The 55,558-nt window shown below is 65.0% G+C and carries 54 protein-coding genes (2 of these 54 cut by a window edge); 25 read left to right on the top strand and 29 right to left on the bottom strand.

The window, feature by feature from the left end; all coding sequences use genetic code 11:
* Positions 1–559, bottom strand: the 5' portion of a protein-coding gene (locus AB7G19_RS33625) for a metallophosphoesterase family protein (protein ID WP_071916197.1). Its footprint begins 323 nt before the window's first position; the window shows 559 of its 882 coding nt (coding positions 1–559); it begins with the start codon at positions 557–559; the stop codon falls past the left edge of the window.
* Between the two features lie 116 nt (positions 560–675).
* Between AB7G19_RS33625 and AB7G19_RS33620 the strand changes: the two genes are divergently transcribed.
* The gene (locus AB7G19_RS33620; RefSeq protein WP_441268737.1) at positions 676–1,167 is read left to right on the top strand and encodes an NUDIX domain-containing protein; all 492 of its coding nucleotides are present in this window, start codon (positions 676–678) and stop codon (positions 1,165–1,167) included.
* Positions 1,168–1,185: 18 nt separating this feature from the next.
* Here the strand turns inward: AB7G19_RS33620 and AB7G19_RS33615 are convergent, their stop codons facing one another.
* The 3 genes from AB7G19_RS33615 to AB7G19_RS33605 all read right to left on the bottom strand — a co-directional run bounded on the left by AB7G19_RS33615 (position 1,186) and on the right by AB7G19_RS33605 (position 2,840).
* Positions 1,186–1,590 carry a VOC family protein gene (locus AB7G19_RS33615; protein WP_085402498.1) on the bottom strand — a complete coding sequence of 135 codons (405 nt, stop codon included), beginning with the start codon at positions 1,588–1,590 and terminating at the stop codon, positions 1,186–1,188.
* 55 nt (positions 1,591–1,645) lie between these two features.
* Positions 1,646–2,026 carry a DUF2304 domain-containing protein gene (locus AB7G19_RS33610; protein WP_085402499.1) on the bottom strand — a complete coding sequence of 127 codons (381 nt, stop codon included), beginning with the start codon at positions 2,024–2,026 and terminating at the stop codon, positions 1,646–1,648.
* A gap of 64 nt (positions 2,027–2,090) precedes the next feature.
* Positions 2,091–2,840, bottom strand: a complete 750-nt coding sequence (locus AB7G19_RS33605; protein ID WP_354080068.1) for a glycosyltransferase family 2 protein — start codon at positions 2,838–2,840, stop codon at positions 2,091–2,093.
* Positions 2,841–2,964: 124 nt separating this feature from the next.
* Between AB7G19_RS33605 and AB7G19_RS33600 the strand changes: the two genes are divergently transcribed.
* Genes AB7G19_RS33600 through AB7G19_RS33590 form a run of 3 tightly spaced genes read left to right on the top strand, consistent with a single transcriptional unit; the run spans position 2,965 to position 5,219 of the window.
* The gene (locus tag AB7G19_RS33600) at positions 2,965–4,137 is read left to right on the top strand and encodes a hypothetical protein (RefSeq protein ID WP_245344171.1); all 1,173 of its coding nucleotides are present in this window, start codon (positions 2,965–2,967) and stop codon (positions 4,135–4,137) included.
* A gap of 53 nt (positions 4,138–4,190) precedes the next feature.
* Positions 4,191–4,706 carry a GNAT family N-acetyltransferase gene (locus AB7G19_RS33595; protein ID WP_085402583.1) on the top strand — a complete coding sequence of 172 codons (516 nt, stop codon included), beginning with the start codon at positions 4,191–4,193 and terminating at the stop codon, positions 4,704–4,706.
* Between the two features lie 30 nt (positions 4,707–4,736).
* Complete coding sequence (locus AB7G19_RS33590; RefSeq protein ID WP_085402584.1) at positions 4,737–5,219, top strand: GNAT family N-acetyltransferase; 483 nt, start codon at positions 4,737–4,739, stop codon at positions 5,217–5,219.
* 83 nt (positions 5,220–5,302) lie between these two features.
* On the opposite strand, the gene AB7G19_RS33585 is transcribed toward AB7G19_RS33590, so the two are convergent.
* From AB7G19_RS33585 to AB7G19_RS33560, 6 genes are all read right to left on the bottom strand, one after another.
* Positions 5,303–7,690 carry a TonB-dependent receptor gene (locus AB7G19_RS33585; RefSeq protein ID WP_085402502.1) on the bottom strand — a complete coding sequence of 796 codons (2,388 nt, stop codon included), beginning with the start codon at positions 7,688–7,690 and terminating at the stop codon, positions 5,303–5,305.
* Between the two features lie 147 nt (positions 7,691–7,837).
* A complete protein-coding gene (locus AB7G19_RS33580) occupies positions 7,838–8,242 on the bottom strand; it encodes a DUF2946 domain-containing protein (RefSeq protein ID WP_085402503.1) in 405 nt (134 codons plus the stop codon).
* 397 nt (positions 8,243–8,639) lie between these two features.
* Positions 8,640–10,703, bottom strand: a complete 2,064-nt coding sequence (locus tag AB7G19_RS33575; protein ID WP_085402504.1) for a hypothetical protein — start codon at positions 10,701–10,703, stop codon at positions 8,640–8,642.
* A gap of 7 nt (positions 10,704–10,710) precedes the next feature.
* The gene (locus AB7G19_RS33570) at positions 10,711–13,524 is read right to left on the bottom strand and encodes a DUF4159 domain-containing protein (protein WP_063985165.1); all 2,814 of its coding nucleotides are present in this window, start codon (positions 13,522–13,524) and stop codon (positions 10,711–10,713) included.
* A complete protein-coding gene (locus AB7G19_RS33565) occupies positions 13,521–14,465 on the bottom strand; it encodes a DUF58 domain-containing protein (RefSeq protein WP_063985164.1) in 945 nt (314 codons plus the stop codon). The genes AB7G19_RS33570 and AB7G19_RS33565 overlap by 4 nt, the downstream gene beginning before the upstream one ends.
* Positions 14,465–15,463: an AAA family ATPase gene (locus tag AB7G19_RS33560; RefSeq protein ID WP_071916189.1), complete on the bottom strand. Its 999-nt coding sequence runs from the start codon at positions 15,461–15,463 to the stop codon at positions 14,465–14,467. Before AB7G19_RS33560 ends, AB7G19_RS33565 begins: the two co-directional genes overlap by 1 nt.
* 258 nt (positions 15,464–15,721) lie before the next feature.
* Here AB7G19_RS33560 and AB7G19_RS33555 point away from each other — a divergent pair, with 258 nt between their 5' ends.
* From AB7G19_RS33555 to AB7G19_RS33530, 6 genes are all read left to right on the top strand, one after another.
* Positions 15,722–16,333, top strand: coding sequence for a DUF1285 domain-containing protein (locus AB7G19_RS33555; protein WP_085402506.1), 612 nt, complete (start codon positions 15,722–15,724; stop codon positions 16,331–16,333).
* Entirely contained in the window at positions 16,330–17,001 is a 672-nt protein-coding gene (locus AB7G19_RS33550) for a CoA pyrophosphatase (RefSeq protein WP_085402507.1), read from the top strand. Before AB7G19_RS33555 ends, AB7G19_RS33550 begins: the two co-directional genes overlap by 4 nt.
* The gene (locus AB7G19_RS33545; protein WP_014497409.1) at positions 16,998–17,261 is read left to right on the top strand and encodes a DUF6111 family protein; all 264 of its coding nucleotides are present in this window, start codon (positions 16,998–17,000) and stop codon (positions 17,259–17,261) included. Before AB7G19_RS33550 ends, AB7G19_RS33545 begins: the two co-directional genes overlap by 4 nt.
* 10 nt (positions 17,262–17,271) lie before the next feature.
* The gene (locus tag AB7G19_RS33540) at positions 17,272–18,528 is read left to right on the top strand and encodes a CCA tRNA nucleotidyltransferase (RefSeq protein ID WP_085402508.1); all 1,257 of its coding nucleotides are present in this window, start codon (positions 17,272–17,274) and stop codon (positions 18,526–18,528) included.
* Complete coding sequence (locus AB7G19_RS33535; protein WP_028158256.1) at positions 18,525–19,295, top strand: sulfite exporter TauE/SafE family protein; 771 nt, start codon at positions 18,525–18,527, stop codon at positions 19,293–19,295. Before AB7G19_RS33540 ends, AB7G19_RS33535 begins: the two co-directional genes overlap by 4 nt.
* A 308-nt stretch (positions 19,296–19,603) precedes the next feature.
* On the top strand, positions 19,604–21,793 hold the full coding sequence (locus tag AB7G19_RS33530) for a PQQ-dependent dehydrogenase, methanol/ethanol family (protein ID WP_085402509.1): 2,190 nt from the start codon (positions 19,604–19,606) through the stop codon (positions 21,791–21,793).
* 52 nt (positions 21,794–21,845) lie between these two features.
* Here AB7G19_RS33530 and AB7G19_RS33525 read toward each other — a convergent pair whose 3' ends face one another.
* Positions 21,846–22,853 (bottom strand): class I SAM-dependent methyltransferase, encoded by a 1,008-nt coding sequence (locus AB7G19_RS33525; protein ID WP_161495872.1) that lies wholly within the window; start codon positions 22,851–22,853, stop codon positions 21,846–21,848.
* A gap of 231 nt (positions 22,854–23,084) precedes the next feature.
* Between AB7G19_RS33525 and AB7G19_RS33520 the strand changes: the two genes are divergently transcribed.
* The 3 genes from AB7G19_RS33520 to AB7G19_RS33510 all read left to right on the top strand — a co-directional run bounded on the left by AB7G19_RS33520 (position 23,085) and on the right by AB7G19_RS33510 (position 25,194).
* Positions 23,085–23,465, top strand: coding sequence for a nuclear transport factor 2 family protein (locus AB7G19_RS33520; RefSeq protein WP_441268736.1), 381 nt, complete (start codon positions 23,085–23,087; stop codon positions 23,463–23,465).
* A gap of 13 nt (positions 23,466–23,478) precedes the next feature.
* Positions 23,479–24,408 (top strand): NAD(P)-dependent alcohol dehydrogenase, encoded by a 930-nt coding sequence (locus AB7G19_RS33515; protein WP_085402512.1) that lies wholly within the window; start codon positions 23,479–23,481, stop codon positions 24,406–24,408.
* A gap of 87 nt (positions 24,409–24,495) precedes the next feature.
* Positions 24,496–25,194 carry a helix-turn-helix transcriptional regulator gene (locus AB7G19_RS33510; protein WP_085402513.1) on the top strand — a complete coding sequence of 233 codons (699 nt, stop codon included), beginning with the start codon at positions 24,496–24,498 and terminating at the stop codon, positions 25,192–25,194.
* Positions 25,195–25,332: 138 nt separating this feature from the next.
* Here AB7G19_RS33510 and AB7G19_RS33505 read toward each other — a convergent pair whose 3' ends face one another.
* Positions 25,333–25,659 (bottom strand): hypothetical protein, encoded by a 327-nt coding sequence (locus AB7G19_RS33505; RefSeq protein WP_028158248.1) that lies wholly within the window; start codon positions 25,657–25,659, stop codon positions 25,333–25,335.
* 98 nt (positions 25,660–25,757) lie between these two features.
* On the opposite strand from AB7G19_RS33505, the gene AB7G19_RS33500 reads away from it, so the two are divergent.
* The 4 genes from AB7G19_RS33500 (at position 25,758) to AB7G19_RS33485 (ending at position 30,235) form a co-directional block, all read left to right on the top strand.
* A complete protein-coding gene (locus tag AB7G19_RS33500) occupies positions 25,758–26,693 on the top strand; it encodes a LysR family transcriptional regulator (RefSeq protein ID WP_063986632.1) in 936 nt (311 codons plus the stop codon).
* 299 nt (positions 26,694–26,992) lie between these two features.
* Complete coding sequence (locus tag AB7G19_RS33495) at positions 26,993–28,459, top strand: amidase family protein (protein ID WP_085402514.1); 1,467 nt, start codon at positions 26,993–26,995, stop codon at positions 28,457–28,459.
* A 146-nt stretch (positions 28,460–28,605) separates the two neighbouring features.
* Entirely contained in the window at positions 28,606–29,187 is a 582-nt protein-coding gene (locus tag AB7G19_RS33490) for a TetR/AcrR family transcriptional regulator (RefSeq protein ID WP_085402515.1), read from the top strand.
* 115 nt (positions 29,188–29,302) lie between these two features.
* Positions 29,303–30,235: an outer membrane protein gene (locus AB7G19_RS33485; RefSeq protein ID WP_085402516.1), complete on the top strand. Its 933-nt coding sequence runs from the start codon at positions 29,303–29,305 to the stop codon at positions 30,233–30,235.
* Between the two features lie 76 nt (positions 30,236–30,311).
* On the opposite strand, the gene AB7G19_RS33480 is transcribed toward AB7G19_RS33485, so the two are convergent.
* From AB7G19_RS33480 to AB7G19_RS33455, 6 genes are all read right to left on the bottom strand, one after another.
* Positions 30,312–30,518 carry a YodC family protein gene (locus tag AB7G19_RS33480; protein ID WP_028153663.1) on the bottom strand — a complete coding sequence of 69 codons (207 nt, stop codon included), beginning with the start codon at positions 30,516–30,518 and terminating at the stop codon, positions 30,312–30,314.
* A gap of 329 nt (positions 30,519–30,847) precedes the next feature.
* A complete protein-coding gene (locus AB7G19_RS33475) occupies positions 30,848–31,597 on the bottom strand; it encodes an HAD family hydrolase (protein ID WP_094184197.1) in 750 nt (249 codons plus the stop codon).
* Complete coding sequence (hemF, locus tag AB7G19_RS33470) at positions 31,588–32,475, bottom strand: oxygen-dependent coproporphyrinogen oxidase (RefSeq protein ID WP_085402517.1); 888 nt, start codon at positions 32,473–32,475, stop codon at positions 31,588–31,590. The genes AB7G19_RS33475 and hemF overlap by 10 nt, the downstream gene beginning before the upstream one ends.
* Positions 32,476–32,590: 115 nt before the next feature.
* On the bottom strand, positions 32,591–32,956 hold the full coding sequence (locus AB7G19_RS33465; RefSeq protein WP_028153666.1) for a 6-pyruvoyl trahydropterin synthase family protein: 366 nt from the start codon (positions 32,954–32,956) through the stop codon (positions 32,591–32,593).
* Between the two features lie 17 nt (positions 32,957–32,973).
* Positions 32,974–33,609, bottom strand: coding sequence for a 7-carboxy-7-deazaguanine synthase (gene queE, locus AB7G19_RS33460; protein WP_085402518.1), 636 nt, complete (start codon positions 33,607–33,609; stop codon positions 32,974–32,976).
* A 24-nt stretch (positions 33,610–33,633) separates the two neighbouring features.
* Complete coding sequence (locus AB7G19_RS33455; protein WP_085402519.1) at positions 33,634–34,086, bottom strand: tRNA (cytidine(34)-2'-O)-methyltransferase; 453 nt, start codon at positions 34,084–34,086, stop codon at positions 33,634–33,636.
* Positions 34,087–34,364: 278 nt separating this feature from the next.
* On the opposite strand from AB7G19_RS33455, the gene petA reads away from it, so the two are divergent.
* The 5 genes from petA to AB7G19_RS33430 all read left to right on the top strand — a co-directional run bounded on the left by petA (position 34,365) and on the right by AB7G19_RS33430 (position 40,788).
* Entirely contained in the window at positions 34,365–34,895 is a 531-nt protein-coding gene (gene petA, locus AB7G19_RS33450; protein ID WP_063985148.1) for a ubiquinol-cytochrome c reductase iron-sulfur subunit, read from the top strand.
* Between the two features lie 62 nt (positions 34,896–34,957).
* Positions 34,958–37,021: a cytochrome b/c1 gene (gene fbcH / locus AB7G19_RS33445; RefSeq protein WP_071916174.1), complete on the top strand. Its 2,064-nt coding sequence runs from the start codon at positions 34,958–34,960 to the stop codon at positions 37,019–37,021.
* Between the two features lie 145 nt (positions 37,022–37,166).
* Positions 37,167–37,841, top strand: a complete 675-nt coding sequence (locus AB7G19_RS33440; protein WP_085402587.1) for a dienelactone hydrolase family protein — start codon at positions 37,167–37,169, stop codon at positions 37,839–37,841.
* Positions 37,842–38,073: 232 nt separating this feature from the next.
* Positions 38,074–40,239 (top strand): anthranilate synthase component I, encoded by a 2,166-nt coding sequence (locus AB7G19_RS33435; RefSeq protein ID WP_085402520.1) that lies wholly within the window; start codon positions 38,074–38,076, stop codon positions 40,237–40,239.
* A gap of 9 nt (positions 40,240–40,248) precedes the next feature.
* Complete coding sequence (locus AB7G19_RS33430) at positions 40,249–40,788, top strand: adenine phosphoribosyltransferase (protein ID WP_038943444.1); 540 nt, start codon at positions 40,249–40,251, stop codon at positions 40,786–40,788.
* A 24-nt stretch (positions 40,789–40,812) separates the two neighbouring features.
* Here the strand turns inward: AB7G19_RS33430 and AB7G19_RS33425 are convergent, their stop codons facing one another.
* The 9 genes from AB7G19_RS33425 to AB7G19_RS33385 form a co-directional block, all read right to left on the bottom strand.
* Positions 40,813–41,145, bottom strand: a complete 333-nt coding sequence (locus tag AB7G19_RS33425) for a GIY-YIG nuclease family protein (protein ID WP_085402521.1) — start codon at positions 41,143–41,145, stop codon at positions 40,813–40,815.
* A gap of 92 nt (positions 41,146–41,237) precedes the next feature.
* Positions 41,238–41,906: a hypothetical protein gene (locus tag AB7G19_RS33420; RefSeq protein WP_085402522.1), complete on the bottom strand. Its 669-nt coding sequence runs from the start codon at positions 41,904–41,906 to the stop codon at positions 41,238–41,240.
* A 60-nt stretch (positions 41,907–41,966) separates the two neighbouring features.
* Entirely contained in the window at positions 41,967–42,719 is a 753-nt protein-coding gene (locus AB7G19_RS33415) for a hypothetical protein (protein WP_085402523.1), read from the bottom strand.
* A gap of 194 nt (positions 42,720–42,913) precedes the next feature.
* On the bottom strand, positions 42,914–44,116 hold the full coding sequence (locus AB7G19_RS33410) for a M48 family metalloprotease (RefSeq protein WP_085402524.1): 1,203 nt from the start codon (positions 44,114–44,116) through the stop codon (positions 42,914–42,916).
* Positions 44,117–44,148: 32 nt separating this feature from the next.
* Positions 44,149–44,709, bottom strand: a complete 561-nt coding sequence (locus AB7G19_RS33405) for a LemA family protein (RefSeq protein WP_014497379.1) — start codon at positions 44,707–44,709, stop codon at positions 44,149–44,151.
* A gap of 136 nt (positions 44,710–44,845) precedes the next feature.
* Entirely contained in the window at positions 44,846–45,823 is a 978-nt protein-coding gene (locus tag AB7G19_RS33400; protein WP_085402525.1) for a small ribosomal subunit Rsm22 family protein, read from the bottom strand.
* A gap of 134 nt (positions 45,824–45,957) precedes the next feature.
* On the bottom strand, positions 45,958–49,422 hold the full coding sequence (gene smc, locus AB7G19_RS33395; protein WP_085402526.1) for a chromosome segregation protein SMC: 3,465 nt from the start codon (positions 49,420–49,422) through the stop codon (positions 45,958–45,960).
* 218 nt (positions 49,423–49,640) lie between these two features.
* Positions 49,641–50,297: a DsbA family protein gene (locus AB7G19_RS33390; protein WP_085402527.1), complete on the bottom strand. Its 657-nt coding sequence runs from the start codon at positions 50,295–50,297 to the stop codon at positions 49,641–49,643.
* Between the two features lie 140 nt (positions 50,298–50,437).
* Positions 50,438–50,929: a DUF721 domain-containing protein gene (locus AB7G19_RS33385; protein WP_028150718.1), complete on the bottom strand. Its 492-nt coding sequence runs from the start codon at positions 50,927–50,929 to the stop codon at positions 50,438–50,440.
* A gap of 128 nt (positions 50,930–51,057) precedes the next feature.
* On the opposite strand from AB7G19_RS33385, the gene mutY reads away from it, so the two are divergent.
* Positions 51,058–52,197, top strand: coding sequence for an A/G-specific adenine glycosylase (mutY, locus tag AB7G19_RS33380; RefSeq protein ID WP_085402588.1), 1,140 nt, complete (start codon positions 51,058–51,060; stop codon positions 52,195–52,197).
* Positions 52,198–52,249: 52 nt separating this feature from the next.
* A complete protein-coding gene (locus AB7G19_RS33375; protein WP_085402528.1) occupies positions 52,250–52,672 on the top strand; it encodes a PaaI family thioesterase in 423 nt (140 codons plus the stop codon).
* Between the two features lie 261 nt (positions 52,673–52,933).
* On the opposite strand, the gene AB7G19_RS33370 is transcribed toward AB7G19_RS33375, so the two are convergent.
* On the bottom strand, positions 52,934–54,214 hold the full coding sequence (locus AB7G19_RS33370; RefSeq protein WP_085402529.1) for a flavin-dependent oxidoreductase: 1,281 nt from the start codon (positions 54,212–54,214) through the stop codon (positions 52,934–52,936).
* A gap of 141 nt (positions 54,215–54,355) precedes the next feature.
* Between AB7G19_RS33370 and AB7G19_RS33365 the strand changes: the two genes are divergently transcribed.
* On the top strand, positions 54,356–54,976 hold the full coding sequence (locus tag AB7G19_RS33365; RefSeq protein ID WP_085402530.1) for a glutathione S-transferase family protein: 621 nt from the start codon (positions 54,356–54,358) through the stop codon (positions 54,974–54,976).
* Between the two features lie 125 nt (positions 54,977–55,101).
* On the opposite strand, the gene AB7G19_RS33360 is transcribed toward AB7G19_RS33365, so the two are convergent.
* On the bottom strand, positions 55,102–55,558 hold the 3' portion of the coding sequence (locus AB7G19_RS33360) for a LysR family transcriptional regulator (RefSeq protein WP_085402531.1). Its footprint extends 467 nt past the window's final position; 457 of the gene's 924 nt are visible here — the last part of the coding sequence; the start codon falls outside the window, past its right edge; the stop codon is at positions 55,102–55,104.

The raw sequence follows: 55,558 nt of genomic DNA, 5'->3' as shown, positions 1-55,558 counted from the left end.
GATGCACCAGCAGCACGCGGAAGGCGTCCTCGGCGGCGAGGCGGTCGAGGACCGCTTCGAGGGACGCGAGCTGATCGCGGCCGAGCGTGCCCGTCGCCATCAGCGGCAGGGTCGGCACCGCCGTGGACAGGCTGATCAGCGCGAGCGGCCCGCGCCGGCGTACGCCCGGAAAGCCGACACTGCCGTCATCGCCAGTGAGATAAGGCGCAAACGTCTCGCCGAAGCGGTGAGAGGTGGCGCGGACATAGGCATCGTGATTGCCGGGAATGGTGGTGACGCGGTCGGGCGGACCGACGCCGTCGAGCCAGGCGCGCGCCGGCGCGAACTCCGCCTCCAGTGCCAGATTGACGAGATCGCCGGTGACCGCGATGTGGTCGGGCGTCTGCGCCTGGACGTCGGCGACAAGCGCGTCGAGCACCTCGCGGCGCTGGTATTTGTGGCGGTTGCGCGTCCAGTTGACGTAGCCGAGCGCGCGCTTGCCCGCGAGCTCGATCAGCCGTGGCTTCGGCAACGGCGGCAGATGCGGGTCGGACAGATGGGCGAGCGTGAAGGGGGCCATGGCGCGCGATTGCCTCGCTATTCGTCCGCTGTAATGGCAAGGTCGCGAGAACTGTGCAAGCGGGGCCCGGACCGGGGCCTCATGGCAGTTTTCTTGGGAGTTTTCTTGGAAGCCTGATGGGGGATCGTCTGAACAGCGTCCGACGGACATTCGAACCGCTGCTGCGGCGAATCTTCCACGCCTATTTCCTGCTTGTCCGCGGCATGACGCTCGGCGTCCGCGCCGTGGTGCTGGATTCCGAGAACCGGGTGTTCCTGGTCAGGCACAGCTACATCACCGGCTGGTATCTGCCCGGCGGCGGCGTCGATCTCGGCGAGACCATGGAGCAGGCGATGCGGCGCGAGCTCAAGGAGGAAGGGGACATCGATTTCACCGGTGACGCGGTGCTGCACGGCATCTTCCTCAACAGCCACGTCTCCCGCCGCGACCACGTCGCGGTCTATGTGGTCAGGCAGTTCAAGCAGGATCGCGTCCCTGAGCCCAACCACGAGATCGTCGAATGCGGGTTCTTCGCGATCAATGCGCTGCCCGAGGGCACCACACACGGCACGCGGCAAAGGCTCGCGGAAGTGCTGGACGGCAAGCCGCCGACCGCGACTTGGCGTTGAAGCGATCCGGCCGAATCCTCAAGCCCGAACCGGCTGCCCGATCCCCAGCAAGTTACCTTCGCTGTCGCGGAACCAGGCACCTCGCTCGCCAGTACCCTTGCTCGGATAGTTGCCCGTGATCTCCGCAATTCCATCGACGGTCTTCAAGCCGGGCAAATCATAGTCCTCGAACGCCACGCCGCGTGTGCGAAGTTCGCGCACGGTTGCCTCGATATCCTCGACTTCCCACCCCATTTGCGTGTGCGTGCCGGATTGCGTCCCGGCCGAGACGAATATCGCAAACTCGCCGGCCGCGCAGACGTAGCGCAGCCCACCCTCGCGCTGCTCGACCGGCTCGAGCCCGAGCTTTTCCGAATAGAACGCCCGCGCGCGGTCGAGGTCTTTGGCTGGAAGCCGGGTTGCCACCTTCGCGTTCTTCAGCATGCCCGCTCTCCCTGTCTTTGCCTCGCGACGACGCTGGATTTCCTCGGCTACGCGCTCATGACTCGACGCCCCGACGGCCCTCCTTCGCCTGCAGCTCCAGCACCAGCAGGCTCTGCTCCTGGATCAGCGCGCAGTTCTGCCGCTCAAGCCGGTGCAGTCGCGCCGTCATGTTGTGCATGAACGCGAACACCACCAGGAACAGGGCGCCGAACATCACGACGAACGGAAACACGACGCCGGTCAGATGGCTGACGAGATAGGCCAGTGTCGGAAACAGCGTGAAGCCCGCGGGGATGATCGCCACCATGGACAGCATCAGGAAGTCGTAGAGATCGAACTTGCCTTGCATCGTCTTGCGCAGCAGCACCAGCATGTAGATCAGCGCAAAGGCGGAGACGACGACGACCGTCTCCGGACTTGGAAGGGCATCTGTCACGGCTGCCTCCTCAGAATGTTCGACGAGATGATGAGACCACAAATCGGAACGGGGACGCTCGGCGTCATGACGCCCTCACGAGGCGCGCGAGCAGGATATAACCGAGCACCCGGATCATGTAGCTCGCCGACTTCAATCCGTCGATCGAGCTGACGCCGGTCTCGCGCGCCCGCATCTCGACCGGAACTTCGCTGACCGTGAGGCCTGCGCGCATGGCCCAGGCCAGCGAGATCGGCTCCGGAAAATCCGTCGGATACGCTTTTGCGAAGAAGGCGATGGCGGAACGGTCGAGCAATCGCATGCCGCTGGTCGGATCGGTGATGCGGCCGCCGCTGAACAGGCCGTTGAGCGCAAGCACGATCAGCCTGATGCCGGCGCGCCGCATGCGCGTGGAGCAGAAACCGGCATGGTCGATGAAGCGGCTTCCGATGGTGATGTTGGTCGGGTCGTTGCGATAGGCCTCCAGAAGCGTCTCGATGGCGCGCGGATCATGCTGCCCGTCGCCGTCGATCTGGATGCAGAAATCAAAATCCTGACGCGCCGCGTATTTGATGCCGGTCTGCACGGCGCCGCCGATGCCGAGATTCTGCGCGAGGCGGGCGACCGGCGAGCGGCAGCTTGCCACCGCGGATGTCGCGTCCGACGAGCCGTCGTCGACGACCAGGGTGTGGTAGCCGCGGCCGGTTGCTGCGATCTCGCTCAGGAGACCGCCGACCGAGGCCTCCTCGTTGAAGCAGGGAATGATGATGAGGACTCGCGACGAGCCCTGCTGCGGTGCGGCAGCACCGCTGCGGCACGTGTCAGTTGAACCCAAGCCCAGTCCCGTATCGGCCACGTCTGCCTCACCTCCAGAATCCCCACTTTGCTATACTTGCCGGTGCTTTTCCTGTACAGGCGGCGGGCCATTTCAAGCTGCGGGGGCCGCCCGGCGAATGCCGATGAGAGCTGTCAAAGTATTTTTTTCAATTGTGTTTCTGGCAATTCTGGCCAGCAACATCAGGCTGACCTCGCATTGGAGCGAGAGCCGCGGCGTCTATGACGACATCTGCTATCTCAGGCAGGCGCATCTGTTCCAGCGCTTCGGCTGGCAAGGGCTCGACACCAGCCTCGCCCGTGAAACCGACGGCTATCTCGCGGCCAAGTTGCGAAGTATCGATTTTCCGAACTGGAACGAACCGACGCGGGCACCCTGCCACACCCAGACTGCCGACGGCAGCAAATGGGTGATGACGCCGCCGCCGGGCACGGGCTTCGTGCTGGCGCTGTTCCCGGAGGGGTTCCAGGTCGTTCCGCTCTATATGCTGGCCAACGCGATCGTCGCTGGCCTTGCGCTGTTCGGCATGTGGCGGGCGCAGGAGAAGGTCGGCTTGACGCTCGCCGCGTTGCTCGGCGCGCTCTCGATCTACTTCATGATCAATCCGACCAAGGCGAGCTATTCGATGGCGCCGACCATGGTCGTCTGCGCGCTGGCGGGTCTGTTCACCGCAAGACTGTTCGTCGATGAAGGCCGGCGCCGCCTGCTGATGGTCGCTGCCGTCGGCGTGCTGCTCGGCCTGTCCGCGAGCTTTCGGATCGCCAACGTGGTTCTGTCGGCCGGCTATTTCCTGTTCTTCGGATTGTCGTTCCTGATCTGGCGTACCCGCGAGACGTTCGTTTCAGGACTCGCGCTCGGCCTTTCGTTCCTCGTCGGGCTGTTGCCGGTGTTCGCGGCGAACCTGGTCAACTCAGGCAATCCGCTGGTCTCGGCCTATGGCGGCCAGGATACGGCCCCGCGGAGTCTCGACCCGGCCGTGCTGTTGGCCTATCTCCGCGACACGCAGTTCCCGTTGATCGTGATCGCCTGCGTCGGGACCGCGCTGTTGTGGCGCTTCGCCGGCCATGGCGGCGTCAGGAAACTCGCGTTGCTGGTGGCGGGCAATCTCGCGCTGAATCTGGCGTTCTTTGCCACGCATCCGGTCTTCACGCAGTACTATGTCATCCCGATCCTGATGCTGTCGCTCTGGACGCTGCTGTTCGCGGCCGTCCTCAGCCGCGGTCCGGCACAGGGTTTTATCGCCCACGAGGCCGATGGACCGCGGCCGTCTGAGATGTTATCCCGCATCTCGCATTGACGCGTTTTCCTGACGCGAACCTGAAACCACTTCGCTCGAAGACGCATGCCGACATGACCGATCTCTCGCTCACCATCCTTCCGGAAGCCGCCGGCGACGCCCAGGCGATCGAACGGCTGCACGAGCGCACCTTCGGCCCCGGCCGTTTCGTGCTCAGCGCTTACCGCATTCGCGAGCACGTCGACCATCTGCTCGATGTGTCCTTCACGGCCCGCATCGGCACGCTGCTGGTCGGCTCGGTCAGGCAATTGCCGGTGCTGGTCGGCGAGACGCAGGCCCTGCTGCTCGGGCCGCTCACCGTCGAGCCGCCGTTCCGCGACCGCGGCATCGGCCGTCTCCTGATGGAGCGCGCGCTGAAGGACGCCAAGGAGAAGGGGCACCGTCTGGTGCTGCTGGTCGGCGACGAGCCCTATTACAGCCGTGTCGGCTTCAAGCCGGTGCCGAAGGGCCGCGTCACCATGCCGGGCCCGGTCGACGCCGCGCGCATCCTGGTGTTCGAGCTCGTCGACGGCGCTTTCGAGGGCGTGTCGGGGCAGGTAACGCCCGACTGGAGCAAGGCGCGAGGCTAGGGCTACGATACCTCTTGCGGAGTATCCATGATGCAGGTGCGGCCCGCTGATGCCGGTGAAGTCGATCATATCGCTCAGCTGTGGCACGATGCCTGGCATGGGTCGCATGCCTCGCTTGCGCCGCCAGAACTGGTCCGCCTTCGCACGCTCCCGAATTTTCGCGATCGGCTGGCGGTCATGCTTCCCGACATCCGCGTCGTCGGCCCGGCCGGCGCGCCGCTCGGCTTCTGCGCAGTCAGGGCTGACGAATTGTATCAGCTCTTCGTATCGCCGAAGGCGCACGGCGCGGGCGTGGCCGCGGCGCTGATCTCCGACGCAGAGGCCCGCCTTGCCGCGCGCGGCGTGGAGCTGGCGTGGCTCGCCTGCGCCGTCGGCAACGCGCGCGCTGCGCGGTTCTACGAGAAGAGCGGTTGGCGCAACGCCGGCACCTTCGTGATGATGACGGACACCTCGAACGGGCCGTTCCCCGTCGATCAGTGGCGCTTCGAGAAGCGGCTGACGCGCAGCCCGTAGCCCGGAATTCGCTCCGCTCCATCCGGGCTACGGCTCACTCAACGCGCCTGTGCCGGGGCCCGCAGGCCCCGACTGAGTCGCGACTAGAACTTGAAGTTGGCGAACGCCCGCACGCCGATGCCGGGCATCAGAACCTCGTCCTTGGTGTAGGACACCGAGTTGCGGATGTTTTCGTTGAGGAGATTGTTGCCGACGATGCCGGCCGTCATCTCGCGCGCGCCGAACAGACGCGGATCGAGCTTGGTCCTGTAGCTGACCTCGGCCTTCAGCAGATTGTAGCCCGGCGTTGGCGTCTCCGCGATCACGGCGACGTTGTTCTGCGCGAAAGCGTGCAACAGGTTGACGCGCATCAGCCAGTTGTCGTCGCGCCAGAACACGCCGCCGCCTATCCGCAGCGGCGGAATGCGCGGCACGTTGGTGCCGTCGGTGAAGGTGGCGCGCACCACGTCGAACTGGTTCTCGATGCCCCAGATGCCGCCCTGGAATGCGCCGACGTCGAGCTGCGACTGGAATTCGCCGCCGCGGAAATTGGCATTGCGTTGCGAATAGACGGCCTGGTTCAACTCGGCGCCCGGCGTGCCGCAGGACGCAAAACTGTCGTCGCACATCACGCCGGTGAGGCGGCGAAAGATGAAATTGTCGAAATGCGTGTAGTAGACGGTCGCCTCGAACCGGAACGGCCCCGTCGCCTTGCGCAGTCCAACCTCGACCGACTCAGCGGTCTCGATCGTGAGGTTCGGATTGCCGATGTCGAACGTCGCGGTCGCATCATGCGCACCGCGCGAGAACAGTTCGGCCGGCTTCGGCGCGCGCTCGACATATTGTGCGGTGATGCTGCCGACCATGCCGCCCGGCAGGTCCTGCAACAGGCCGATGCTGCCGCTCTTCGGCGTGAAGGACGGATTGCGTGCGATGCCCACCTGCGGCGTGCCGTCGGGTAGATAATCCGGCGGGAAGTTCGGCGTCGTGCCGTGCAGCTCGACATGCTCGATGCGGCCGGCGATCTGGGCTCGCGTCGCGTCCGTGAACTTGAACTCGTTGAAGGCGTAAGCGGCAACGCGGGTGTTGTTGTTGGGGTCCCACAGGCCGTTGAACAGCGTACCGGGATTGTCAGGGCTCGGCGCGGTCAATTCCTGATGGCCGACCTGAAAGCCCAGCGCCGTCGTCACCTCGGCGAAGCGCGCGTTGAACGGCATCAACTGCACCTCGGTGCGGATCTCCTGCTCCTTGTTGGTGAAGGTCTGCCGCACACCGTCGGTGTTGGGATCGGCGGGATCGGCAAGGCCGATCTCGTTGTGTCGATAATCCGTGGCGCCAGCCCAGAAGCGAATGGTGTCGATCGCGGCGGCATCGGGCCGGTACTCGCCCTTGACGTTGATCTTGGTCTGGTGCGCGTCGATCCGGGTGTTGTGGTCGGCGCCGTCGATGCCGGGGATATGGTAGAGCGAGTCGTTCTGCGTGATCGACGCGCCGATATAGCCGCCCTGGAAGAAGTAGGAGCCGCCGATCGAGGCGCCGTCCGTGCGCGACGCCGAATTGGGCTGGCGCCCGTTTGTGATGGTCCGGGTCTGGTCGGTCAAATAGGGGTAGCTCGGGATGCCGTAATCCGTCGTGTTGCGGCCGTAGACGTCGGCATGGAACGCGAAATTGCCGGCGCCGGTGTCGAGCAGCACGCCGCTCTCGACACCGCGATCGACCGAGCTGAACGCGGAACGTGTCTCGGCCGTGACGCAGGGCGATGTCCCGGCGGTTGCGAGTGGCGCCTTCACCGGCATGCCATAACTCTGGAACGGCTGGGCACCGCAGGTTGGCAGCGCGTCCGGAATCCGGTTGTTGGTCGCGCTGACGACGCCGCCGATCGAGGTCGAGCCGTAGCGCAAGGCGGCCGGCCCGCGCACCACTTCGACCTGGTTGGTCGCGAGCGTATCGATCGGGACGAAGTGATCCTCGCCGAGATCGGATGCGCCGTTCGCATTGGTGCCGTTCTCGACGATGCCGACGCGGTTGACGTCGAGGCCCCGGATGATCGGCCGGCTGGAGGCGCCGGGCGCAAAGCTCGAGCCGGTGATGCCCGGCTTGGAGAACAGCAGATCGCCGAGCTGGCCGCCGCCCTCGCGGCGGATCTCCTCGTTCGGCACCACGGTGACGGTGGCGAACTGGTTGGTCACGATCGGCAGCACGCCCTGCTGGGGCGTGGCGGCCGTCGCTGGCGCCGCCGGCGTTGCTTCCGCCGTGCGTTGCTGGCCGCGCGACCGTCCGGTGCGCGCGACATGGACCGGGCTGCGGGTCGGCACCACCCTGCGCACGATCGGGCTCGGCGCTGTCACGGTGACGGCGGGGATCTCGGTCGACGATTTATCTTGCGCAGTCTGTTGTACCGGCTCTTGGGCGAGCGCCGATGTGGCGGCGGCGCCGAGCAGGAGCAGGCTTGCTCCACCCAGACGCTGCGCGCGTCGCAATTCAAATGACATAGTCCTGATTCCAGTCAGGCGCCGTCCGCAAGATTTGGTGCTGATCGGAGGCGGCCTGCCGTCGCAGCGCGACGGAATTCGACTTCAGCTTCTCCCGTGCGTTCGCCTGAAAGCGGCGAGCCGGGCGTGATCAAGTGATGTCTGGAGTCAGGACGCGGGAGGGGCGCGGGGCTGGAACGCCGTGCCGGCCGATTTCAGATGGACGAACTCGGCATCGGTGGTGAGCTGAAGCAGCTCGATCGCCTGCGGCAGCAGGAGCACAGGCGGCGTCGCGGATACGACGGTGCCCGCCATCGCGACGACGGCGCAGATCGCGCAATTGTCCTCGCCCGGCTGCTCCCGGTCAGGGCCGGCGGGCGATTGCTTCTGGACCGCGGCGCGGTCACTCGAAGCGATACTCTTGCCGTTGTCGGTCTGCTGAAGCGAGGACAGGGCGAGGGGGGTGGCCTGGGCGAACCAATGGCTGTGGCCGAACGTCAACGCGAACTGCACCAGCATCGCGAACAACGCGAGCCGGGCGCCGTGCCTGATATTCGACCGGAACCACTTCATCTGGAAAAGCCACCCCACATCGCGAGGATCAATTCCCCTGATCTCGTGATGTTATAATGTAACATCGCAGCATCGATCAGCGGATGTCAACAGCGAGCGGACCAACGCGCGCAGGCAGCCGAACCGATGTGTCGTTCGGGCAACTAGAGCGCGATGGGTTGAAGTTGAATCGAGTTGGGCCAACAGCGGGCTCTGTCCGTTCCCTCCCCCCTTGCGGGGGAGGGGCAGGGAGAGGGGTGCCGCACGGGGACTCTTTCCGTCGCGCAATCATACGCGATGCATCGCTAACAATCGGCACCTTTTGCTGGGCCACCCCTCTCCCTAGCCCTCCCCCGCAAGGGGGGAGGGAACGCACCGCCGTCGCGGTGCTAGGCGAGTCTCATCTCGCTTCGGGAGTTCAGCGCCCTTCGCGGACCCAGGTCGCGGCAAACGCGCCGAGCAGCAGCAGCAGGCCGATCAGGCCGGCGAAGATCGGTAGCACCCCGACGCCCTTCACGACGCTGGCGTCGCGCATCCGCACGCCCATCCAGCCATCGCCAGCGAAGACGCTCGCCGAACGCACCGGCACGATACGCGGCAGCTCGACGCTGGTGCCGTCGACCACGCGCACGGCATTGCCGCCGGTCGCCTGCGTCAGCGGCTTCAGGGTTTCGGTCGTCGAGGTGACTTCCGAAAACTCCTTCGGATTGGTCGGACCGACATTGATCAGCGCCTTCAGCGTGCCGTCGGTCGCCTGCCACAGGCCGAGCTCGCTGGCCGGCAGGCTGGCGCGCCACTCGCCGGGATCGGCAGGCGCGAGCGTCAGGTCCTGCGACACGCCCGACGGCGAGGTCACGCTGACCGGCTGGACGCTGTCCGACATGGTCTGGCGTACCACGACGAGGTCCTTGCCCTGCACCTGGAGGCGCAGTGCCTCTTCATCGAGGTCAGGCTGCTTCATCAGCCAGTGCGACATCCGCCGCAAGAGATCGAGATGCGGGCCGCCGCCTTCATAGCCGCGCGCCCACAGCCAGATATGGTCGGAGAGCAAGAGCGCGACGCGGCCCTCGCCGAAGCGCGAGAGGAACAGGAGCGGCTTGCCGTCGACGCCCGTCATCACCGGCGGGTTGACCGCATTGCGGGTGTCGACGGTGCGGAAGAACCGGCTCCAGCGCGGCGGTTCGCTCGCGGAGCCTTCGAGGCCGCGCGTGACCGGATGGCGTTTGCCGATCTCCGACAGATGCGCATAGAACGGCTTTTCGGTCACGCCGACGGGTTCTGCCGGCAGCACCGAATCCAGCGGCGTGCGCCAGATGCTGGTGTTGGAAGCATAGTCCGGGCCGGCCGAGACCAGCACCGCGCCGCCCGCGCGGACATAGCGCGCGATGTTGTCGAAATAGGCGATCGGCAGCACGCCCTGGCGGGCATAGCGGTCGAAGATGATCAGCTGGAATTCGTTGATCTTCTGCTGGAACAGCTCGCGGGTCGGAAACGCGATCAGCGACAGCTCGTTGATCGGCGTGCCGTCCTGCTTCTCCGGCGGACGCAGAATGGTGAAGTGCACGAGGTCGACGCTGGCGTCGGACTTCAGCAGGTTGCGCCAGGTGCGCTCGCCGGAATGCGGCTCGCCCGAGACCAGCAGCACGCGCAGCTTGTCGCGCACGCCGTCGATGGCGACGACGGCGCGGTTGTTCACCGGCGTCAGCTCTTTCTCGAGCGGCGAGGCCTCGATCTCGACGATGTTCGGCCCGGCATGCTTGATGTCGACGTCGACGCTTGCGCTCTGGCCGCTTCCCAGCGTGCGCTCGCCCAGGACCTCGCCGTCCCTGCGGATCGTGACCTTGGCGCGCTCGCCGGTGACGCCCTGGTCGTCGAGGCGATAGGTGATGGTCTGGGTCTGCCCGACGATGCCGAAGCGCGGCGCCGCCGTGATCGCGATGCGGCGGTCGCGCTCGTCCTTCTGCCCGGTGATCAGTGCGTGCACCGGCGCCTGGAAGCCGAGCCCGGCGGTGTTGGCCGGGATGTCGTGGACCCGGCCGTCGGTGATCAGGAACGCGCCGGCGACACGGTCGACCGGCACGTCCGACAGCGCGGTGGCCAGCGCTCCGAACAGTTTTGTGCCGTCGGTCTCGCCATCGGCCTGTCCGGCGTCGACGACGCGGACCTCGAGGCCCTTGATCTTCTTCAGGCTGTCGACCAGCGCTTCCTGCGCTTGCGCGGCCTCGCGATTGCGGTTGCCGAAATTCTGGCTCGGGCTCTTGTCGACCACGATGGCGGCGACCGAGGTGAGCGGATCGCGGTCCTCGCGGGTGAAGGAGGGATTGGCGAGCGCCAGCAGGAACAGCGCCAGCGCGGCCACGCGCACGGCTGCACCGCGCGCACGCGCCACCAGCAGCACGAGCGCAACGACCACGATCGCGGCGAGCGCGAGCCACAGGACGATCGTGGGAACAAGCGGCGTGAACGCAATGCCGTAATTCATGTCGATCCTATTGCCCCAGCCGTTCGATCAGGGCCGGTGCGTGCACCTGGTCGGCCTTGTAGTTGCCGGTCAGGGTGTACATCACGATGTTGGCGCCGGCGCGGTAGGCGAATTCGCGCTGGCGGGCGTCGCCGCCGGACATCGGCAGCATGAACTGACCGTCGAGCCGCTGCGCCCAGGCGCCGGCCAGATCGTTCGAGGTGATGATGATGGGCGAGACGCCGTCGCCGCCGCGGGCCGGCCGCTGCGCGCTGTCGTCGTCCTCATCGCGCGGCAAGGCCTCGACCCAGGTCTGGCCGGTGCTGAAACGGCCCGGGAAGTCGCGCAGCAGATAAAAAGTCTTGGTCAGCACGTGCTCGCGCGGCACCGGTTCGAGCTCAGGCACGTCGAGCGACGACAGGATCTCGCGCAGCGTCTGCATGCCCGGGGTCTGTGCGGCGCCGTTCTCGCCGGGCGGCGCTTCGATCGCGTCGCGGGTGTCGAACAGAACGGTGCCGCCCTGCTTCATGTAGGCGTCGATCTTGTTGATGGCATCCTGCGGCGGCTTGGGCGCGCCCGGCACGATCGGCCAGTAGATCAGCGGGAAGAAGGCGAGCTCGTCGCGTCCGGGATCGATGCCGACGGGATCGCCGGCTTCCAGCGCGGTGCGCTGCGCAAGGAATTGCGTCAGACCGGACATGCCGGCCTTGACGATGGAATCGACGTCGGCATTGCCGGTGACGACATAGGCGAGGCGGGTTTGCGACACCGCCTTCATGGCGAACTCGTCGGACGCGCCATCGGCGCGCGACGGCGCGGGCGCAAGCGACACCAGGCCTGCAAGCGCCAGCCCGACGACGATCATGGCTGTCGCGGCGCGCCGGCGCAGCAGCGCGGCGATCCCGCCGCCGAGCACCGCGACGATGATGGCGTCGATCAGGAACAGTGCGAGCGCCGTCGACAGCAGCCAGCCGCGCAGGTCGCGCGGCTCGGCATTGGTGTAGGTCGCGTGCCGGGCGCGCAGGCCTGCGGTGTTCAGCGCGGCGATGCGGTCGGAAGCGGCGAGCGTGTTCACGGCGAGCGGTCCTTCTGCCGGACCATAGAAGCCGGGCGGATGATCAGGCGTAGCGCGGTCGCGATAATCCGCAGGCAGCGGCTTTGCGGTGGCCGGTGGCGGGCCGAACGCGCCGAAGCCGTCGAGGATGTGCAGCGGCGCCACCGTCTCGGTGCTCGCCTCGGCCGCGACCCCGGGCCCGGGCTTGGCGGTGTAGCCGGACATGTCGACGACCCGGCGCAGCATTTCGACGAAGGTGCCCGACATCGGCAGGTCAGACCAGCGCATGTCAGCGCTGACGTGGAACAGGCTGACCAGGCCCTTGCCGCGATGCTCGCCGGTGACGAGCGGCGTGCCGTCTTCCAGCGAGGCCCAGCTCTTGGTGGCGAGCACCGCGTCGGGCTCGGCCAGGACCTGGCGGTTCACGGTGACGTCCTTGGGGACGGCGACGCCGGCAAATGGGCCGTTCGCCGCGAAGGCGGCGAGATGCTGCGGCTTCTCCCAGGTCAGGCTGCCGCCGAGCGTGCGGCCGCCCTTGCGCAGCTTGACCGGCACGAGATCGTCCTCGGCCTGCGCGAGCCTTGGACCGGCGAAGCGCACCAGCACGCCGCCCTGGTCGATCCAGGCGTTGAGGCGCTCGCGGATTTCAGGAGCGACGGTGCCGACATCGGCGAGGATGATCATCGGCAGCTTCTGGTCGAGGAATTGGGTGATGCCCTGCTGCGGCGAGCCCCGGTCGGCGAGCCGCACGTCGGCGAACGGCGCCAGCGCACGGGTCAGGTAGAAGGTCGGCGCCAGCAGCGGCTGCGCGGTCTCGCTGGTCGTGCCGGTGACGATGCCGATGGCGCGGCGGCGCCACCGCTTGTCGAGCAGCTGCACCGCGCCGGCCGAACGCTCGCCCGATATATCGAGCCGCGTGATGTCGTTGCGCAGCTCGACCGGCAGGTCGAACGAGGCTTCGGTTTCCTTGTCCTGCGGGCCGAACGAATAACGCGCTTCGCCGATCGGTGAGGACTTCTGGTCCAGCGCGCGCACGGTGCCGACGGCGATGCCGCTGTCGGTGCGCAGCACCTTCACCGTCATCTTGGCGGCGGCGTTCTCGGCGGCGACGAGCGCCAGCGGGGAGGACGTGCCGCCCTCGAACACCGTCAAGCTGCGATCTCCGATGGTCTTGCCCAGGCCCTGCACGAAATCCTCGCCACGGCCGGTATCGACGCCATCTGACAGCCAGGCGATCTCGCAGTCGCCGGTGGCCTTCAGGAAGCGGTCGATGGCGGTCAGGGTTTCAACGCGATCGATCGAGTAGGGCTTTGGCGCGAGCTGGCGCAGTGCGACGCGCGCCGCACCCGCCGGCATCAGGGTGATGTCGCGGTTCGGCTCGGACAGCGGCACCAGCGCGATTGCGCGGCGGTCGTTGTCGGCATTGGCGATCAGCTCGTCGGCGGCCCTGACCCTGACATCCCAGTGCGATGCGGCGCTCCAGCCGTCGTCGAACATGATCATCAGCGGCGCCTTGCTGCCGGCGGCGCCTGTTTGCGGATTCCAGATCGGGCCGGCGGCGGCGAAAATGACGAGCGCCGCAGCCAGGAGCCGCAGCGCGGTCAGCCACCACGGCGTCCGCGAGGGCGTCTCTTCGCGAGGTGCGATGTCGAACAGCAGGCGCGTCGGCGGAAACTCGATGCGGCGCGGCCGCGGCGGCATCACGCGCAGCAGCCACCACAGCACGGGCAGGCTGACGAGGCCGATCAGGAGCAGCGGTTCGGTGAAGGCGAGCGGCAATCCCATCATGCGGCCGGCCCCACCTTGATCGTCGTGGTGCGGGTGCCCGATTTGCTCACCTGCATGCCGGCATGCAGGAACAGCAAGAGCTCGGCGGCGGAGCGGTCGGTCGCATGGGTCGTGAACAGCCAGTTGAGTCTGCTGGTCTCGGCGCGGATCTGGTCGCGGTGCAGCGCGAGCCGCGCGGTGTAGTCCTGCGCCCAGCTCTCGGCGCGGCCCGCCGTGATCACGCCGAAGCCCTCGGGCTCGACGAACTCGACGCGGCCGGAATAAGGGAACGACTCTTCGGCGGGATCGACCACCTGCACCATCGTGCCATGCGCGCCGGAGCCGGACAGGCCCGCGAGCGTGGATTTGATCTCCGCGATCGGCGACCAGAAATCCGACAGCACGATGATCTCGGCGAGCGCGGAAGGCACGAAGGACGGCGGCAGGCTCAGCCGGTCGGCATCGTCATGCAGCATCGCCTGCGCCATCTTGTCGATGACGCTGCGGCTCGCGGTCGGCGCCATCAGTCCGGGAATGCCGACGCGTTCGCCGCCCGAGACCAGCAGCTCGGCCAGCGCGAAGGCGACGATCAGCGTCCGCTCGAGCTTGGATTCGCGCGCGGTCTTGGAGGCGAACGCCATCGAGGGCGAGCGATCGGGCCAGATCCAGACCGTGTGCGAGGCTTCCCATTCAAGCTCGCGCACATAGAGATGGTCGTCGCGCGCCGAGCGGCGCCAGTCGACGTTCTGCGCCGGCTCGCCGGAGACGAAGCGGCGGTATTGCCAGAAATTTTCACCGGAACCGGCGCGGCGCCTTCCGTGCAGGCCGTGGATGACGTTGGCGGCGATACGGCGGGCTTCGAGCACCAGGCGCGGCAGCGAAGCGGCGAGCGTACGGCTTTCGCCATCGGCACGTCGGATCGCGATGATCTCCTTCGCTGTGTGCCCGTTGTCTGCGGCCATCAACCGATCCGAGCCTTCAATTGTTTGATCACGTCCGGAATCGTGCGGCCTTCGGCGCGCGCCTGGAACGTCAGCGCCATGCGGTGCTTCAATATGGGCTCGGCGAGGTCGAGCACGTCGTCGATCGAGGGCGCCAGGCGTCCGTCGATCAGCGCGCGTGCGCGCACGGCGAGCATCAAGGATTGGCTGGCGCGCGGGCCGGGACCCCAGGCGATGAACTTGCCGGTCTCGCCGCTCTCCTCGCCCGGACGGGCCGAGCGGACCAGCGACAGGATCGCCTCCACCACGGAATCGCCGACCGGCAGACGGCGGATCAGCCGCTGCGCAGTGATCAGCGCATCTGCGTTCATCGATCCCTTCGCCAGCGTCTCCTCGGCACCCGTGGTCTCGAACAGGATGCGGCGCTCGGCGTCGCGATCGGGATAGTCGACGTCGATCTCCATCAGGAAGCGGTCGAGCTGGGCTTCCGGCAGCGGATAGGTGCCTTCCTGCTCGAGCGGGTTTTGCGTGGCGAGCACGTGGAACGGCTTCGGCAGGTCGTGACGCGCGCCGGCGACGGTGATGTGCTGCTCCTGCATCGCCTGGAGCAGCGCCGACTGCGTGCGCGGGCTGGCGCGGTTGATCTCGTCGGCCATCAGCAGCTGCGCGAACACGGGACCGGAGATGAAGCGGAAGGAGCGCTTGCCGGCGGTGCTCTCGTCGAGCACTTCGGCGCCGAGAATGTCCGACGGCATCAAATCGGGCGTGAATTGGATGCGCTTGGCGTCGAGGCCCAGCGTGATGCCGAGCGTCTCGACCAGCTTGGTCTTGGCGAGGCCGGGCACGCCGATCAGCAGCGCATGACCGCCGGAGAGGATGGTGACGAGCGTGTTCTCGATCACCCGATCCTGGCCGAAGATGACGGACGCGATTGCGTCTTTCGCCGCGCGAATCTGGCTCGACACCTGCTCGGCCGAACGGACGATTCCGTCTTCCAGTTTCTCGACACTTTCCGCCATCCGTCAGCTCCTTAAAGTCCGCCACGCGGCCTGCTTGCGTCGTCAGATCATCACAAGTCGCACATGGGCCCTATGCTAGACTTGCAGGAAGGCCATGTATTCGTTGAATTAACCTATCCCCACCTTATCGGCTTAGGGATATGTAGGGCATCACGAAGTGGCGACCTCCACACCGGGTTAATCCGGTGTGGAACCGCGCACCCGGGTACAACGTAAAACCTGCACCAATCGTGCCAACAGACAAAGTCAGGGCAAACCATGGCGAACCAAGGGCAGAGCGCCGATCGAGGTCTTGAGGGGCTGACTGCCGCCGCCAAAAGTGCCGCCGATGCCGAAGGCGCCAAGAAGGGCCTGCCGCCGGTGCATCTGTGGAATCCGCCGTTTTGCGGCGATCTCGACATCCGAATCGCTTCTGACGGTACTTGGTTCTACATGGGCACGCCGATCGGACGACACGCCCTGGTCCGCCTGTTCTCGACCATCCTGAAGCGCGAGGGCGGCAAGCATTTCCTCGTCACGCCCGTGGAGAAGGTCGGCATCCGCGTCGACGACGCGCCGTTCATGGCGGTCGAGATGCAGCAGGACGGCGAGGACAACCATCGCGTGCTCCGCTTCCGCACCAATGTCGACGACTGGGTCACCTGCGATGCCGCGCACCGGCTGCGCTTCGAGCAGGCCAGGGAGGGCGGGCTGACACCATACCTGCATGTCCGCGCCGATCTCTGGGCCAAGGTTACCCGCGCGCTCTACTACGATCTGGTTGACATGGGTGAGGAGCGGATGGTCGATGGCCAGCCGATGTTCGGCGTCGAGTCGGCCGGCGAATTCTTCGCCATGGCCGACGCGGAGCAGGTGAGGGCCGCACTTTGAACAAGCCTATCCTGAAGAGCGGTCCGGTCGTGATCGGCGCGGCCGATTTCTTCGCCCGATCCCGGGCGAGGCTCGGCTTCGACGTGCCGCCCGGCCTCTACGATCCGAACGTCATCCCCGCCTCGGGCGATCCCGGCACCGACAAGATGCTCGAGATCGTCGCGCGCGAGCAGCCGGTGCGGCCGGCTGCGGTCCTGATCGCCGTGGTCGACCGTCCCGAGCCGACCATCCTGCTGACGCAGCGCTCGGCGCATCTCAACGACCACGCCGGCCAGATCGCTTTCCCCGGCGGCAAGATCGACGCGACCGACGCCTCGCCGCTCGATGCGGCTTTGCGCGAGGCCGAGGAGGAGGTCGGCCTGTCCAGAGACTTCGTCGAGCCGATCGGCTATCTCGATCTCTACGGCACCGCTTTCGGCTTCCGCATCCTGCCGACGGTCGCCAAGGTGCGGCCCGGCTTCGAGCTCGCCATCAACCATTCGGAGGTTGATGATGCCTTCGAGGTGCCGCTATCCTTCCTGATGAACCCGGTGAACCACCAGGTGCACAGCAAGGAATTCCGCGGCATGGAGCGCTTTTACTACGCGATGCCGTTCGCGGAACGCTACATCTGGGGTGCGACGGCCGGAATGTTGCGTGTGCTGTATGAGCGGATCTACTCATCATGATCCGGCCGGTTCTGACCGAGATCGGAATTTTCCTCATCCCCTTTGCCGTCTATGCGCTGTTCCTGGCCGCCACCCGCTCCGGCCTGTTCGCGCGATCGTCCTGGCCGGTCACCGTCGTCGCGCGCCTTGTCCTGGCCGCGCTCGTGCTTGTCATCGCGGGGCTGATCGGCTTCGCGCATTTCTCCGGCGCCGCACCGGACTCGACCTACGTTCCCGCCCATATCGAGAACGGCAGGCTCGTGCCGGGCGTGGAAAAATAGGGGCTGGACCATGAGCGCAGAGCCGTTACTCGCCAATGCGCCCTGGCTGACCTCTGGCGGGACGGCGCGCGTCCTGACGCTGCTCAACGGCAACGGCGAGGAAGCGCGCGTGGTCGGCGGCGCCGTGCGCAATGCGTTGCTCGGTCTCGTGCCCGGCGACATCGACATCGCGACCACGGCGCGGCCCGACGAGGTGATGCGGCGCGCCAAGGCTGCCGGCATCAAGAGCGTGCCGACCGGCATCGACCACGGCACCATCACGCTGGTCATCGACGGCACGCCTTACGAAGTCACGACGCTGCGCGAGGACACCGAGACCTTCGGCCGCAAGGCCAAGGTCGCGTTCGGCCGCGACTGGGTGAAGGACGCCGAGCGCCGCGACTTCACCATGAATGGACTTTCGGCCGATGCGATGGGCGTCGTCTACGACTATGTCGGCGGGATCGCGGATGCGGCCGCGCGACGCGTGCGCTTCATCGGCGATCCCGACCAGCGCATCGCCGAGGATTTCCTGCGCATCCTGCGCTTCTTCCGCATCCACGCCGCCTTCGGGGCCGGCGAGCCCGACCGCGACGGCTATCTCGCCTGCATCCGCGGCCGCGCGGGTCTTGCGAGCCTGTCGGCCGAGCGGGTGCGCATGGAGATGCTGAAGCTGCTGGTCGCTCACGGTGCCTCTGACGCTGCGGTCGCGATGGCGGATGGCGGGTTGCTGCAAGCGCTGAGCGGAGGCGTCGTCTATACCGGGCCGCTGTCGGCCATGATCGCGATCGAGGGCGAGCTTGGCTTGCCGGCAAGCAGCACGCGGCGGCTCGCCGCGCTGACGGTCGCCGTGACCGAAGATGCCAAGCGCGTCGCCACGCGCTTGCGGCTCTCCAATGTAGAAAGCAAGGCGCTGGATTCGATGGGGCATCGCTGGTGGCGCTTCGCCACCAAGGACGAGGCCAATGCGCGACGGTTGCTCTACCGGCTCGGCGCGGAGCGCTATCACGATCGCGTGTTGCTCGGCTGGGCGCGGGCCGGCGGCGACGTCGGATCGTCGCGCTGGCGTGCGCTCGCCGAGCTGCCGCAGCGCTGGATTGCGCCGAAATTTCCGCTTCGCGCCGCCGACTTCATCGCCCGCGGCATGGCGGAAGGACCCGCGCTCGGGCATGTGCTGACGCTTGCCGAGGACGCTTGGCTTGCGGCGGATTTTCCCCTAGAGGAAGCCGCGCTCGCTTCTATCGCCGATCAAGCAGCGGCACGCGTCAGCCGCGATGAGAGAACGTGACCATCGTCTCAGGCTTCGCCGACATCTCGATCCTTCAGCTCCTGCTGGTCGCGTTGATGGCGTTGTTTGCTTCGATCATCGGTGGTCTCGCCGGCTACGGCACCGGCGCGCTGATGCCGCTCGTGCTGGTGCCGCTGGTCGGCGCCGAGCCCGTGGTGCCGATCATCGCGATCTCCGCGATCTTCACCAATTCGAGCCGTGCGCTCGCCTATCTGCGCTATGCCGACCGCCGCCGCGCGCTGATCGTGCTCGCCTGTGCGGCGCTGACGACCGCGCTCGGCGCCTACGGCTACACGCGGCTGACCAATGCGGGCGCCGCGCTCGTGATCGGCTCCATGCTGATCCTCAGCGTGCCGCTGCGCCGCGTGCTCCGCCGCCGCCAGGTCAGGATCGGCGACACCGGCCTTGCGGCCGGCTCGGTCGGCTATGGCGTGCTGGTCGGCGGCACCTCCGGCTCCGGCGTGATCCTGCTCTCGCTGCTGATGGCCGCAGGTCTCGAAGGCGCCGCCGTGATCGCGACCGACGCGATGATCTCGCTCGGCACCGGCCTCATCAAGATCTCGGTGTTCGGGCTGGCCGGCGCCGTCACCGCACAGGTGCTCGCCTTCGCGCTGCTGATCGGCGCGATTGCGATCCCCGGCGCATTCCTCGCAAAGGCTTTTGTCGAACGCATGCCGGTGCATATCCACACGGCGATCCTCGATGTCGCTGTCATCACCGGCGGGCTGGTGATGATCTCGGCGGCGGCAAGGTCGCTGATCGCATAGATGACTCCGGTCCGATTGGCGTTCGCGATGTCCTTTCAAGGACGGACATTCCGTCCCGATGCTTGCACGCCACCAAATGCTAGCCGAAACGGCCGATCCTGACTGCCGAGGGTTGAAAAGATTTCCGCCGATGACGGCCGTCGGCCGGTGGGCCAAGCAGGACGCTTTCTTACAACTGCAATCGGGCATGTCAGGACTGAAATGCTTCAGTAGCACCGTCGAGGCAGGTTTGAGACTTCATATCAACGGAAGCGGGCGCAGGCATGCGCACGCATCGTGGTCTCGACATGCACGGAGGAAGGTGAGGCATGGGACGATCCAACACAGAGTGCCAATGGCCTGAAAAAAAGTCGAGCAATCGGTCCAGGATTCAGATTGCCTTCCGGGAGATCAGTGCTGTTCTTGTTCTCTTTCCTGCTCTCCTGGGTCTTTCTCTCCCTTCCAGTGCATGGGCGCAGAGTGGGACCGAGGCGAAGCCGGACCGCATCAAGGCGAATATCTCGAGAGTCGACAGCGACTTCATTGAAGCCAATACGAAGAGATCCAGGGATTGGCCGACCGTCGGCCTCGACTACGCCGAAACGCGGTTCAGCAAGCTCAATCAGATCAACACTGACAACGTCAGGGATCTCGGGCTCGTCTGGAGTTACAATCTGGAATCATCGCGCGGCATCGAGGCAACGCCCCTCGTCGTCGACGGCATCATGTATCAGTCGGCCCCCTGGAATGTGGTCCATGCCATTGACGTGCGGACCGGAATAAAAATCTGGTCGTTCGATCCGGGTGTTGACCGGTCAAAGACCTATCGCGGGTGCTGCGACGCTGTCAGCCGTGGCCTCGCACTCTACAAGGGCAAGGTCTTCGAAGCCGCCTATGACGGGCGCCTGATCGCGCTCGATGCAGCGACCGGGGCCAAGATCTGGGAAACGGACACGCTGATCGATCACGATCATTCCTACACGATCACCGGCGCGCCGCGCGTCTTCAACGGCAAGGTCGTGATCGGCCAGAGCGGTGCCGAATATGGTGTGCGCGGCTACGTCACGGCCTACGACAGCGAGACCGGTCATCAGCTCTGGCGCTGGTTCACCGTGCCCGGCGATCCATCGAAGCCATTTGAAGACGCCTCGATGGAAGCCGCGGCGAAGACCTGGGATCCCTCAGGGAAGTATTGGATCAACGGCGGCGGTGGCGCGCCATGGGACTCGATCACGTTCGATCCCGATCTGAACATGGTCTATGTCGGCACTGGCAACGGCGGCCCTTGGAATCGCAAGCTTCGCAGTCCGTCGGGTGGCGACAATCTCTATCTGGGCTCGATCGTCGCGCTCAACGCCGACACGGGCCGGTATATCTGGCACTATCAGGAGACGCCCGGCGACAATTGGGACTATACATCGACCCAGCCGATGATCCTGGCCGACATCAAGATCGACGTTGTGCCGCGCAAGGTGATCCTGCACGCGCCGAAAAACGGCTTCTTCTTCGTCATCGATCGCACCAACGGCAAGTTCATCTCGGCGAAGAATTTTGTCGATGTGAATTGGGCGACGGGATACGACGCCAACGGACGGCCGATTGAGCTGCCGGCGGCGCGCGACGCAGATCAATACGAGTCGATTCCGGGACCGGACGGGGCTCACAATTGGCAGCCGATGTCGTTCAATCCGCTGACCGGCCTCGTCTACCTTCCGGCGCAGCACATCCCGGTCAATCTGTCGCCGGAAAAGTCGTTCGCGCAGAATGCTGCTGCGCCGGGCAAGCTCGGCGGCTTGCTGGGCGGGAATATCGGTTTCGTTTTCAACCCTCCGAAGTCGGCCCCATTCGGACGTCTGCTCGCCTGGGATCCGGTGCATCAAAAGGAAGTCTGGCGCGTCGAGCACGTGTCGCCGTGGAACGGCGGGACGCTGACCACCGCCGGCAACCTGGTTTTCCAGGGGACGGCGGATGGCCGCTTCGTCGCTTATGATGCAGCAAACGGAACCAAGCTGTGGGAAATGCCGACCGGCACCGGCGCGGTGGCGGCCGCCGCAACCTACATGGTCGACGACAGGCAATACATCTCGATTGCTGTCGGCTGGGGCGGATCCTACGGCCTGACGCACCGCGCGACCGAGTACCAGAACCCGGGAACAATCTACACATACGCACTCGGCGGCACGGCGAAGCTGCCAGCGTTCGTCAAATATCAGACCGAAGGTCTGCTGCAGGGCGTGAAGTATGATCCGAAGGACATCAGGGAAGGCGGCGAGATCTATGTCGCGGCAGCCTGCGTCGCCTGCCACGGCGTGCCTGGCGTCGGCCGCGGCGGCAACATCATCAATCTCGGCTACGCCAGCGCCGAAGAGATCACCAATCTGAGGCATATCCTCTTCCACGGTCCATTCCGCGACCAGGGCATGCCGGATTTCAGCGGCAAGTTGACGGAAGGGGACGTCGGGAAACTCCAGGCCTTCATACAGGGAACTGTTGACGCCATCAGACCGAAGAGCAGGTGATGAGTCAGCAGGCGCTGCGGCGGCGAGCGGCCCGTTCGACCGTGGCCGCTCATCACGCGCCTTTGTCGATCTTCACCCAGAGCGCACTGCCGAGCGTCGATGAGTTCCTGGCCGCGTAGGCCCATGCCGGCAAGCGCAATGGTGCAAGCGCAAGTGCGATCACGGCCTGCCCAATCCGCTGCGCTTTGCTTCGCGGCAGGCCGCGCACGAACTCACTGACGCTGCCCGGTTTCTCTGCACTGCGCAAAAAGCTGTCCACGATGTCTTCCCTGAGAAACTTCAGGAGATTGAATGGTTCCCGCTCGCAAATGCTCAATTGCAGGCCGTGTCGTCGACATACCGCGTCAAACGCGTCCTTCGTCCAGCGGCCAATGTGGTTCGGCGGCATGTCGATGAGCGATCCGTGGCCCTCCATGTAGTGCGTTCGGATATCATTCGGCACGGCGATGAAGACAGAGCCTTGCGCCTTGAGAAGGTATTTCAATCGCGCGAAGACGTCATCCACCCGGTCCATGTGCTCGAACACCTGAAACATGAAGATGATGTCGAAGGCCTCCTTCATCGGAGTGAAGCCATCCTCCCGAAGGTCGACCGAAAAGGTCTTGTAGCCTTTCGATCGCAAGGCCTGTTGCGCTGCTTCGTTGTAATCGACCGCGTAAATATCGGACGCGCGAAAGAGTTTGTCCTTGATGTGATCGAGAAAATAGCCAAACCCGGCCCCGACATCGATCGCCGTTTTTCCGGCAGTGCCGAGGCCGCTCAGCTCCTCGATCGTCCTCTCATACTCCCATTTCATGGTTGGATAGGAAGGGTGCGGCGCGGCCAGGTTATAAAACTCGGCGCCGCCCGCGACGAACGGATCTGCAAATCCGAATCCGCAATCCGCGCATTTGCGGATATCGCAGGTGTCGCGGCCCCAGAGCAGCGACAGGTGGCTTATTAACTTTCGAGAGCGATCCGGATACTGGCGCGGACTGACGAAGGATCGAGAGGCCTGATCTGCGGTCACTTCAAACAGTTTGGCAGTTGATCCACTGCCGCATGCTGGACAGGTGCTCATCTCTCCCGACCTCATTCAGGCCTTTCGGTGGAAAGTGGTTGCGACCAATTGTCTCGTCATCATTCAAATGAAGGTTGGCGGAGCGCGAGGTCCGGGGCAGTGGACAGCACAGGCGAGGCAGGCCGCTCGCGGCGCGAAGGCGCCTTCGGCTGCGCCGATTTCCTACTGCCAGAATCTGTCACTGGCCTGCGCTAGGTCTTCTTTCAGGGCATTTTTACTGAAAGGAAGACGATGAAAACCCAGAGCAACGGCCAGGCGCTGCAGATCGCCAAGACCTACATCGAGGCCATCGCCAGCAGGAGCGTGGATACGATTACTTCCGTGTCGGCGGACGACGTTGTTTGCACGTCGCCACGCGGGCGGATCGCCGGCATGCAGAAGTTTCGCGAATTCCACGAGGGTTTCGCCCGCATGATCCAGAAGGTCACGGTTCTCGCCGTCTACGGCGACGATGATCAGGCTGTCGTCGTTTACAGCGCGGACACCCATCCGGTTGCCAACGCCGTCGTCGCGGAACTCCTCAAGGTGAAGAACGGCAAGATCGCGTCGACCGAAGTGATCTACGACGCGACTCCGTTCGCCGCCTACACGGCGACCGTCCAACCGCACTAAGGCACGATCGACCATGAAACGGATTCAATATTACAGCTACGGCGGCCCTGAAACGATGAAGCTCGAAGCCTTCGAGCTGAAGGCTCCGGGGACCGGCGAAGTCGCGGTCAAGGTCGAGTTCGCCGCCATCAATCCCATCGATTGGAAGGTGCGCAATGGCTATCTCAAAATGGTGACGGGGAAGAAATTTCCGCGTGCCATGGGCAGCGATTTTTCCGGCATCGTGACCGCTGTCGGCGCTGGTGTCACGCGCTTCAAGATTGGCGATCCCGTATTCGGCATGGCGCAGATAAAGCATGGCGGCGCGCTTGGGGAAGCCGTCATCGCTCCCCAAACCTTCGTCGCCAGGAGGCCGGATTCAGTCTCGTTCGAGGACGCGGCTTGCCTGGCTACGCCGGGGGTCACCGCATGGAACGGCCTCGTGGACAAGGCTGCCCTGAAATCCGGCAGCCAGGTGTTCATCAACGGCTGCACCGGCGCTGTCGGCGAGGCCACGGTGCAGCTCGCAAAGATGTTCGGGGCGACCGTCGCGGGGACATGCAGTGCGCAGGCGATGCAGCGAGCCCGTGACTTGGACGTCCAGCCTCTCTTCGATTATCGGGCCACCGATCTGTCGAAGATCCGTGAACGCTTCGACGTAGTGTATGACACGGCGGGAACGATGGCGGTTGCTGCCGGGGTTGGCCTGCTTCGCGAAGGCGGCGTGTATCTCGATATCAATCCAGCGCCAATCAAGTTCATCCGTGCGATCTTCAACCGGAAACTCAAGCCGATCGTCTGCACCGCGCGGGCTGATATCCTTGACGGCCTTGCCGTCGCTTCGGCGAATGGAAAGCTGCGCTTGCCAGTTGCTGAGACCGTGCGTCTGAACGATGCGATCCCGCTCATCGCGGCGCTTGAAGCCGGGCACATGCTCGCCGGAAAGGCTCTGGTAGCGATGTAAATGCCGTCTGGGCCAGTAAAGCCCCGCCGCCCGTCGCCCGCGACGCCTACTGCCATTTTTTGGCAGGATTCGTGCTAGACTTGGTCTATGTCGAAGAGCCAACGATTATTCGACCTCATGCAGATCTTGCGGCGGCACCGCACCCCGGTGTCGGGCAACGACCTTGCGGCTGAGGCGGGTGTGTCGTTGCGAACGATTTATCGCGACATCGCCGACTTGCAGGGCTTGGGCGCACAAATCGACGGTGAGCCTGGCTTTGGCTATGTCTTGCAACCCGGCTTCCTCCTTCCTCCCCTGATGTTCTCGGAACAGGAAATCCAAGCCTTGGCGCTGGGCGCCCAATGGGTATCTCGCCAGACTGATGATGAGTTCGCGCTGGCGGCGCGTGACGCGCTCGCTAAAATTGGCGCGGTCCTTCCCTCGGAGCTGCAACACAAGCTGGACGACAGTGCCTTTCACGTAGGGCGCAGACCGAAGCAACCCGAAGCCGTCGACCTTCGCGTCGTGCGGCAAGCCATGCGCGACCAACACAAGCTTTCCATTGTGTATCGCGACCCGCAAGGCGCGAAGACCACGCGGATCATCTGGCCAATTGGCGTCGGCTTTTTCGATTCCCGGCGCATCATTGCCGGCTGGTGCGAAATGCGAAAGGACTTCCGCTCATTCCGGGCGGATCGGATAGAAAAGATCAAGCTCAGGACGGAACGCTATCCCGGTCGCCGTCGCGATCTCGTCAAGCAATGGCGGGCTCAAGTCGACGCGGAACGTCGCAAGACTCTCGGCTGATCTCACCACCGGGTCCGACGCCATGCCGACGAGCTATCACCTGCTGGTGCGCTTCACCATCGCCGGCGTGAGGGCCGCCTGACGCCTTCCGGGGTTAGAGCGGGCGCCGAAAATTACCGCGCCCGCTAGGCTCGAACCTTAATTTGTGACGGGCGCCGCCTTGCGGACCAACACTTCGTTGCCCGCCCGGCTGATTTCAAGCGCACGTGGCTGCTGGGACGTTGAGAGAACAACGCTTTGGCCTGGCGCAAGAACAGAGACTACGCGGATTGGCGTTCCCGTCTCGCCCTGAGCAAGGGTCGTCACGACATGGAACCCATCGCGCTCAACGGTGTAATAGGCGACGCCGGACACCCCGCCGAGATCGATGCTCTTTGCCTGAATTGGCCTGAGGCTATCTGCATGAGCGGTTCCAAAAGCGGCTAAGGCTAGTGTGGCGGCTAAAAGGCTACTGCGGATTGACATGTTGATCTCCTTTAGCTGGGCGGTGGGCCACGCCCTCCGTTCCCTTGCCACATAAGATGGGCGGCCTATGCTCATTGATCAAACAGATTGGATCGATGATGGGTATCGATGCCGTCAATCTAAGCCATCTCGACCTAAACCTACTGGTTCACCTCGATGCCTTGCTTCGCGAACGTAGCGTCACGCGAGCTGCGGGCCGTGTAGGCATTGGTCAGTCGGCGATGAGCCACAACCTCGCCCGCCTGCGTGACCTGTTCGGCGACGAGCTTCTGACGCGAGGGCCCGACGGCTTGCGCCTCACTCCTCGTGCAGTGATGCTGGTAGAGCCGGTGCGGGCTACGCTGTCTCAAATCCAAACGATTGTCTCACGCGACGACGCATTCGATCCAGCGACGGCAGAGCGGACCTTCAGGTTCGGACTCCCAGACAGCATGGAAATCCTGGTCCTTCCCGCTCTCCTCGCACGCCTGCGCGAGGTCGCGCCTGGCGTCCATCTGCGGCTCTACAACATCGACTCGTCGAGACTTCTGGATGATCTCGATGCCGACGAACTGGACCTCGCTATTGGCTATGACGTCTTTCCTCAGGGCCAGATCCACCACAAGCGGCGTCTGCTGTTCAATGAGAGCTATCTGTGCATGTTCAACAAGGAGATAACGGGCATCACCGACGCCCAAATCTCGCTCGAAGATTATGTGCGGTTACCTCATGTTCTCACGAGCCTGCGGCCGGGCCGGACTGTGCGCGGCGTGGTAGACGACGCCCTTGAGAAACTTGGATTGCGGCGGACGGTTGTCCTGACCACGCCTCGCTTCCTCACTGTCCCTGCCTTGGTGGCACGCGCACCTGTCGTCGTGACAATGCACGCGCGGCTCGCTCGGTTGTTCGCCACAGAACTCAAGCTTAGCCTGAGCCAGCCTCCGGTGGATTTGCAGGACGTAGCTGTTTCACTGCTCTGGCACGCTTCCTACGATCACGATCCATCTCATGCGTGGCTGCGTCAGATCTTGGTGGAATTGGTCTCCGAGCTTTGAGCTGGCCGCTACCCGGCGTGGAGCGGTGCCGACTCCACAGGCCGCATGTCGCCTTTTAGCCCCTTAGCAGACGTTCCAGCGCCCTGGGTCGATGCCGGCTTGTGACCCAAAGCAGAAATCGCCGTTGAAACCAATCATTGCCCGTAATCCATCGGCACCTCACGCTCATGTGTCCCCGGCGAGGCCACCAATTCTATTGAATTACGATCGTAATTTAATATTGTGACCGTAATGGCATCGAGCTGAGCCGCTGTTGGGCGGCGGCCGGGTGCCGCCAAACAGCTCCTAGCGAGGATTTCATGGACGACACGACCACGGCCTCACGCCACGTCGCATCGCGACAAACCACAGATGTCGACTCGCTTGGGCTCGCAACCGCTGCAGCAGCGATTCGCAACGGCGACATCACCTCGGAGGCCTACACCGCGGCGCTCTTACAGCGCGCCCGAGCGCTTGCCGAGCTGAACGCCTTCATCACTATCGACGAGGCCGGGGTGCTCGCGGCCGCGAGGGCCGCAGACAAATCGCGTGCGGCCGGATCGGCGGCCCCGCTCCTTGGCGTGCCGCTTGGGGTGAAGGACAGTTATTTGACGAAAGGGCTACCTACCAGCCTGGGCGTCGAAGGCCTCGCTCACTTCGTGCCGCGCGAAGATGCCGACGCTGTCCGGGCCATTAAGGGGGCAGGCGCCTTGGTCTTCGGCAAGAACAACCTCGTCGAGATGTCATACGGCTTGACTGGTCACAACGCACGTTATGGCCAGGTGAAGAATCCGCACGCACGAGATCGCGTGTCGGGCGGCTCCTCGAGCGGCTCCGCCGCATCCGTGGCCGCCGGCATCGTTCCCGCGTCCTTGGGCGGTGACACCGTTGGGTCCATCCGGGTACCCGCATCGTTCTGTGGGGTCGTGGGCTTCAAGCCAACCACTGGACGTTGGCCACGCGACGGCGTTGCGCCGATCTCCCATACGCTCGATACGACGGGCGTGTTCGCCCGAAACGTCGAGGACTGCATTTTGGTGGATCAGGTCGTGACCGGTGAACAAGCTGCGGAGTTCTCCAACGGCGGCTACGACCTGAAGGGAGTCCGGCTGGCCTTCGCGCCGCGACAGTTCCTGGATCTGGTGGACTCGGAAGTCGAGACCCGCTTCCGCGAGGTGGTTCGGCGCTTGCAGGACGCCGGCGCCGAGATCGTTGAAGTAGATCTTGGCGACGATTTCAATTCCCTCGTCCAAACCGCAACATGGGGCATCTTCGCTCATGAGACGATGGGCGAAATTTCGGAATTTCTTCGCCGCCATGACATTCCGACCACGTTCGAGGCCATTTATGAGGGCCTTAAGCCCCAACTTCGGCAGGCGTGGGGGCACATCGTGCTGCCGGGTGGCGCAGGTGCTACCTCGGCAGAGGCCTATCAGACTGCGCTCGACGTGAGCCGGCCGGAAATCCAGCGCCGACTCAACACGGCGTTCGTCTCTCATGGGGCGCTGGTCATTCTGCAACCGACCACGCCCTGCACGGCGCCTTTGATCGAGGAGCAGGCGACCGTCCATATCGGGGGGCAGGAAGTTAGCTACCTCGCTTTGGCGAACCGCACCGTGTCGGCAAGCAGCGTGGGGTTGCCCGGTGTCAGCCTTCCTGTTGGCTTGTCTCGCGCGGGGCTGCCGATTGGGCTTGAGCTGGATGCCCCCTTAGGGAGCGACCGAGGGCTTCTAAACCTTGCCCGCGGCATCGAGGGCATCTTGGGCGCAGAGTCGAGTGCGATCTAACGTCGTGATCGACCAGCATCCGTTTTCAGTCGGTTTGGCCGCGATGATGTCGATCCAGTGGCCTAGCAACTTGATCGCGACCTCCAAGCTTTGCTGGAAGCGGCCGCAGCGTAAGGGCTGCGGGATATTGGTGGAGAGGAGAGAAGATGCGCTTCGAGAAAGGTCATAAGGCGGCGACGCGACGGCAGATCATCGATGTGGCGTCGAAGTGCATGCGCCGGAACGGCATCTCCGCCACCGGGATCGCCGGGATCATGGACGAGGCCGGCCTGACCAAAGGCGCATTCTCTCCGCACTTCGAATCCAAAGATGCGCTCGTTCGCGAGGCGCTGGCGAGCGCGCTCGACGACCAGCAACATCGCCTCGATGAGGATCAGCGGAGCGGCCCGGACCTTGAGGGCGCGATCCGGAGATACCTGAACCGTGCTCACCTCGAAGACCCGACGGGCGGATGCCCCTCGGCGGCGTTGCTCCCCGAAATCGCCCGACAGCCCCTGTCCACAAGGAAAGATTACGAGAAGGGGCTGCGAAGCTACGTTGCGACATTGGCCGCACTGCTTCCTGACGCAGATGCATCAGCGAGCCGCCGCCGCGCGACCGCCATCTTCGGCCTCATGGTGGGCACCCTTCAGTTCGCGCGGGCCGTGCCCAACGCTGCGCAGGCGGAGCAGATCCTGGAAGGCGGCGTTGAGGCCGCCTTGCACTTGGCACGAGCTCCCTCTCGCTAGATTAGGAAGCCGGGAGAGGCAGTCCCTCGAGGTCCGCTTCACCAAACAGAGCAGACACGGCGTCGCATTGTCCGCCCCGAGCAGCGAAGGGCGTCGCCGGCTCCGAGCGCAACGATTGGGCGATCTGATTCGCGCATTCAATCGCGCTTTGATGCTGCGTTGGTTTTGCTTCATGATGATTGGCAGGCCGCCAGTGCGGCTCAATAAGGGGGGTGTTGAAATGAGGAAGTTTTCGCTTGTATTGCTGTCGACAGTCGCTCTCGGCCCGATCACAGCCCAGGCTGCGGATCTGGCGCCGGTCCGTATGTCGTCGAAGGCTCCCGCTCAGGTGGGCAACTGGACGGGATTCTATATCGGCGGCAACGTTGGTTATGGCTGGGGCAGCTACGGTGCGTCGAACGCCACCGGGACAATCGTGAACTCGAATGGCGGTTCGGGCATCTATGCCTTCAACCCCGTGTCCGGCAACGGTAATGGGGTCACCGCCGGCATCCAGGCCGGCTACAACTGGCAGATTGAGCAGACGGTGCTCGGCATCGAGGCTGATTGGCAGTATCTCAATTCAAAGGCCAGCACCGGCAACTCGGCTATTGCTGTTCCCGTCTTCATCGGCGGCAATTTCAGCGGCAGCACGTCCGTCAGCACCGATTGGTATGCGACCTTCCGTGGCCGAGTGGGTTATGCGTTTGGGCCGGCGTTGCTCTACGCGACCGGCGGTATTGCGTTGGCCGATACCAAGGTCAGTGCGAACGCTACGGGCAGTATCGTCACTGCCCTCTTCCCGCCAACCCTGGGACCGCTGGGCTCCATGAGCGCTTCTGACAGCGCCGTCCTGATCGGCTACGCGGTTGGCGGCGGTTTCGAATATGCTCTGGGGGCAGGGTGGTCGGTCAAGGGCGAGTATCTGCACATGGGTTTCGGCACGAAAGGCTACAACTTGACCGGCTCGCTTCAATCGCCGGCCGGGTTGACGGGCGTCATCGCGACTCACGTCGATATCAAGCCGAGCTTCGACATCGCCCGCGTTGGTGTGAACTATCGCTTCTGATCAGCGGATCTGAAGACGTGAAGAAAGGGAGACTTCAGGTCTCCCTTTCTCGCAATCGCAGGCCGCTTAGGCGTGCCTACTCGTCATCCTCGTCTTCGTCCTCATCCTCGTCGTGATCTTCCACTTCCAGGCGGTCGAGCGCGGCCAGCGGCAGTGTCTCGCGGAACAGATCGCCTTCCGAGCCCATCCAGAGGCAGAGGATGTCGTCGCCTTTCACCTCTGCGACGGTCAGCGGCTGGCCGCCGGATTTCAGCATCACGACGTCGCCGGTTTTCAGTTCCATGGATGGTCCTTTCGGGGTTGATCGACGAGAGGGGAGGCTAGCAAGCCGTCATGACAGGCCGATCACGGGCTATGGGACCCGTGAATTGGCTGCGGCTTGCACAGACTGCCGAAACGTCGATGGCAGAGGTTCGAGTGGGGGATCGCTCGAGGTCACCAGGGGCTATTCCGTCCCAGGCGCGGCGATGATGGCATCATGCGCCTGTTTTGCCCGACGCGTCAAATGATTTCGTAAAATCAGCAATGCATTGCGTTTGCGGCAAGCTGTTGAAATTGCAGCAGCCGGCTACTGTGCATGGGGTTGTTTTCGATGTTTTGTTTTCGCCTGGGTTACGGCTGGTCCGGCACGAGTTCGGTCAGCGAGCGGATGATGCGGTCGGGCTTGACGGCCGAGCCTTCGGGCAGGCCGTCGCCATGCACGTCGATCCAGATCGAGTAGATGCCGAGGCGCTGCGGCGTCACGACTTCCCATTCCAGATTGTCGCCGATCATCCAGGTGTCTTTCGCGGTGACGCCGAGCGCCTCCATCGCGTGCAGATAGGCGCGCTCCTCGGGCTTGCCGAAACCGTGCTCGCCCTCGATCTGGATGTGATCGAAGCGATGCGTGAGCTCGAAGCGCTCGACCTTGGCGCGCTGCATGTCGGCGGCGCCGTTGGTGACCAGCGCGAGTTTGACGCCGCGTGCCTTGAAAGAGTCGATCGCATCATGCGCACCGGGGAACACGAAGATCGCTTCTTCGCGATAGGTCGTGAAGCGGTTGGCGAGGCGATCGGCGAGATCGTCGGAGAGGGCGCGGTGGCCGTCGGCGGCGAGCGCGGCGAAGCCGCCCCGCACCGTGAGCCGCCGTGCCTCGCCAAGCTTCATCCGCCACGCGGCTTCCGCATTCGCCCAGAAGTTTCGTGCGAAGGCCAAAACTGCGGTCGCGACCTGCTGCGGCGGCAGCGGCGCGAGCTCGTCGGCAAATTCTTCTGCGATCGTATTCCAGGCGATCTCGGGCCGGCCGTAGGCCGAAAGGATGGTGTCGTCCATGTCGATCAGCATGGCGCGCGGCAGCGGAGGCATCGCGGTGCTCATGGCCATTTCACCTCCGGCGGCAGCGACGACAGGATGGAGTCCACGTTGCCGCCGGTCTTGAGCCCGAAGATGGTGCCGCGGTCGTAGAGCAGGTTGAATTCGACATAGCGTCCGCGCCGGATCAATTGCTCCTCGCGATCCTCAGCGGTCCAGGCGCTCGCGAAATTGCGCCTGACGATGTCAGGGTAGATTTTCTGGAAGGCGCGGCCGACATCCTGGGTGAAAGCGAGGTCGGCGTCCCAGTCGCCGCTGTCGTGCCAGTCGTAGAAGATGCCGCCGATGCCGCGCGCCTCTTTGCGGTGCGGCAGGTAGAAATACTCGTCGCACCATTTCTTGTACTTGTCGTAGTCGGCAACGCCGTTCGGGCCCGTGCAGGCCTCCTTCATCGCGGCGTGGAAGGCGAGCGTGTCGGGATCGTCCTGGGTGCGCCGGCGGTCGAGCACCGGCGTGAGATCGGCGCCGCCGCCGAACCAGGCTTTTGTGGTGACGACGAAGCGGGTGTTCATGTGCACGGCGGGCACGTGCGGATTGCGCAGATGCGCGATCAGCGAGATGCCGGAGGCCCAGAACTTGGGGTCGTCTGCCGCGCCGGGGATCTGGGCGCGAAACTCGGGCGCGAATTCGCCGTGCACCGTCGAGCAATGCACGCCGACCTTCTCGAACAGGCGGCCGGACATCATCGACATCACGCCGCCACCGCCGGGCGCGCCGGTATGATCGGTGCGCTGCCAGGGCGTGCGTTTGAAGCGGCCGGCATCGCCCGGATAAAGGCTTTGGGGGGCGTCATCCTCCAGCCGCTCGAAGCTCGCGCAGATGTCGTCGCGCAAAGCTTCGAACCAGGCGCGGGCGCGCGTCTTGCGGTCTTCGATTGTCGAGATGTCCATGTCCAATTCCAAAACCGGTCTCGTAGGGTGGGCAAAGGCGCTCTTGCGCCGTGCCCACCATATTCACTGTCGTCTTGATTGGTGGGCACGCTTCGCTTTGCCCACCCTACGAAGTCTAACCCTGCGGACCGTAATAGGTGCAGCTCTCGTTGCAACTGTCGCGGTGGATGCTGACGCGGGTGAGCTTGCCGATATGCTGGAGCCGCTCCCAGACGAAGCGCGAGAGGTTTTCCAGCGTCGGTGTGCCCAGCGCCTCGATCTTGTTGAGGTATTTGTGGTCGAGCGTGAGCCGCACGTCCTCGATGGCGCGCTGGACGAGGCCGAGATCGACCACCATGCCGGTCGCAGGGTCGGGCGTGCCGCGCAACGTCACCTCGGCGCGGAAGGAGTGGCCGTGGATCTCTTCGCTTGCGGCGCCAAAGGTCGTCCCCGACAATGAGTGCGCCGCCTCGAAGCGGAACGATTTCGTCAATTCCCACATCTGTTCGAAAACCAATCCTATCTGATGCCGAGCGATTTATGCGTCTGCACGCTCAGCCGCCATTGCGGATGGCGCAGGCAATAGTCGATCGCACGCACGGTGTTTTGGGCAACCTCGGGTCCGTCCATCGGTTGCAGCGAGAAGCGTTCGAAGGCGAGACCCTCGAAGGTCTCGGGCGCGGCGAGGGCCTGCGGATAGACCAGCTTCAGCTCGTGGCCGCGGCGCTGGACGAGCTCGCTGCCGCCCTTGGGGCTGACGCAGATCCAGTCGAGCCCCTCAGGCGCCACAATCGTGCCGTTGGTCTCGACGCCGATCTCGAAGCCGCGGGCGTGGAGGGCGTCGATCAGGGCGGCATCGACCTGGAGCAGCGGCTCGCCGCCGGTGAGCACCACGTAACGGTTGCTGTCGGTGGCAGCCGTCCATTGCGCGGCGACGGTGTTGGCGAGTTCCGCGGCCGAGGCATAGCGGCCGCCGAGCGTGCCGTCGGTGCCGACGAAGTCGGTGTCGCAGAATTTGCAGGTCGCGGCCTCGCGGTCGGCCTCGCGGCCGCTCCAGAGGTTGCAGCCGGCAAAGCGGCAGAACACGGACGCGCGCCCGGCATGGGCGCCTTCGCCTTGCAGGGTCAGGAAGATTTCCTTGACCGCGTAACTCAATGATCTCTCCTCAACATCTCAAACTTACGGGTTCCGGAGCTGCCGCAGCGCCTCGCCTGCGGCCATCGCCGCGGTCATGGCGACATTGAGCGACCGCAGCCCCGCCGTGATCGGGATCACCAGCCGCGCGTCCGCAGCCTCGACCACCGCGTCGGTGACGCCGGCGCTCTCGCGCCCGAATAGCAGGATGTCCGACGTCTGGTAATGAAAATCGCGGTAATCGGTGGCGGCCTTGGTGGTGAACAGCAGCAGGCGGTAGCCCTGTGTCGCACGCCATTCCTCGAATTTCGACCAGGAGTCGTGGCGGGTCACGCTGACATGATCGAGGTAGTCCATTCCCGCCCGGCGGAACAAGCGGTCGGAGAACGGGAAGCCCGCCGGCTCGATGATGTGGGCGGCCATGCCCAGGCAGGCACAGAGCCTGAGAATCGTGCCGGTGTTCTGGGCGATGTCGGGTTGGAAAAGCGCGATCTGCATGGGCTGTATCGGGGTCGGTGCGGGCCGGAAATGTCTCAATAAAACATCGCTGGCTGCGGAATTCGTGCATTGCACGCCCCCACGCCGTTAGCGGGCTTGCGCTCGCCCGGCAAGGGTGCCAATAGAACGATTCTGGACTGCTGTTTTCGCCTTGTTTCGGTGGGGACAAGTGAAGTTCTGCCGCCGCGGGGGGCCGCGGGCGCCGGCACACTGTTTTGGGGACCTTGGGGGCTCCCGGAACGGTTCCGTCGGCAGCATAAGAAGAAAGGGTTGGAATCGTGACGACAGCGTCTTCGGCGGACCATCCGACACGCCGTGATTTCTTATTCGTTGCAACGGGGGCAGCTGCAGCAGTAGGGGGCGCAGCTGCGCTCTGGCCCTTCATCTCTCAAATGAATCCTGATGCGTCGACCATCGCCGCCGGTGCGCCGATCGAGGTCGATCTCAGCCCGGTCGCCGAGGGGCAGGACATCAAGGTGTTCTGGCGCGGCAAGCCGATCTACGTCAGCCACCGCACCAAGAAGCAGATCGACGAGGCGCGCGCCGTCAACGTGGCGAGCCTGCCCGATCCGCAGTCCGACGAGGCCCGGGTCAAGCCGGGCCACGAGCAGTGGCTGGTCGTGATCGGCATCTGCACCCATCTCGGCTGCATCCCGATCGCTCATGAGGGCAATTACGACGGGTTCTTCTGCCCCTGCCATGGTTCGCAGTACGATTCGTCCGGCCGCATCCGCCAGGGGCCCGCGCCCGCGAACCTGCCGGTGCCGCCGTACCAGTTCGTTTCCGACACCAAAATCCAGATCGGCTGAGCTTCGGGCCTTCGCCCGAAGCTTCGCGCCGTCTCGTCGTTATATTTCCTCAGGATCGCATCATGAGCGGACCATCCGACTACCAGCCGAGCAATCCGGCCCTGCAATGGATCGAGCGACGTCTGCCGATCATCGGTCTCGTCCATTCCTCCTTCGTCGTCTATCCCACCCCGCGCAACCTGAATTACTGGTGGACCTTCGGCGCCATCCTCTCCTTCATGCTGGGGATGCAGATCCTGACCGGCGTGGTCCTGGCGATGCACTACACGCCGCACGCCGATCTCGCCTTCAAGTCGGTCGAGCTGATCGTCCGTGACGTCAATTACGGCTGGCTGCTGCGCAACATGCATGCCTGCGGCGCGTCGATGTTCTTCTTCGCGGTCTACGTCCACATGCTGCGCGGTCTCTATTACGGCTCCTACAAGGAGCCGCGCGAGGTGTTGTGGATCCTCGGCGTCATCATCTACCTCCTGATGATGGCGACGGGCTTCATGGGCTACGTGCTGCCGTGGGGCCAGATGAGCTTCTGGGGCGCCACCGTCATCACCAATCTGTTCTCCGCCATTCCCTATGTCGGCGAGAGCATCGTGACGCTGTTGTGGGGCGGCTATTCGGTCGGCAACCCGACGCTGAACCGCTTCTTCTCGCTGCACTATCTGCTGCCGTTCCTGATCGCTGGCGTCGTCGTGCTCCACGTCTGGGCGCTGCATGTCGCCGGCCAGAACAATCCTGACGGCGTCGAGCCGAAGACGGAAAAGGACACGGTGCCGTTCACGCCGCACGCGACCATCAAGGACGGGTTCGGAGTCGCCTGCTTCCTGCTGCTCTACGCCTGGTTCATCTTCTACATGCCGAACTATCTCGGCGACGCCGACAACTACATCCCGGCGAACCCGGGCGTGACGCCGCCGCACATCGTGCCGGAATGGTATTACCTGCCGTTCTACGCGATCCTGCGTTCGATCCCGAACAAGCTCGCGGGCGTGATCGGGATGTTCTCGGCGATCATCATCCTGTGCTTCCTGCCCTGGCTCGATGCCGCCAAGACCAGGTCGTCGAAGTACCGGCCGCTGGCCAAGCAGTTCTTCTGGATCTTCGTCGCGGTCTGCATCCTGCTCGGCTATCTCGGCGCGCAGCCGCCGGAAGGCATCTACGTGATCGCCGGCCGGGTCCTGACGGTCTGCTACTTCGCCTACTTCCTGATCGTGCTGCCGCTGCTCTCGCGCATCGAGACGCCGCGGCCGGTGCCGAACTCGATCTCGGAGGCGATCCTGGCCAAGGGCGGCAAGGCGGTGGCTTCGGTCGCCATCGCGCTCGTTGCCGCCGGCGCGCTGTTCCTCGGCAGCCTTCAGGACGCTCGCGCCTCCGAAGGCAGCGACAGGCCGCCGGGCAACAAATGGTCGTTCTCCGGCCCTTTCGGTAAGTACGACCGCGGCGCGCTCCAGCGCGGCCTGCAGGTCTACAAGGAGGTCTGCTCGAGCTGCCATGGCCTGTCCTACATCGCCTTCCGCAACCTCGCGGAAGCCGGCGGCCCCGGCTATTCGGTGGCGCAGGCAGCGGCGTTTGCGTCCGACTACAAGGTCAAGGACGGCCCGAACGATGCGGGCGACATGTTCGAGCGCCCGGGCCGGCCGGCGGACTATTTCCCCTCGCCATTCCCGAACGAGCAGGCGGCCCGTGCGGCGAACGGCGGTGCGGCGCCGCCCGATTTGTCGCTGATCACCAAGGCGCGCTCCTACGGCCGCGGCTTCCCTTGGTTCATCTTCGACTTCTTCACCCAGTACCAGGAGCAGGGCCCGGACTATGTCGCGGCGGTGCTCCAGGGCTTTGAGGACAAGGTGCCTGAAGGCGTCACCATCCCCGAAGGCTCCTACTACAACAAGTACTTCCCGGGCCACGCCATCAAGATGCCGAAGCCGCTCAGCGACGGCCAGGTAACCTATGGCGACGGCTCGCCGACCACGGTCGCGCAATATTCCAAGGACGTCACCACGTTCCTGATGTGGACCGCCGAGCCCCACATGGAAGCGCGCAAGCGCCTCGGCTTCCAGGTGTTCGTGTTCCTGATCATCTTCGCGGGCCTGATGTACTTCACGAAGAAAAAGGTCTGGGCCGACTCCCACTGAGCGGATCGAGACGAAAATGAAGAGGCCCCCGCAAGGGGGCTTTTTTGTTGGACACGAGCGTGTGTTGTTTGGCGCGATTGCCTATCGCTCGCTCAAACGCCAAAATACCGCCAACCGCTCCCCCAGAAACTCATCGGAGGACACCATGGGAACCACCATCACCTTCAAGCGCCCGGACGGCAAGGACGCCTCGGGCTATCTCGCCAACGCCGCGCGCGGCAACGCGCCGGGCGTGGTCGTGATCCAGGAATGGTGGGGCCTGTCGGATCAGATCAAGGGCCTGTGCGACCGCTTTGCGCTCGCCGGCTTCGATGCGCTGGCGCCCGATCTCTACAAGGGCAAGGTGGTGCCGTATCACGACACGGACGCCGCCGGCAAAGAGATGAACTCGCTCGATTTCATGGACGCCACCACGCAGACCGTGCGCGGCGCCACGCAATATCTGTCGCGCAACGGCGCCAAGGTCGGGCTAACAGGCTTCTGCCTCGGCGGCGCCGTCACCATCATCGGCGCGACCAAGATTCCGGAGCTCGCGGCCGGCGTCGTCTTCTACGGCATCCCGCCCGAGCAGGCGGCCAAGCCCGCCGACGTCAAGATCCCGCTCCAGGCCCATTTCGCCAACAAGGACGACTGGTGCACGCCGCAACTGGTCGATGCCTTTGAAAGCGGCATGAAGGCCGCCGGCAAGTCGCTCGAGCTGTTCCGCTATGATGCCGAGCACGCTTTCGTCAACGAGCAGCGCCAAGCCGTGCACGACCGCGAAGCCGCCGAGCTCGCCTGGGGCAGGGCGACGGAGTTTTTCCGGAAGCATCTCGGCTGATCGCCTGGAGCTCGGACGGCGCCCGCCCACCCTTGACGCCGTCCCCGCGCCATGGTGAGTATCCGCCCCATGAGCACCGCCGTCCGCCCAGCCCGTCTTTGGTGGCGCACCTCCTAAAGAGGTGGCCGGTGCGATTTCATTTCTCAAAATCGTCGAAGGTCGCCACGCAGTGCGGCGGCCTGATCGTTTGTCCTGTGTGGCGTTTCCTCGGCAAGTTTCGTAAGAGGACGACATGAACAGGACAGTCTTTGCCCTCCCGGCTCGAAGCGACTACGTGACCCGCGGCGGTCTCGCGATCACGCGTGTGGCGGAGCAGTTCACTGGCGGCGCCAACAGGCTCGACGATCTCATCAACCTGCTCGACCGCCGCCGCGGCGTGGTGCTGTCCTCGGGCACGACCGTGCCCGGCCGCTACGAGAGCTTTGACCTCGGCTTCTCCGACCCGCCGCTCAAGCTCGAGACCACAGGCGTCAATTTCAAGCTGGAAGCGCTCAATGAACGCGGCCAGGTGCTGATCGCCTTCCTCGCAGACGTGCTGCACGAGCCCTGCGTCGTGATCTCCGAGAAGACCGCCACGCGGCTTGCCGGCCACATCATCCGCGGCGATGCGCCGGTCGAGGAAGACCAGCGCACGCGGCGCGCCAGCGTGATGTCGCTGGTGCGCGATCTCGTCGCCGCCTTCTCCGCCAACGATGACGGGCTGCTCGGCCTGTTCGGCGCCTTCGCCTACGACCTCGTGTTCCAGATCGAGGACCTCGTGCAGAAGCGCGCACGCGAGCAGGACCAGCGCGATATCGTGCTCTACGTCCCCGATCGCCTGCTCGCCTACGACCGTGCGACCGGCCGCGGCGTGGTGCTGAGTTACGATTTTGCGTGGAAGGGCAAGTCCACCGAAGGCCTGCCGCGCGAGACCGTCGAGAGCCCGTACCTGAAGACACCGCGCCAGGGCTTTGCCGATCACGCGCCTGGTGAATATCAGGCCACGGTCGAGACCGCGCGCGCGGCTTTCGCGCGCGGCGATCTGTTCGAGGCGGTGCCCGGACAACTCTTCGCCGAGCCCTGCGATCGCTCGCCGGCGGAAGTGTTCCAGCGCCTCTGCGTCATCAACCCGTCGCCCTACGGCGCGCTGATGAATCTCGGCGAGGGCGAGTTCCTCGTCTCCGCCTCGCCGGAAATGTTCGTGCGCTCCGACGGACGCCGCGTCGAGACCTGCCCGATATCAGGGACGATCGCGCGCGGCACCGATGCGATCGGCGATGCCGAGCAGATCCGCCAGCTCCTGAACTCGGAGAAGGACGAGTTCGAACTCAACATGTGCACCGACGTCGACCGCAACGACAAGGCGCGCGTCTGCGTGCCGGGCACGATCAAGGTCTTGGCGCGCCGCCAGATCGAGACCTACTCAAAACTGTTCCACACCGTCGATCACGTCGAGGGCATGCTGCGTCCCGGCTTCGACGCGCTCGATGCCTTCCTTACCCATGCCTGGGCGGTGACGGTGACGGGCGCGCCAAAACTCTGGGCGATGCAGTTCGTCGAGGATCACGAGCGTTCGCCGCGGCGCTGGTATGCCGGCGCGATCGGCGCGGTGAATTTCGACGGCAGCATCAACACCGGCCTCACCATCCGCACCATCCGCATGAAGGATGGTCTCGCCGAGGTGCGCGTCGGTGCCACCTGCCTGTTCGATTCCGATCCCGCGGCCGAAGACCGCGAGTGCCAGGTCAAGGCCGCAGCCCTGTTCCAGGCGCTGCGCGGCGATCCGCCAAAGCCGCTGTCGGCCTTCGCGCCCGATGCGACCGGCTCGGGCAAGCAGGTGCTGCTGATCGATCACGACGACAGCTTCGTGCACATGCTGGCCGATTATTTCCGCCAGGTCGGCGCCGACGTCACCGTGGTCCGCCATGTGCATGCGCTCGACATGCTCAAGCGGAAGAGGTGGGATTTGCTGGTGCTGTCACCCGGACCAGGCAGGCCCGAAGATTTCGGGATCAAGAAGACCATCGATGCGGCGCTGGAGAAGAAGCTGCCGGTGTTCGGCGTCTGTCTCGGCGTGCAGGCGATCGGCGAATATTTCGGCGGGGAGCTCGGTCAACTCACGCATCCCGCGCACGGCCGGCCCTCGCGGGTGCAGGTGCGCGGCGGCCGCCTGATGCGCAATTTGCCGAACGAGATCGTGATCGGCCGCTATCACTCGCTCTATGTCGAGCGCGACAGCATGCCCGAGGTGCTTGATGTCACCGCCAGCACCGAGGACGGTGTCGCCATGGCGCTCGAGCACAAGACGCTGCCGGTTGCCGGCGTGCAGTTCCATCCGGAATCGCTGATGTCGCTCAGCGGCGAGGTGGGCCTGAGGATTGTCGAGAATGCGTTCCGGCTGGATGCGCGCGTTGATTGAGAGGCACCAATGACCTTTGACCACGATCTGAAGGCGAGCGTCCGCACCATCGTCGACTATCCCAAGCCGGGGATCATGTTCCGCGACATCACCACGCTGCTCGCGGATGCGCGCGCGTTCCGCCGCGCGGTCGACGAGCTCGTCAATCCCTGGGCCGGCAACAAGATCGACAAGGTCGCCGGCATGGAGGCGCGCGGCTTCATCATCGGCGGCGCGGTGGCGCATCAGCTCTCCGCCGGCTTCGTGCCGATCCGCAAGAAAGGCAAGCTGCCGCACACCACCGTGCGCATTGCCTACTCGCTCGAATACGGCATCGACGAGATGGAGATGCATGTCGACGCGATCCAGCCCGGCGAGCGCGTCATCCTGGTCGACGATCTCATCGCCACCGGCGGCACCGCGGAAGGCGCGGTGAAGCTCCTCCGCCAAATCGGCGCCAATGTCGTCGCCGCCTGCTTCATTGTCGACCTCCCCGATCTCGGCGGCGCCGCCAAGCTGCGCGCGATGGACGTGCCGGTGCGAACGCTGATGACGTTCGAAGGGCATTGAGCCGCGTCGCCACCCCGGCGATCGTCAGATCGCCTCGGCCTTCAATGCGGACCGCCAATGCAGCATGCGCTCCTTCAGGAGCGCGTTCCTGACGTAGTCAGTCTCCTCATTTTCCAGCCGCTCGCATTCGCCGAACGTCAGGCCCGCCTCGCCATGCGCGTTCCACGCAGCCTGGAGGGTACGGCAGGTGTGGCTGCCCTGGCGGAGCGAGAACCAGATGCGGTTCTGGATGGTCTGCAGGTTCGGCGCCTGGCCGACCCAGGCCTCGCCCGATGCCGCGCAGCGGACGACGTAGATGCCCGCAATGGTCTTGCGCTCCTTGTAGGCGGCGATGGCTGCCTTCCGGTCGATGCTCACGGGGGTGGGACCTTGCTGAGAGGGATACCGATCTCCGCCTCAATAGGCGCGGTCAGCCCCGCAGTCAATATTATCCGGGTAAAATTATCGCCTCAGGAGCTTTGCAGGATCAGGCTGAGCTCGAGCTCGCGGAAGGCGAGGTAGTTCCGCCGGGTCCACTGGTGCAGCTCGGTGGAGGCGTCCTTCTCCTGGCGCAGATAGCCGGTGAAGGAGAAGTTGAGCCGGTCGATATAGGTCTTGAGGAAGCCGGGTAGCGCGGGCAGGCGGAACAGCCGCCCGGTCGCCATCGCGGCCGGCAGCTCGCCGCGCACGATGTGCTCATTGTCCACCGTGATCAGGTTCATCCGCGGGATCTGTCCGCGCAGCATCTCGTGGGCGCGGGCCGAGACGCGGTCGGTGTCGGCGACGAACAGGATCATCGGCGCGACGTGCCGGCGTGCGGCCTCCTTCAACAGGCCGATCTCGTCGGTCATCTTGAAGAACTCGTCGAAGGCGTGGAAGCCGAGGTCGATCACCTTGGCTAGGCCGTCATCGACGATGACGCGGTCCATCAGCTGCATCTTGCCGTAGGTGTCGATCACATCAGCCGTTTCGGTGACCTTCGGCAGATAGTCGAGCAGCGACGGTTCCTTCAGGTTGACGTCGAAGGCCGCGACGTCGCCGTTCTTGAGCAGCAAAAATTCGCTCAATAGCCGCGCCAGCAGCGTCTTGCCGACCTGCGGGCGGGGCGAGCAGATGATGTAAAGGGGCGTCGCGGGCATCGACAGCTATATCAGGCGAACTCACCGTCCAATCCAGCCGTATCCGCCCGCGCTCTGCAACTATTTTTCGCTGTTGCGGGTGGCGGGCTTCGAACCGACGATGTCGGTCAGCCGGATCCGGTCGAACTCGCTCCAGACATTCGCCAGCCAGTGGCGGACATAGCCGCGCAGCACGAAGGAATAGTTCGCGGCTTCGTCGTTGATGCCCTTGTTGGCGACGAATTTCAGGAACGGGACGGAGGACACTTCGACCTGCTCATAGGCCATTTCGTTGAGCTTGGGGATGGTCAGCTCGGTCGCGTCCTTGATGCGGTGGAAGTAGGAATTGTAGGTCGCCTGGTCCCACTGGAAGAACTGGGTGTCGTTGATGAAGTTCTTCACCAGGAAATATTTTGCGCCGCCCATGAAGCCTGCGGTCTCGGCGATTTCGTCGAGCGACGCGATCGAGGGGCCCAGGATGTGGAACACCGCGAAGGTGATCTGGCCGGCCTTGGCTGCGTCGAGGAAGCCGATGTCGCGCAGCGAGGCCAGCGCCGGCGAGAGCAGGCCGGCGCGGACGTCGATCACGGTCACCGACGGGCTCGCCGCGTTGAGCGTGTCGAAGATCTTCATCTGGTCCGAGGTCGTCATCATGTCGACGATCTCGGTGATCTCGGGGTGAAAGCGCTTCAGGGTTCCGCGCGGCGACTCCGTGTCGAAGGCGCGCGTCGGTACGTTGTTGGCGGAAAAATAATCGAGCAAGGTGCGCGACACCGTGGTCTTGCCCACCCCGCCCTTGTCCGCGCCCACCACAACCACTGCCGGCTTTGCCATTGCTGTCCCCTAACGCGCCCTCCGATTGCGCCTTGCAATCGGTCGGGCCCCAAATCGATGTCCCAAGTCTGCTGTTGGGCGCGAACATGGCAGAAACAAGGGAGAATTCAAATCCTCGGCCTCTGGTTGTGGCAATTTCCGAGGTTTTTCCCAATCGCAACGCAACCCTTCGCAAGTCGCTTAAAATCCCGCCCTTAACGACGGCCCCATGGACCCATCGGATTGCCGGCTGCAGTTCCGGAGGGGGCGGGCACGGGCGGTGGACCGGCCGAGCTGCCTGCATCGTCCCAAGGCCCCTGGCGCAACGGCGGCGGGCCGTCCTGCCGCTTCACCTGTGCCTCAGGCTCGTCCGCCTCGTCGGGCGGCGGCAGCGGGCCGGGATCATGGCCGCCGGCGAACTTGACCAGCGCGTCGACCCGGGACTGCACCGAGGGATGGGTCGCGAACAAATCGGCAAAGCCCTCGCGCGGATTGTCGACGCAGAGCTCCATCACCGCCGAAGTCGCGCCCGGCAGCTCGCCGCGGTTCTCGATCTTGCGCAGCGCCGAGATCATGGCGTCCGGATCTTTCGTCAGCTCGACGGAGCCTGCGTCGGCGAGATATTCGCGCGAACGCGACAGCGCGAGCTTCACCACCTGCGACAACAGCCACGCCACCACGATCAGCACGACCGCGATGATGATCACGATCACCGCGCCGCCGCCGGAGCTCTTGCTGTCGCTCGACGACGAGGACGATCGCGACGATGAGGACGAGCCCGACGACCACGAGCCGCCGGAGCCGGAGCTCCAGTTGAAGCTCGTGAACAGGCGGAAGAACAACTCGCCGAAGAAGCCGACCACGCCGGCGATGATGACGGCGACGACCATGAGCTGGACGTCGCCGTTCTTGATGTGGGTCAGCTCGTGGCCCAGCACCGCCTCGATCTCCTTGTCATCAAGCGCATTGAGGAGACCCGTGGTCACGGTGATCGAATATTGCCGCGGATTGAGGCCGGTCGCGAACGCGTTCAGCGCCGGGCTCTCCATGATCTTCAGCTTCGGCATGGTGATGCCGCGCGAGATGCAGAGGTTTTCGAGCAGATTGTAGAGTCGCGGCTCTTCCTGCCGGGTGACGTCGTGGCCGCCGGTCACGGCATCGATCATTGACTGGTGGAAGAAATAGGCGATGACGATCCAGACCGCCGCCGCGATCGTCGCGAACGGCGCGGCGACGATGAGGTCGTGGAAAGCGCGGCTCAGATAGTAGGCGACAGTGCCATTGCTGTTGATGACGACTTCCGCGACCAGCGCGCCGGCATAGACCAGCACGTAGACCAGCATGAACAGGCCGGCGAGCAGCAGCATCGAACGAAACTTGTTCGAGGCGATGTGCGTGTAGAGACCATACGCGGCCATGACGCGATGCCCTGCCGGCCTATCGGCTCAACTCAGAACTTCACCTGCGGAGTGGCCTCGACTTCGGTGCGGCTGGCGCCGAGATCGAAGAAGTCCTTCTTGGTGAAGCCGAACATGCCGGCGAACAGGGCGGCGGGCATCTGCTGGATGCCGGTGTTGTACTCCTGGACCGCGTTGTTGAAGAAGCGGCGGCTCGCCGCGATCTTGTTCTCGAGGTCGGAGAGCTCACTGGCGAGCTGCTGGAAGTTGGCGTTGGCCTTGAGGTCCGGATAGGCCTCCGACAGCGCGATCAGCCGGCCGAGCGCGCCGGAGAGCTGGTTCTCGGCGGCGGATACCTGTGCCGGTCCCTGCGCCGACATCGCCGAGTTGCGCGCCTTGATGACGTCGTCGAGCGTGCCACGCTCATGCGAAGCATAGCCCTTCACCGTCTCGACCAGGTTCGGGATCAGATCGTGGCGCTGCTTGAGCTGCACGTCGATGTCGGCAAAGGCCTGGCCGACGCGCTGGCCCAGCGCCACCAGCCGGTTGTAGGCGCTGAACGCCAGGAACACGAGGACGACGATGACGCCGAGAACGATCCAGCCGGTCGACATGGAGAACTCCTGAAGGGGGAAGCAGGCGGGCGCAGCCTAGACCAAATTGGCACAGGACGAGAGCCCGGCGCAGAGGAAGGTAAGACTTGGTCGAATGGGGAACCATCCGAGTTCAAGGCAAAAGCGTCCGACGAAGTTAACTTTCGGCAATGACCGCGTCGCCCCAGCGCCAGCGCCGGGCGCTTGCATAGCCGGCCTTGTCGCGCCGCGGGACCTTGGTGATAGCGAGGCCGCCCTCCGTGCAGAGCTTTGCGGTGATCTCGGCTTTGCCGACATCCGGCGGCGCCAGCACGCGCGCGGCACGTGTTGCGGGCGCTGTCCGGGTCAGGGCGGTGTAGATGAAGCGCTCGTCCTCGAACGGCACGTCGGCGCCCTTGATCTGCCGGTGCGCCTGCGAGCGCGGCAGGCGTTGGCTGAAATGGCACCAGTCGGGCGCTACGAGGGGGCAGGGTTTTTCGTGCGGGCAGGGCGCGGCGACGTAGGCACCTAGCGCGATCAGCTGCTGGCGCAGCGCGAGGATGCGCGCGTAGCCGGCCGGTGTGCCGGGCTCGATCACGACCAGCGCGTGGCGTGCTTTCGCCCACATCGTTTCCGAAAGCTTGCGCTGATCGGTCTCGCTGAGCTCGCCGATGACGTAGCTCGCGACGACGAGATCGGCTTGCGAGACCTCGGCGAGATTGGCACCGGCGTCGCCCGGCAGATAGCGGCAATCGGCGAGACGTGTGCTGTCATGCGCCAGTTCGAGCGCGAGACGGCTGAGGGTGGCGTTGGCGTCGAGCAGGGTAAAATCCTGCAGCGACGGAAAGGCCTCAGCAGCGGCCCAGCTCGCGGTGCCCGGGCCTGCGCCGACGTCGAGCAGGGTTTCCGGGGCGAGGTCCGGCGCCATCTCGGTCAGCGCATTCAGGCTGGCGGCCACGGCCGCATAGGTCGCTGGCATCCGCGCCAGCGCGTAGGCGAGCGCATCGGCCTCCGACTTGATGGTGCCGGAGGTGCCGCCTGCGCGATAGGCGGTCGAGATTTTTTGCGAGCGCTGTGCGGCGTCGGTGCGGGAGAAGCCCTGAAGCTTGCCGTCGAGGGCGGCTTTCAGTTCGGCGGGGAGGGTGGGTGAGATCATTTTCTCATCGTCATGCCCCGCGTAGGCGGGGCATCCAGTATTCCGAGACGGCGCCGTGAACCGAGAGGCCGCGGCGTACTGGATCATCCGCTTTCGCGGATGATGACGTCAATAGGTGTGGAACGACCGGAGGCTCACGCCACGTTCTGGTCGAGAATGTCCACCGCCTCTGACAGGCTCACCGACACCAGTTGCGAGACGCCGCGCTCGGCCATGGTGACGCCGAACAGCCGGTTCATCCGCGCCATCGTGATCGGGTTGTGTGTGATGATGATGAAGCGGGTGTCGGTCGAGCTGGTCATCTCGTGCAGCAGGTTGCAGTAGCGCTCGACGTTGTGGTCGTCGAGCGGTGCGTCGACTTCGTCCAGCACGCAGATCGGCGAGGGGTTGGTGAGGAACACCGCGAAGATCAGCGCCATCGCGGTCAGCGCCTGCTCGCCGCCCGAAAGCAGCGACAGCGTCTGCGGCTTCTTGCCCGGCGGCTTTGCGATGATCTCGAGACCGGCTTCGAGCGGGTCGTCGCTCTCGATCAGGTGCAGCGCGGCCTCGCCGCCGCCGAACAGCTCGACGAACAGGCGCTTGAAGTGGTTGTTGACGACCTCGAACGAGGTCAGGAGCCGCTCGCGCGCTTCCTTGTTGAGGCTCTGGATGCCCTGGCGCAGCCGCTTGATGGCTTCGACGAGGTCATCGCGCTCGGTGACGAGGCCGGTGTGCTGGGTCTCGACCTCGCGCAGCTCTTCCTCGGCGCGCAGGTTCACCGCACCCAGGCGCTCGCGGTCGCGGCGCATCTTTTCGAGGTCTTCCTCGATGTCGTGCAGCGGCGGCAGCTCGGCGCCGGGCTCGATCTCGGCGAGGCCGGCAACGGCCTGCGGCTCGACCTCCAGCATGTCGCGGATCTCGCGCTCGATGTCCTCGAGCCGGCGCCGTGCGCCTTCCATGCGCTCCTCGGCGCGGGCGGTTGCTTCGCGGGAGCTCGACAGCGCTTCGAGTGTCAGCTTGGCGACGCGATCGGTTTCGGCCATCGCGGTCTCGGCCGAGGCGAGCGCGTCGGCGGCCATGCGGCGGTCGTTTTCCGCGTATTCGATCTCGGTGATCAGCGCGCTGCGCTTCTCGGCGAACACGGCGGGCGCGTTTTCGAGATCGCTGCGCTCGATCGAGACCTCGGTGATGCGGGTCTGGATGGTGTCGATGTGTGAGGCCGCACTCTCCTTGCGGTTCTGCCACTCGGTGCGCTCGGCGAGGATCGCCTGCACGCGGCGGTCGGCGAGCTCCGCTTCGCGCGCCAGCGCCTGCGCCTCGGCGCGGACCTGGGCGGCCATGCGGCGATGGCCTTCGATGTCGCTGCGGACGGCGGCGAGACGGGTCTCCGTGTCCTCGCTCGACGGCAGCTCGGTGATGCCGGCCTCGGCATATTCGTACGCGGCCTCGGCCTCGGCGCGGTCGGCGGCGAGGCGGCTATGGGCTTCCGACAGCGTCGCCTTGCGCGCGGCGCGGCGGCTGATCTCGCGTTCGGCCGTCGCATGGCGCTCACGCGCGACGTTGAGCTCGCGCTGGGCGGCGCGCCAGGCCTCGCGGCTCGCACCTTCGGTGCTGGCGGCCATCTGCAGCTCGGACTCGGCGTTCTCCAGCGCCTGACGCTTGATCTGCGCGTCGATGCGGGCCTGCTCCAGCTCGTTCTCGATGTCGACGAGGCGGGCGCGCTCGGCGAGGCGCCGTGCCGCACCGGTCGGGGCGTGGGCCGCGGCGACAAAGCCGTCCCAGCGCCAGACGTCGCCTTCGGGCGAGACCAGCCGCTGGCCGGTCTTGAGCTGCGAGACCAGTTCGGCGCCCCGCTCGCGCGGCACCACGCCGATCTGCGCCAGGCGGCGCGCCAGCTCGGCGGGCGCCTGAACGTGGCTCGCGAGCGGCACGACGCCCTCGGGCAGCTCCGGATCGCCGTCGGTCACGCCGGCATTGGTCCAGCGCATCGGCGCGGACGGATCGACCGGCGCGTCGAGATCGTCGCCGAGCGCGGCACCGATCGCCTTCTCAAAGCCCTTGTCGACGGTGATGCCGTCGATGATCGGCGGCCACAGATTCTTGGTCTCGCCGTTGACGATCTTGGAGATCGTGCGCGCCTCGGTATCGAGGCGCTGCACGCGCTTGTCGGCTTCGACGAGCGGCGAGCGTGAGGATTCCAGCGTCTGGCGCGCGGCAACATGCGCAGCTTCGCTGGCCTGGGCCGCGGCTTCCGAAGCGGCAAGGGTCTGCTCCGCGTTCTCGACCGTTGCGGTCAGCTCGTCGAGATCGCCGAAGCCGCCGGTCTCGTCGGCAAGCTTCTGCTCCTCGGCCGCGACGTTCGAAATCTCCTGGTCGAGCCGGGCGAGCTTGTCGCGGTGGGTGCGGACATTGGCTTCGAGCTGGTTGCGCTTGGCGGTGAGGTCGGCAAGCGCCGTGGTGAGCTCGGCGAACTGGTGCTCGGTTTCGGTCAGCACCGCCTCGGCTTCGCCGACGCGCTCGTCGACGCCGGAGCGCTTCTCGACCCGCGACTTGATCTCTTCCTTCAGCTCGGCGTCTTCGGTGTCGAGCCGCTGGAGCGCGACGTCGGCGTCCATGGTCTGCTGCTGGGCGCGCGAGATGTCGCCCTCGAACTGGGCGAGGCGCCGCTCTAGCTCGGCGACGCGCTCCTTGGCGCGCTCTTCCTCGCGGTCGAGCAGTTCGCGTGCATTGGTCAGGCGCTGCAGCCCGGCCGCGGCGCGCGCTTCGGCATCGCGCAGCGCCGGCATTTCGGTGGCGCGGATCGCCTGGATGCGGGCGGCTTCGGCCTGGTGCTGGGTGCGCTCGGCCATTTCGCGAACCGCGAGATCATGGGTCTGGCCGGATTCGTTGACGTCGGCATGCGCGCCGATCCAGCGCAGGTGGAACAGCGTGGCTTCCGCCTTGCGGACCTTGGCCGCGACCTCGCGATAGCGCACGGCCTGGCGGGCCTGCTTCTTCAGGCCTTCCATCTGGCCGGCGAGCTGGCCGATCACGTCCTCGACGCGGGTGAGGTTGGTTTCGGCGGCTTTCAGCCGCAACTCGGCCTCGTGGCGGCGGGCGTGCAGGCCGGCGACGCCGGCAGCGTCTTCCAGCACGCGGCGGCGCTGCTCGGGCTTGGCCTGGATGATCTCGCCGATCTTGCCCTGGTGGACGAGGGCGGGCGAGCGCGCACCGGTGGCGGCGTCCGCGAACAGGATCTGCACGTCGCGCGCACGCACGTCGCGGCCGTTGATGCGATAGACCGAGCCCGCCTCGCGCTCGATGCGGCGGGAGATTTCGAGCAGCTGGCTGTCGTTCATCGCCGCCGGCGCGGTGCGATCGGTGTTGTCGATCGTCATCGTCACTTCGGCGTGGTTGCGCGCAGGACGGTTGCCGGAGCCGGCGAAGATCACCGCGTCCATGTCGGCCGCGCGCAGCGACTTGTACGAGGTTTCGCCCATCGCCCAGCGCAGCGCCTCGACGAGATTCGACTTGCCGCAGCCGTTGGGTCCGACCACGCCGGTCAGGCCGGGCTCGATGACGAAGTCGGTGGCCTCAACGAAGGACTTGAAGCCGTGAAGGCGCAGGCGGGTGATTTTCATAAGCACGCATCTCTGTTGGCAGGCGCGAATCCCCCTGCCGGGACAATACCATGGAAGGCAATGTCACTCTCTGGGTGAGTCGCGCGAGGCGCCTCATGCGGTCGGACAATGGCCGCGGTGCGCCGCGAGGGCAACCGGCGAAAACCGCTTTTCCCAAGGGATTTATGCCGGGAAAGATACGGCTTTCGAGATGCGAATCAGGCGTTGAGCGGGGAAAATCAGCTCTTCAGCAGCGGATTGATCTTCTTGGCGAATTCATCGAACGAGGCTTCGCCCTTGATCTTCTCGCCGTTGATGAAGAACGTCGGCGTCGAATCCACCTTCAGAACGTCGCTGGCGTACTTCTGGTCGGCGGCGATCTTGTCGAGCAGCGCCTGGTCCTTCAGGCAGGCCTCGACCTGCTGCTGGGTGAGGCCGGCCTGCTTGCCGATCCGCGTCAGGGTCTCGGTGGTGTTCTTCAGCACCCAATCGTTCTGCTGGCGGAACAGCATGTCGGTGACCGCGAAATATTTCGACGCGTCGTCCTTGGCGATGCAGCGCGACAGCATCGAGCCGGCGGCGGCCTTGATGTCGAGCGGGAACTCGCGGAAGATGTAACGCACCTTGCCGGTGTCGATGTATTCCGACTTGATCTTGGGGAACACCTGCTCGTTGAACGCCGCACAATGCGGGCAGGTCATCGAGGCATATTCGGTGATGGTGACGGGGGCGTCCTTGGCGCCGAGTGCCATGTCGGGCAGCGACACGGGCTTGGCCACATCGGCGGCCGACTGCGCCATCGCCTCGGAGATGAACCGCAGCGGCGACAGCCCGGCGAGCGCGGCAAGACCGGTCAGCGACAGCATCGTGTTGAAGGCGCGGCGGGTGATGATCAAGGTCGGCTCCCGGATTGGTGTGGTCTCGCCCCAAGGTTCTTATCAAAGTTCCCGTTCAGGCGGCCTGTCGCTAGCTTGAAACGTAGTTCGAGGCAATGGCGAGCGACAGGGACGGGTTCAGATTACCGGCGGAATGAGGCTCAATTTCGCTTGATGGCGGCCCCGAGCCGCGCCAGCGCTGTCTTCAATTCTTCATCTTCGATGTCCCCCAGGCTCTCCGCCACCTTGGCCACCGATTTGGGATCCGGCGGACCGGGCCGGACCGGCGGCCGGGCGCGCGACAGGGGGGCCTGGCGGAAGGCGAGCTTGCCGACCGCGCTCCAGCCGAAGAAGCGATTGACCCGCTCCAGGATCACGTCGGCGGAGTGCTGGATCTCCAGCGCCATCGGCCCCTCGACCCGCAGCACCAGGGTCGCCGGCTCCTGCGGCTGGCCCTCGACCGGCCGCGGCCATTGCATCTTCAAAGGCTCGGCATGGGCCGCAATCTCCGGCCCGGCAATCTGCGCCCATCGGGTCACCAGCTCGCGCGCCGCAAAACCCTGCTTGGCATAGGCCTCGGCAAAGACGTCGTTGAGCAGCAGCGACAGCGGCTTGGCGCTGATGGGACCGGGTCTGGGAGGGAATTTGGACATGGACCCTTATAGCACCTTGGAGCGCAGGCCTCACCATTGGGGAGCGTTCCGCGAAGAAAGACGTGGATGCCCGCGACGAGCGCGGCCATGACGTGGAGAGGCCGGCGCGTTGCCGCTACAGTGAGGGCATGAGCCCCAAATCGGCACTAATGGCCAAGTCGGAACCAATTCAGTCGGAGGCATCGGCTCGCCCAACGCTGTTGCTCGCCTGGTACGACCGCCATCGCCGCCGTCTGCCATGGCGCGCGATGCCCGGCGAGACCTCGGACCCTTACCGCGTCTGGCTATCGGAGATCATGCTCCAGCAGACCACCGTGAAAGCCGTCGGCCCCTATTTCGAAAAGTTCGTCGCGCGCTGGCCGGATGTCACGGCGCTGGGCCGGGCGTCGCAGGATGACGTGCTGCGGATGTGGGCCGGGCTCGGCTATTACTCCCGCGCGCGCAATCTCCATGCCTGCGCGGTGGCCGTGACGCGCGAGCACGGCGGTGTGTTTCCGGACACGGAAGAGGGGCTGCGCGCGCTGCCGGGCATCGGGCCCTATACGGCGGCCGCGATCGCCGCGATCGCGTTCGACCGCCGCACCATGCCTGTTGACGGCAACATCGAGCGCGTGGTGTCGCGCCTGTTCGCCGTCGAGGAGGAGCTGCCGCAGGCCAAGCCGCTGATCCAGCAACTGGCGGCGACGCTGCTTGCGGACGCTCGCGCCGGCGACGAGACGTCTCGTGCTGGCGACAGCGCGCAGGCGCTGATGGATCTGGGCGCCTCGATCTGCACGCCGAAGAAGCCGGCCTGCTCGCTCTGTCCGCTCAATGAGGATTGCACCGCGCGTGCGCTGGCGACGCAGGAAACGTTTCCGCGCAAGGCGCCGAAGAAGAGCGGAACGTTGCGGCGCGGGGCTGCCTTCGTCGTGACGCGCGGCGGCGAGCTGCTGGTCCGCTCGAGGCCCGAAAAAGGCCTCCTTGGCGGCATGACCGAGGTGCCGGGCTCGGACTGGCTGGCCGGCCAGGAGGACGCGACGGCGAAGCAGCAGGCACCGGACCTGAAGGGGCTGTCGCGCTGGCAGCGCAAGGTGGGCGTCGTCACCCACGTCTTCACGCATTTTCCGCTGGAGCTGGTGGTCTACACGGCGAAGGCCGAAGCGCGTACGCGCGCGCCCGAGGGCATGCGCTGGGTGCCGATCGCGACCCTCGCCGGTGAAGCGCTGCCCAACGTCATGCGCAAGGTGATCGCACACGCGCTGGACCCTTCAAGGGCCCCACCTTCCTGACAGCACGCTGGCAGCAGCGCTACGCTATCAGCGCCCGATACGGAGGCTGCCAATGGTCAAGACCGCACTCAACAACTTTCCAAGGCCGCCCTGCGCCGAGCTGCTCGGATGGCGCCTGCTCGATGCCCGTCCGGAGGAGGGCTGGATCAGGCTCGCCTTCGAGGGCAAGCCCGAGTTCTGCAATCCGGCGGGCTTCATCCAGGGCGGCATGCTCTCTGCCATGCTCGACGACACCATGGGGCCGGCCGTGCTGGTGATGAGCGAGGGCCGGCTCTACACCACCACGATCAGCATGACCGTGAATTTCCTCAGCCCCGCAAGGCCCGGCCCGATCATCGGTGAGGCCAGGGTGACGCAACTCGGCAAGACGATTGCGTTCGTCGAGGCGAAGCTGATGGCGGAAGACGGCACGGTGCTGGCGACGGCGAGCGCCAGCGAGCGGCTGCTGGAGGCGGCGAGGGTGGTGGGGAAATAGTCGAGCCGCGCATTCCTCTTCCCTTCTCCCCTTGCGGGAGAAGGTGGCATAGGCGGCCTTCGGGCCGCCGTTCTTAAGAGAACGCCGAAGCGAAGCTTCGGCTATGGCGCCGGATGAGGGGTTTCTCTCCGCGAACTCAAATGCGAGTTGGACTCGCGGAGACGGACCCCTCACCCAAGCGAGTGTATGTTTGCCAGTGGTGCTGCCCTCTCCCGCAAGGGGCGAGGGCACATTAATGCGCATCTCGCTTCTTGCGCGAGCTCACGCTCCCATCCGCTTTGCATCCGCGCTCACGATCGGCGGCTTCGCATTCAGCGCCTCGACCTGGAAGCCGGCGACGCGCTTGTAGTTTGCGGCGATGTCTTCCAACTCCTGCTGCGACAGCACGTCGGTGACGATGTCGTAGCCGTCGGGCGCGCGCTCCTCGACGAGCTGCATCACCTGCTCGGGGCCGTTCTTGCGGTTGAGCAGGACGAGGTCGGTGGTCGCAGGCCTCCGCTCGGCCTCATAGGCGAGCAGCGCCGCGGTCGTCGGGCCATGCGCCAGGATCTCGCGGGTGATGGTGCGGGCATCGAGGATCGCCTGCGAGGCGCCGTTCGAGCCGATCGGGTACATCGGATGCGCGGCGTCGCCCATCAGCGTGACGCGGCCGAAGGTCCATTGCGACACCGGATCGCGGTCGACCAGCGGATATTCGTAGGCGTGCGGGCAGTTCTTGATCAGGCCGGGCACGTCCAGCCAGTCGAACTGCCAGCTCTCGAACCAGGGCAGAAACTCCTCCAGGCGCGCCGTGCGGTTATAGTCCTCGCGCCGCCACTGATAGGTCGGCGGCATGTGGCGCTCGGCAACCCAGTTGATCAGATGGTTGCCCGCCGCATCGGGCGCCTTCGAAATCGGATAGCAGACGAATTTCAGGATCTCGTGCCCGGCCATGATCATGGTGCGGCCGGTGAGGAAGGCTTTTGACGGCGTGACGCCGCGCCAGAGGATGCGGCCATTCCAGATCGGTGGTCCCTCCTGCGGATAGAGCTTTTCTCGCACGGCGGAATGGATACCGTCGGCGGCGATCAGGATCGCGCCGTCGTAACTGCCGGCAGCCTTGCCGGTCGCCCTGTCGATGAAGTCGGCGCGCACGCCGTTTTCCGTCTCGGTCCAGCCGGTCAGATGGTGGCCGGTCAAGATATTCTCGCGGCCGAGCCGCTCGATCGCGGTGTCGAGCAGGAGCTGCTGGAGGGTGCCGCGATGGATCGAGAATTGCGGCCATTTGTAGCCGGCTTCCAGCCCGCGCGGCTCGCTCCAGATCGGCTTGCCGTGCTTGGAGAAATAGGCGAGTTCGCAGGTCCGCACGCCGCTGGCGTCCAGTCTGTCCATCAGCCCGAGCTCGATCAGCTCGCGCACGGCATGCGGCAGCACGTTGATGCCGACGCCGAGTGGCTTCAGCTCGGCGACGCTCTCGAACACTTTTACGGGAACGCCGATTCCGTGCAGGCTGAGCGCAAGCGTCAGCCCGCCGATGCCGCCACCGGCGATGAGTACCGTCATGACAAAACCCCTCCGATTGCGGGCGTCTTGGCACAGGCGGGCGGCGGTGGGCAACTGCGAAGAGCAAAAGCACGGAGAACGTCGTGCTATGGACCTTGGGGACGACAGCCGTTAACTTCCAGCTTTCCCATGAGGTCCGACATGTTCAAGCTCTACTACGCCACCGGCACCTGCGCGCTCGCCACTTACATCACCCTGGAAGAGGCCGGTGCCGACTACACGGCCGAGCGGCTGAGCTTCAAGACCAACCAGCAGAACAGCCCGGATTACCTCGCGATCAACCCGAAGGGCCGCGTGCCCGCGCTGGTGACCGATCGCGGCGTGCTGACCGAGACGCCCGCGATGCTGGCCTATGTCGCGCAGACCTTCCCCAAGGCGAAGCTCGCGCCGCTCGACGATCCCTTCGATTTCGCCCGGGTGCAGTCGTTCAACTCCTATCTCTGCTCGACCGTGCACATCAACCATGCCCACAAGATGCGCGGCGCGCGCTGGGCTGCCGAGGAGAGCTCGTTCGCCGACATGAAGGCGATGATTCCGAAGACCATGGGCGCCTGCTTCTCCCTGATCGAACAGAAGATGTTCAAGGGACCGTGGGTGATGGGCGAGCAGTACACGATCTGCGACCCCTATCTCTATACCCTGTCGACCTGGCTCGAAGGCGACAGCGTCGACATCAACGCCACGCCGAAGATCGCCGACCACTTCAAGCGCATGTCCGACCGTCCCGCCGTGCGCAAGGTGATGGACGCGCAGAAGGCGTAGGAACGTAGCTCTCGTAGGGTGGGTTAGACGAGCAGATGCGCGAAGCGTATCTGCTCGGCGTAACCCACCTCTGTTTGTCTCCGCAGATGCAAAAGTTGGTGGATTACGCCTTCGGCTAATCCACCCTACGATAGCTTGCGCTTGGCTTGCTCCAATTCACGTCCCGTCTCCAGCATCAGTCGCCGCAGCCAGATCGAGCCGGGGTCCATCTGCGCGCGGGTCGGATGGAACATGAACTGCTCGTCGATCCCGGGGTCGAGCGGCGGCGTCACCGTGACGAGGCCGAGCTGCTTCGACAGCGCGGCGATCAGCCGGCGCGGCACGAAGGCGACGAGGTCGGTGCGGGCGGCGACGTGCAGCGCTTCGAGATAGCCTGACACCACCAGCGAAATGTGTCGCTCGATGCCCTTGGTGCGCAGCCAGGTGTCGATCAAATCCTCGCTGCTGCCGCGGATGATCACGCCGACATGGCGTGCGGCCAGGAACGTCTCGCGCCGCTTCAGCTTCGCAGCCATGGGATGGCCGCGCCGCACCGCCAGCGCGTCGCTGTCGGTGTAGAGCAGCTGGCGGTGAAAACCCTTG

It is taken from the genome of Bradyrhizobium sp. 215_C5_N1_1 (assembly GCF_052075935.1).
GTDB classification, from domain to species: domain Bacteria; phylum Pseudomonadota; class Alphaproteobacteria; order Rhizobiales; family Xanthobacteraceae; genus Bradyrhizobium; species Bradyrhizobium barranii.
This window is presented reverse-complemented; position numbering and strand designations above follow the sequence as displayed.

What these genes read in the sequence shown, in the direction of transcription:
- AB7G19_RS33365 (WP_085402530.1), top strand. Translation starts at nt 54,356, where the DNA reads ATGTTCAAGCTCTACTACGCCACCGGCACCTGCGCGCTCGCCACTTAC.
- AB7G19_RS33575 (WP_085402504.1), bottom strand. Translation starts at nt 10,703, where the DNA reads ATGAATTACGGCATTGCGTTCACGCCGCTTGTTCCCACGATCGTCCTG.
- AB7G19_RS33480 (WP_028153663.1), bottom strand. Translation starts at nt 30,518, where the DNA reads ATGGAACTGAAAACCGGCGACGTCGTGATGCTGAAATCCGGCGGCCAG.
- AB7G19_RS33455 (WP_085402519.1), bottom strand. Translation starts at nt 34,086, where the DNA reads ATGCAGATCGCGCTTTTCCAACCCGACATCGCCCAGAACACCGGCACG.
- AB7G19_RS33515 (WP_085402512.1), top strand. Translation starts at nt 23,479, where the DNA reads ATGAAACGGATTCAATATTACAGCTACGGCGGCCCTGAAACGATGAAG.
- AB7G19_RS33385 (WP_028150718.1), bottom strand. Translation starts at nt 50,929, where the DNA reads ATGTCCAAATTCCCTCCCAGACCCGGTCCCATCAGCGCCAAGCCGCTG.
- AB7G19_RS33570 (WP_063985165.1), bottom strand. Translation starts at nt 13,524, where the DNA reads ATGATGGGATTGCCGCTCGCCTTCACCGAACCGCTGCTCCTGATCGGC.
- AB7G19_RS33595 (WP_085402583.1), top strand. Translation starts at nt 4,191, where the DNA reads ATGACCGATCTCTCGCTCACCATCCTTCCGGAAGCCGCCGGCGACGCC.
- AB7G19_RS33435 (WP_085402520.1), top strand. Translation starts at nt 38,074, where the DNA reads ATGAACAGGACAGTCTTTGCCCTCCCGGCTCGAAGCGACTACGTGACC.
- AB7G19_RS33525 (WP_161495872.1), bottom strand. Translation starts at nt 22,853, where the DNA reads ATGAGCACCTGTCCAGCATGCGGCAGTGGATCAACTGCCAAACTGTTT.
- AB7G19_RS33420 (WP_085402522.1), bottom strand. Translation starts at nt 41,906, where the DNA reads ATGCCCGCGACGCCCCTTTACATCATCTGCTCGCCCCGCCCGCAGGTC.
- AB7G19_RS33475 (WP_094184197.1), bottom strand. Translation starts at nt 31,597, where the DNA reads ATGGCCATGAGCACCGCGATGCCTCCGCTGCCGCGCGCCATGCTGATC.
- AB7G19_RS33520 (WP_441268736.1), top strand. Translation starts at nt 23,085, where the DNA reads ATGAAAACCCAGAGCAACGGCCAGGCGCTGCAGATCGCCAAGACCTAC.
- AB7G19_RS33510 (WP_085402513.1), top strand. Translation starts at nt 24,496, where the DNA reads ATGTCGAAGAGCCAACGATTATTCGACCTCATGCAGATCTTGCGGCGG.
- fbcH (WP_071916174.1), top strand. Translation starts at nt 34,958, where the DNA reads ATGAGCGGACCATCCGACTACCAGCCGAGCAATCCGGCCCTGCAATGG.
- AB7G19_RS33560 (WP_071916189.1), bottom strand. Translation starts at nt 15,463, where the DNA reads ATGGCGGAAAGTGTCGAGAAACTGGAAGACGGAATCGTCCGTTCGGCC.
- AB7G19_RS33585 (WP_085402502.1), bottom strand. Translation starts at nt 7,690, where the DNA reads ATGTCATTTGAATTGCGACGCGCGCAGCGTCTGGGTGGAGCAAGCCTG.
- AB7G19_RS33565 (WP_063985164.1), bottom strand. Translation starts at nt 14,465, where the DNA reads ATGGCCGCAGACAACGGGCACACAGCGAAGGAGATCATCGCGATCCGA.
- hemF (WP_085402517.1), bottom strand. Translation starts at nt 32,475, where the DNA reads ATGGACATCTCGACAATCGAAGACCGCAAGACGCGCGCCCGCGCCTGG.
- AB7G19_RS33545 (WP_014497409.1), top strand. Translation starts at nt 16,998, where the DNA reads ATGATCCGGCCGGTTCTGACCGAGATCGGAATTTTCCTCATCCCCTTT.
- AB7G19_RS33495 (WP_085402514.1), top strand. Translation starts at nt 26,993, where the DNA reads ATGGACGACACGACCACGGCCTCACGCCACGTCGCATCGCGACAAACC.
- AB7G19_RS33415 (WP_085402523.1), bottom strand. Translation starts at nt 42,719, where the DNA reads ATGGCAAAGCCGGCAGTGGTTGTGGTGGGCGCGGACAAGGGCGGGGTG.
- AB7G19_RS33540 (WP_085402508.1), top strand. Translation starts at nt 17,272, where the DNA reads ATGAGCGCAGAGCCGTTACTCGCCAATGCGCCCTGGCTGACCTCTGGC.
- AB7G19_RS33590 (WP_085402584.1), top strand. Translation starts at nt 4,737, where the DNA reads ATGCAGGTGCGGCCCGCTGATGCCGGTGAAGTCGATCATATCGCTCAG.
- AB7G19_RS33430 (WP_038943444.1), top strand. Translation starts at nt 40,249, where the DNA reads ATGACCTTTGACCACGATCTGAAGGCGAGCGTCCGCACCATCGTCGAC.
- AB7G19_RS33500 (WP_063986632.1), top strand. Translation starts at nt 25,758, where the DNA reads ATGGGTATCGATGCCGTCAATCTAAGCCATCTCGACCTAAACCTACTG.
- AB7G19_RS33410 (WP_085402524.1), bottom strand. Translation starts at nt 44,116, where the DNA reads ATGGCCGCGTATGGTCTCTACACGCACATCGCCTCGAACAAGTTTCGT.
- AB7G19_RS33580 (WP_085402503.1), bottom strand. Translation starts at nt 8,242, where the DNA reads ATGAAGTGGTTCCGGTCGAATATCAGGCACGGCGCCCGGCTCGCGTTG.
- mutY (WP_085402588.1), top strand. Translation starts at nt 51,058, where the DNA reads ATGAGCCCCAAATCGGCACTAATGGCCAAGTCGGAACCAATTCAGTCG.
- AB7G19_RS33620 (WP_441268737.1), top strand. Translation starts at nt 676, where the DNA reads ATGGGGGATCGTCTGAACAGCGTCCGACGGACATTCGAACCGCTGCTG.
- AB7G19_RS33505 (WP_028158248.1), bottom strand. Translation starts at nt 25,659, where the DNA reads ATGTCAATCCGCAGTAGCCTTTTAGCCGCCACACTAGCCTTAGCCGCT.
- AB7G19_RS33530 (WP_085402509.1), top strand. Translation starts at nt 19,604, where the DNA reads ATGGGACGATCCAACACAGAGTGCCAATGGCCTGAAAAAAAGTCGAGC.
- AB7G19_RS33440 (WP_085402587.1), top strand. Translation starts at nt 37,167, where the DNA reads ATGGGAACCACCATCACCTTCAAGCGCCCGGACGGCAAGGACGCCTCG.
- AB7G19_RS33600 (WP_245344171.1), top strand. Translation starts at nt 2,965, where the DNA reads ATGAGAGCTGTCAAAGTATTTTTTTCAATTGTGTTTCTGGCAATTCTG.
- AB7G19_RS33370 (WP_085402529.1), bottom strand. Translation starts at nt 54,214, where the DNA reads ATGACGGTACTCATCGCCGGTGGCGGCATCGGCGGGCTGACGCTTGCG.
- AB7G19_RS33615 (WP_085402498.1), bottom strand. Translation starts at nt 1,590, where the DNA reads ATGCTGAAGAACGCGAAGGTGGCAACCCGGCTTCCAGCCAAAGACCTC.
- AB7G19_RS33400 (WP_085402525.1), bottom strand. Translation starts at nt 45,823, where the DNA reads ATGATCTCACCCACCCTCCCCGCCGAACTGAAAGCCGCCCTCGACGGC.
- AB7G19_RS33375 (WP_085402528.1), top strand. Translation starts at nt 52,250, where the DNA reads ATGGTCAAGACCGCACTCAACAACTTTCCAAGGCCGCCCTGCGCCGAG.
- AB7G19_RS33555 (WP_085402506.1), top strand. Translation starts at nt 15,722, where the DNA reads ATGGCGAACCAAGGGCAGAGCGCCGATCGAGGTCTTGAGGGGCTGACT.
- AB7G19_RS33405 (WP_014497379.1), bottom strand. Translation starts at nt 44,709, where the DNA reads ATGTCGACCGGCTGGATCGTTCTCGGCGTCATCGTCGTCCTCGTGTTC.
- smc (WP_085402526.1), bottom strand. Translation starts at nt 49,422, where the DNA reads ATGAAAATCACCCGCCTGCGCCTTCACGGCTTCAAGTCCTTCGTTGAG.
- AB7G19_RS33465 (WP_028153666.1), bottom strand. Translation starts at nt 32,956, where the DNA reads ATGTGGGAATTGACGAAATCGTTCCGCTTCGAGGCGGCGCACTCATTG.
- AB7G19_RS33490 (WP_085402515.1), top strand. Translation starts at nt 28,606, where the DNA reads ATGCGCTTCGAGAAAGGTCATAAGGCGGCGACGCGACGGCAGATCATC.